A 57,671-nucleotide genomic window follows, 5' to 3' on the forward strand; every position below is an offset into this window, starting at 1 on the left:
ACCTTTGTTTTCTATCGGCACAGAGCCAATATTAAAAGGATCATAAATAAAAACAGAGCCAAAAGTGAAATGGCTGTAAAATAGAAAGGAGCGGGAACTCATCTTCTCGCTCCTTGTTTTAATTGTGATAGTTTGATAAACACATCCATCAACGTTTTATAGCCTGATTCAACAAACATTTTTACATATTCACACCAGATCGCGGCTGTCATTTTTGCATCTTCTAAGGCGTGATGACGCTTTTGGACCGGGATGGAAAAAAACCGGCAGCATTCATCTAAACTTACGGCAATTTGTTCTCGCTGAACGAGCTGGAACAGCATGGCTGTATCCACAATCCGATGTTTAAATGGAATGCGGAAATGCTCCTTATTAGCTTTTGTAAGAAAATTTTTTTCATGATTGGCATGATGGGCGACAAGCGTCCGATTTTCTGCAAATTGATAAAAACGAATCAATACTTCCGATATAGGGGGAGCAGCTCTTACGTCTTCTTCAACAATTCCTGTCAATTTCTTTACGTCAACGGGAATTTCCCCTTCATACTGAACAAAAGAGTAAAATGTATGCTTTTCTTCAATCTGCATGCCGTGAACTTTAACTGCTCCAATCGAAAGAATTTGATCCCCTTTTTCCGGAAAAAAACCTGTTGTTTCCAAATCAAGCACAACAACGTCCAGCTCCTGAAGAGGAGTTGACAAGCTTTCCTCCCGCTTTAAGTCTTGTTCCATTTTCCGCAAAAACGCTGCATGCTGAAGATTCGTTTCAAGACCTGTAAATGCTGAAGATTGCATTTTCCCCTGAAATTGCTTCATCAAGTGAAAAAAAGATGGAAGTTTCATGGATTAACGCCCTTTTCAATGATGGATTTCGTTTCATTCATCAATTTTTTTCCGCCTAAAATGATTTTTTTTAGCCTTCCTTTTTCTTCTTTTGATAAATCCTTTAAAGAGAGGTAATGAACTTCATCATATGTGTTCGCTTTTAATGAATTTTTAAAATGAATCGTTACTAATTCTTGAAAATATGTGTGATATGGAGATAATACATGACGAAAATACTCCTGCTTCATCAGAAGCTGAAACCTCGACAGCGTAGACGTATCCAACAATCGTTCTTTGATCGCCAATAAGCGGACAGAATTAATGTAAGGCAATAACCCGGCCTGTTTTAAATCAATAGCGCCTGAATGAGGACCGTATGTTTCAGGAAGCAGCTGATGAAAAATACCCACCCCTTTTTTGACATGCATTGTGTTGTTTAACAATCGTCCGAGAAAATCAGGATTATATTGAATATATTGGAAAATCTGGTTTTTCAGTCGATGAATCGATTCGGATTGTCCGATGATCGTACGCGCATCAAAAAAGATTAATAAATAGCGGATAGAATCAAATGTTTCATCCTGCAGCCATTTATTGATCTGCTTGCTCCAGCTTTGTTCCGATCGGCACCATAAAGAAGTTGAACACATGACATTTCCTTCGCAGTAAGGATAACCGATGACGTTCAAGCCGAATGAAACTTCTTTTCCAAGCAGCAAAAAGTAGTCGAGAGCTTCTTTCTCATTGGAATGAAAAATGAGTCCGTGGTCTTGATCGCTTATTTTCGCCTGCTCGCCTCTTCCGCCGCTTCCGACTAAAAACCAAGTAAATTCACAAGGCGCAGGGCCGTATTTCTTTTTTACAATCTCGAAAGAAAGATGGAAGGATTGTTTCATAACCTGATCGTGTATACTGTTTAATTCCGTCACTGTTTTCGCTTTTTGCAAATGGCTGTTGCGCCATTCCTTCAATTGTTTGTAAGGATTCCCCATGTGTATAAAAATCCCCTTTTTTATAAATAAGCGTACAGATGATACATCATCCATACGCTCTTGCGGTTAGCTTCCAAGCTTTTGTTCATTAGATTCAAATGCTTCCGGATACCCATAAACTCCGTGCTCGCTTAAGTCCAAACCGATCATTTCTTCTTCTTCTGTCACCCGCAAACCATTGAGCAATTTTTTCATCACAGCTAAGATGACGAATGAAACAACAAAGGCGTATAAACCTGAAGTAAACACTCCCAATGCTTGAATGCCGAGCTGCGTAAAGCCTCCGCCGTAAAACAATCCAGGGTTACCAATAGTTGCTAATTCAGGGGTTGCAAAAAATCCAGTTGATAAAGTGCCCCAAACACCAGCTACTCCGTGAACAGACAAACAATAAATCGGATCATCAATTTTAACTTTATCAAAAAACTTCATACTAAAATATACAAGAATTCCAGCTATTAGTCCGATTACGACAGCAGCCCATGTGTCGACAAATGCACAAGATGCGGTAATGGCGACCAATCCTGCAAGCGCTCCGTTTAACATTGTCGGTATATCAGCTTTTCCGCCAGCGATCCATGAAATGATCAAGGCGCTTACGGCTCCTGCTCCGGCAGCTAAATTCGTGTTCAAAGCAACAAATCCAAAAAATCCATCCTCAACTGTAATCGTGCTTCCTGCATTGAAACCGAACCAGCCAACCCATAAAATAAGTACGCCTAGAGCTGTATAAACTTGGTTATGTCCATAAATATTATTAACAGAACCATCTTTGTTATATTTACCGATCCGAGGCTTCAACAAGATCGTTGCAGCCAAAGCTGCCATTGCACCTGTCAAATGAACAACGGTAGAACCTGCAAAATCTTGTTTTCCATGTTCCGACAGCCATCCTCCGCCCCAAATCCAATGAGCAACAACTGGATAAACAAGTGCGGTAAACAATACAGAAAAAATTAAATAAACTGAAAGTTTTGCCCGTTCCGCAAATCCAGCAAAGGCAATGGCGAGAGAAACTCCGGCAAAGGCTAACTGGAATACAAAAAAGACGGATGTTGAAAGAGATAATCCATCTATTTCATATCCTGAATAAAAAAAGTCAGACATTCCTACAAAAAAGTTGCCGTTCTTCCCAAAAATAAATCCATAGCCGACTGCCCAGAAAACAATGGAGGCAATTCCGAATGTAAAAACAGTTTTTCCGGCAATATGTCCGGCATTTTTCATTCGTGTAGAACCCGCTTCGAGCAATATAAATCCTGCTTGCATAAAGATGACCAAAATAGCTCCCAGCATCACCCATAAACTGTTCATTAACGTTAATGAGTCCATAGCACAACCTCCCATGTAATTATTTCTTCTTAATTGTGTTATAAAAAATAACATAAGAAGTATATCTCTATTTTTACACCCGTTTTATTTTAATGTCAATTCATTTTCCATAATTTTTCGAAAAAGTATGTTAGGAAATCTAACATATAAACAAAATTAGACAATAGTTTATTTTTTCCGACAAAACGTTTATGATAATAAAAACAGTATTTAAGGAGGGTTTTATGAGAAAGGTTTTCTTAATATTCGCAATTATTTGTTTGATGCTTTTTTCAGGATGCGGCAGCAAAGGTCAGGCAAATGAGCAAAACGCGGTAAAAAAAGAAAATGTGGATGATTCGCCACAATCTATACAAGCTGCTCCCAAAAAAGTGGAGCCGACCGAATCGCTCGTCACTGTTTCTGCAATAGGTGATGTTCTCATACATAGCCAGCTTTTTAAAGATGCGAGGACCGGGAGCGAATCATACAATTTTAAGCCAATGTTTGCAACAGTAAAACCTTTGCTCTCAAAAAGCGACTTAACCATCGCCAACCAAGAATCGATCATTGGGGGAACAGAACTTGGAATCTCCAGTTATCCGTTGTTTAACAGCCCGTTCGAAGTGGCAGATGCGCTAAAAGATGCTGGCATTGATCTCGTCTCAACAGCAAACAATCATAGTTTAGATAAAGGAGAAAAAGGTATTTTAAATGCGATTCAGCATTATGAACAAATCGGGCTACCGTATGTTGGGAGCTTTAAAAACGAAGCGGACGCCAATACATGGAGAATTCAACAGGTCAACGGGGTGAAAATCGGCTTTCTTTCGTATACATATGGGACAAACGGTATTCCAGTTCCGAAAAATAAACCCTATTTAGTAAACCTTATAGATGAAGAAAAAATGAAAAGGGATTTAGACACACTAAATGGACAAGTTGATGTAACTATTGTTAACATGCACTGGGGAGAAGAATATCAATCCTTTCCAAGCGACGCTCAAAAACAATGGGCACAGCTGCTAGTCGATCATGGAGCAGACATAATCATCGGTCACCATCCTCATGTATTGCAGCCGATCGAATGGCTGGAAGCAAAAAATGGAAACAAGAGTATCGTTGTGTATTCGTTAGGCAACTTCTTGTCTGGCCAAAAGGGAGATGGAAAAGACATCGGTGGGATTTTTTCGATTGATGTAATTAAGCGGACTGATGCTAACGGTACGACACTGACTTTGAAAAATCCGCGTTTACTCCCTACCTACGTTACCAAAAATAAAAATCATCATTATTATGTTGAATTGCTGGACCGAATCGACAAAAACGCCTATGAAAAAGTGATGAAGCATATGCATCAATGGTTGGAAACGAAAGAAGTGACGAACTCTATCCAGTAGAGTTTATTCATGGAAAGAAAGCTTTTCATGTAATATAATGTAAACAGGAAGCTGATATTAGGAGTGACAAAAATGAAACTAAATATTACCGATGATGCAGCAAAATGGTACAAGGAAGAATTGGAGTTAAACGAGGGAGATGCAGTCCGCTTCTTTGTCCGATATGGCGGATGCGGTCATGTGCAAAGCGGATTTTCCCTTGGAATTGCAAAAGAAGCTCCAAATCAAATCGGAATAAAAGCCGAAAAACTAGGGGTCACATTTTATGTTGAACATGATGATTTATGGTATTTCGACAATCATGACGTGACCATTCAATTGGATGAAAAAATTCATGAACCTGTTGTTCGTCTTATAAATTAGCAAATCGATTGAAAGTATGCTATAGGTCGAAAAACAAGTCTTTGTCAAAGAGCTGTTCTAGTAGACGAAGCATGCTATAGTCAGTAAAGAAACCCAACCGCAAATTTAATTTGCCGATTGGGTTTCTTGTTTCATCTCATCATTTTTTACTCAAATCTGACTTCCACAAAATGCCCGTCAAATCTTTTATTTTTTCAGCAATTTAAATTTTCTTAAATGATCGGTTAGCTGATATTTTTGCAGGATTTCTACTTGTTTTTCCCCCAGCAGGTCAAAATGCGGAAAATCTTTATGATGATGAATCCACTCCATTTTCAAACCGTTTTCATTTCCCCATTCTATTAAATGCTTTATATTGCTGCATCCAACCTTTGTTACAGAATGATAATCCGGAAACCGTTCATCATACCAATAATGCGTTAAAAAGGCGATTTCCCCTTTCCGCACTTTTTTCTTCCACTCAGCAAGCTCCTCTTTCTTGATTCCAAAGGCCAATCTTTATCTCTCCTCTTTCATCGCTTTTACATATGCTTCGTGCCATTCAGGATATAATTTCTTAAATACAACTGGGCGAAACGTTTCTTTTTTTACGCAAACATGGCTGGAAAAACCTTTTGCTGCCAATTCGCCATGAGAATTGAAAATTTCGTATCCATATACTGTTTTAATTCCGTTATATTTCTCAATCCACGTATGTATTATTGCCTTTTCACCGTATGTAATCGGTTTTTTATATTCGATTTGAATATCCACGACAGGGGAAATTATTCCGTCTTTCTCCATCGCTGCATACGAAAAGCCAAGATCTTGGATCAGCTTCGTCCGTCCAACTTCCATCCATATAATATAATTGGCATGGTACACGACACCCATTTGATCGGTTTCCGCATAACGAACTTCTATTTCTTTTGATGAAACAAACATAAGCTTCTCTCCCTTGCAAAAAATGAAATCGATCGAAAAAGCCTGCATCAGCGTCTGTGATACAGGCTTTCTATTTTAGGCCTTTTCAACTTTCTTACTTAAATTTTTTTGCGGAGTCTGTTTTTTATTCAAGCCGGTCCAACAAAGTTTGTCCCATTGTTGGCCGTTCATCAAATGAATTTAGAAGACAAAAATTTTCAATGAACAATTTTATTATAACATTTCCATTTGCAATCGAAAACTAAAATGGAATTATCAACCTAAATTGAAAGCTAGGAGTTTCGTTCACGGGCTTCATCTTTAATTTCTTGTCGCATCGCCTCAATGCTTTCTTCTCTGCGGCGATTTTTTGCCTCAATCTGTTCACGCTCTCTGTCGTTGGCAAACTCTAATGTTTCTTCTGCTCTTTCGATGTTTTCAATCGTATTTTGTACCATTTCCTGCAATTTTTCAACATTGTCGGAACGGTCATCACGATTTGTTCGATTTTGCATCAAATATTCTCCTTTCTGGGAAAAATTGTTTTATCGCCATTTCAAATATAGTTTGTGCATTTGATGTTAAATTATGAAACGAACCTGTTTCCTCAATGAAAAGGAGAAAAATGATGGAACCATAATTATATTATGTAAATTAAAAGGCGGTGGACATATGTCCTACTCGCCTTTTGTCTGAATCACTTGAGGATGCTCATTCGTCTTATTTTGCATTTTTTTCCCTTTGTTTCCACCGAATCCTCTCGGTTTTGTTCCGATATGATTCGGATTAAAATGAGACTGGATATCATTTGAATTTGTCATCAAACAATCGCCTCCTGCTTTTATTGTTTACCAATAAAGCAGAAAACATGCTGTCAAACACGACTGTTTGCTATCAGCTCGATTTTTCCAATTGCCGTTTTTCCAGCCTTTTTTCAAGTCTTTCTTCAATTTCATTCAATGCTTCACGGTCTTTTAGCAAGTTTTGCTTATTTTCCAACACAAGCTGTTTAAACGAAATTTTCGTTTTTTTCATTTTTTATCCCTCACTTCTTTTCTCTGTTACTTTTATTGTACAAAATATTCCGACACTTTCCCGTTGAAAATTTGAATGTTTAATGACAATATAACCAATAATGCAAAATTTCATACGTTTCAAAAAAACTCTTCTTTTGCAAAAAGAAAAAATCGGCAAAGTCAGCCGATTCTTTTTGATTCCCGAAAGGAAATCAGCGTCTTTTTATTTCAGGTTTAGTTTTTCTTTTATCGTTTTTTCATTTAATTCTCCCACTACTTTATCTTGTATGACTCCATTTTCATCAAGAAAAAATGACGTCGGATATGTAAGAATTTTATATCCACTATTCATTTTATTTTTTTGATCAAGTAATATCGGAAACGTAAATCCAGCCTGTTGAACAAAATTTTCAACATCTTTTGCACTTTTCTCACTGGCAGTAAAGTTAACCGCGACAATCGTTACTTCATCTTGATGCTTTTCATATATTTGTTGCATGATCGGCATTTCTTTTTTACATGGTGGACACCAAGTGGCCCAAAAGTTTAAAAGTACTTTTTTTCCATAAAAATCGGAAAGCGATTTCTTTTCTCCATCCAAAGTCGTCACTTCAAAATTCGGAGCTTTGTTTCCTATTTCTAAACCGACTGTTTCCTTCTGGGAATTGATCCATTGCCATACTGCAATCGCTGCTAATACGATTAATAAAAAAACTGCAAGCTTTTGTTTCATAAACCATAACACCTCTGATTCAATACGATAGCATTTCGAAATGATGCCCAATTTCATCATATATTATTTTTGTGAAAAAAACAGTATTTCATATCAATTGTCTAATTTTAGCCAAAAAATAACGGGAACTATGAACAGTTCCCGCTTTTTTTCAATTATTATCCTTTTAATCTTTCTCTTAATACCATTTGTAAAATTCCGCCATGTCGGTAGTAATCAATTTCAACTTCACTGTCAAAGCGAACTAATACTTCAAACTCTTTTTTGTTTCCGTTCTCATCAGTTGCCGTTACTTTGATGTAATCGCGCGGTTTTACCGATTCATCAATGTGAACATCCAATACTTCTTTACCGGTTAAACCAAGTGTTTCCGCATTTTCGCCTTCTTTAAACTGAAGCGGAAGAACACCCATAAGAACAAGATTAGAACGGTGAATACGTTCGAAGCTTTCAGCGATGACCGTTTTGATTCCCAATAAGTTCGTTCCTTTAGCAGCCCAGTCGCGAGAGCTTCCCATTCCGTAATCTTTTCCTGCCAGTACAACAAGTCCTGTTCCGTCCTGTTTATATTTCATGCAAGCGTCATAAATAGACATTACTTCGCCTGTCGGCCAGTACGTTGTATATCCGCCTTCAGTTCCCGGTGCAATTTGGTTGCGAATGCGGATGTTTGCAAACGTACCTCTCATCATTACTTCGTGGTTTCCGCGTCTTGAACCGTAAGAGTTGAAATCTCTTGGCGATACACCTTTAGACAGCAAGTATTGGCCTGCAGGAGTATCTTTGCCAATCGCACCTGCTGGAGAAATGTGGTCTGTTGTGACAGAATCACCGAATTTTCCAACAACGCGAAGCCCTTTCAACGGTTCTACTTTACCAGGCTCAGGAGACAATCCTTCAAAGAATGGCGGATTTTGGATATAAGTAGACTCTTCGTCCCATTGATATAATGGCTCATCTGTTGTTTCAATGGCATTCCAGCGTTCGTTATCATCAAATACACGTTCATATTCTTTACGGAATAATTCTGGTGTAACAGTTTGTTTCACAACTTCATTAATTTCTTCCATTGAAGGCCAAATATCTTTAAAGTAAACATCGCTTCCGTTTTGATCCTTTCCGATTGGATCATTCAGTAAATCAATGTCAACAGTCCCTGCTAATGCATAAGCAACAACTAGCGGCGGTGAAGCTAAATAGTTACCTTTCACGAGCGGATGAATACGGCCTTCAAAGTTCCGGTTTCCGGAAAGAACAGATGTGACGAGCAAATCATTTTCAGCGATCGCTTTTTCAATTTCATCTGCAAGCGGTCCAGAGTTCCCGATACAAGTTGTACATCCGTAACCGACGAGGTTAAACCCTAATTTTTCAAGATAAGGCATTAAGCCAGAATTTTGAAGATAACCGGTTACAACTTTTGAACCAGGTGCCAATGATGTTTTTACATATTTCGGAACAGTCAATCCTTTTTCAACAGCTTTTTTTGCAACGAGACCAGCGCCTACTAAAACATATGGGTTTGACGTATTCGTACAGCTTGTAATCGCCGCAATAACGACTGCACCCGTTTTCATTGTTGTTTTTTCACCATTCGCAAATTCAACCGTTACTTCCTTATTAAGTTCTTCCGGCTGCAAGCCAAATCCTTGGTTTCCTTGCGGAGCTGTAAGAGCTCTATGAAATTCTTCTTTCATTTTTGAAAGAGGAATTAAATCTTGAGGACGCTTCGGACCGGAAAGATTTGCTTCAATTTGAGAAAGATCGATTTCAACTACATCCGTAAAAATAGGATCCTCTGCTTCAGGCGTGAAGAATAAACCGTTTTCTTTACAATATGTTTCCACTACTTTTACATGCTCTTCATCGCGACCAGTTAAACGCAAATATTCAAGCGATTCATTATCAACAGGGAAAAATCCGCATGTTGCTCCGTATTCAGGCGCCATATTCGCAATAGTAGCACGGTCAGCAAGCGGAAGCTTTGCAACACCAGGGCCGAAAAACTCCACAAATTTTCCTACCACGCCTTTTTGACGCAGTACTTGAGTTACTTTAAGGGCTAAATCTGTTGCTGTTGTTCCGTTAGGCAGCTCGCCAACAAGTCTTACTCCGATGACTTCAGGTACAGGGAAATAGGAAGGCTGTCCAAGCATTCCAGCTTCAGCTTCGATTCCGCCGACACCCCAACCTAAAACACCGAGTCCGTTAATCATGGTTGTATGGGAGTCTGTTCCAACTAACGTATCAGGATATGTTTCGTATTCTCCATTTTCACCTTCAACCGCATGGACAACGCTTGCTAAATATTCCAAGTTTACTTGGTGGACAATACCTGTTGCTGGCGGAACAGCACGGTAGTTGTCAAATGCTTTTTGAGCCCAATTTAAAAATTTATATCTTTCAGCATTTCGTTCGAATTCAAGATTCATGTTATATTGCAGCGCATCATCTGTTCCGGCACGATCCACTTGAACAGAATGGTCGATAACAAGATCAACAGGCTTTTCCGGATTGATTTTTTGTGGATCTCCGCCCATGTCAGCCATCGCTTTTCTTAATGAAGCTAAATCAACGACAGCAGGAACGCCGGTGAAGTCTTGCAAAATGACACGAGATGGTTTAAATGGAACATCCAAATTTTTAATTTCATCTGTTCCCCATTTCGCAAGGTTTTCAACATGTTCTTTTGTAATAACTCGTCCATCCACTTGGCGCAGGACTGATTCCAAAAGAACTTTGATTGAATAAGGCAAACGGGAAACTTGACCAATTCCTGCATCTTCTAGCGCTTTTAATGAATAGTAGTTGTACGTTTTTCCGTTAATTGAAAAGCTTTTTCTTGCACGGAAAACGTCATTTTTCTCTAACTGTTGCTGTGACATGTCATTTTATCCCCCTTTAAACGTAATTTCGACAAAAATGCCGAATATCTCCCCACTTTAAACATCACACATTTAAATCTTAATATACTTTTTATGATAAGTAAATATCAATGATGTTATCAATTATTATAAGAAATGCTTATTTCACTAAAAAATTTAAATATTTTCAGTATAATTTTTCTTGCTAATGAAAACGTTCGTATAAGAGAAAAAATAGTGAAAAACGACGGAAGCTCCGCCGCTTTCAAGTCTCATCCAAATTCACTTCCTGCACAATTCGATCTAAATCGCGCTTGTACTGTTCTAAATGCTTTCTCTGCGTTTCCGATGCAACTTCCAATGCATTTTGAATTTGTTCATACGCCTCATTAATTTCCTGGCGAAGATGCTTTAGCTGATGTCCATAATCAGAACTGTTTTTCGTTAGATTGACATGTACTTTATGAACTTCCACCATTCCTTGTTGCACTGCATCAAATGCTTGTTTTTTATTTTTATGGTACGGCAAATATAGCACTCCTTTCGTTTTTTTATCTTCTATAGTGTTTTTTTCAAGAAATCAATTTATTCTAAAATGAATGAATGATTTCAAAATCATTCAAACTAAACGACGAAAGATAACAATGCTATTCTTTACTATTAAATATTAAGGAGCGATGTATATGGCAAAAGATCAAGTACAAAATGATCAAAAACAAAACGTTCAAAATCGGAAGGGACAGCCAGAGCCGTTATCTGGATCGAAAAAAATAAAAAATCGAAATCATAGCCGCCAAAAACATAACTCGGAGCATGATTTATAAAAAAATGGGGATGTTTAATTGAAATGTCCCCAAGTAGACAGCGGAAATAATAAAAATGCTTTAAGCGGCTTGAGCTCTACATTCTAATGGGCTTAAGCCGTTTAATTTTTTTGATAACGTTCGTTATTATAAAACTGAATATTCCTTGATGGTCTGTTGTAACGCTTCAAACGTTTCATATCCCTCTTTCACATTATAAGGTTCGCCAAAAGATTCCATTGGGCCGTTATCAATGCAACGTCCAACTCTTGTCATACTATGGCTTTTTAAGCATATCATAAGTCTTTCTTCGGCTTATAGACGTCCCCTTTCATCTTATAGAAATGTTGAAATGATGTTTATGTTTTCAATGAGAATTTGACTTTCTGGACAGCCGCAGTTTTGAATTTATACACGTCTTTTCTACATATTATGTCTTGCGGAAATCCTTCGTTTATGGTTTTTCTTTAAGGACAAATTTTTAATTTATATCTATTTTTCATTTAGAACAATGTTTTTGTTAATAATAAAAAGTTGATGACAAATGATTGAAATGAAAGTGGAATCTATCATAAAATATAGTAAGGTGAAAATGGAAGCTTTTTTTCAGCAAATGACAGATATTGATAATATAAAATTTTTAAGTCTGGAGGCTGTCATGAACGGGCGTTTATATGAAATGTTAATTTATCCTTCCAAATCAGGCGATATTAAAATCAGTATTTACCGTGATGCAGTTGAATACCAAGTTTTCGCGGAAATTAATGACTGCTTTTCTGTCGGCCGTCATAAAAAGAAATTAGAAGCTGTGAGACGTGCTGTAAAAGAATTGATAGATGCATATGAGTCGATTAATCCTTAACGGTTTTCATCAACTTCGCCGAAGTGCACGAATTAATGGAAATGTTAAGGCGATGGGGGTGATTTCATGCTTGAAGGCTGGTTTTTATGGTTTATTCTCATATGGGTTGTGTTTCTTATAACTATGTTATCGATTGGCGGCTTCTTCATGTTTCGCAAATTTTTGAAACGGCTGCCGAAAGAAGACGGAAAATCTGAACTTGATTGGGAAGAGTATTATATTCAACAGACTCGGCATTTATGGTCAGAGGAACAAAAGGCATTGTTAGAAGAATTGGTTGCACCGGTTCCAGAGCTTTTCCGCGATGTTGCCAGACAAAAAATCGCAGCAAAAATCGGTCAACTGGCATTAGAAGAAAAAGCTCCATCTATTACGCAAGATTTGGTCATTCGAGGCTATATTATCGCAACTCCAAAACGGGACCATAAATTTTTAATTAAAAGACTAAAAGAAAAAAATATCGACTATTCCAAATATGAAGCACTCTTTTAAACAAAAACATAAGCCTTTCGGGGATTTGTCCCGAAAGGCTTATTTATATGGAATAAACGGTAACCTGCTTTAAACAGCCGGCAGCTATATGTATTTTTTACGTTCCGTTCAGTTGATTTTTCAGTTTTTTATACGAAATGAACATCGCAATTCTCCAAGGCACAATCATTCCAAAAGCCAGCAGCCAGAACATACCGCTTAATTCGCCAACATCGATAGACGCGCTTAAATAAGATTTTAGCAGAATTCGTACAACTAACAGACCAATCAAAATGTAAACAAAAGCTTTTGACCTTTTTAAATAGATTTCTTCTCCCCGAACTTCAAAAGTAGAGGTTTTTATTAAAAAAATCGAAAAAATCAGCCCGACTGTCAACGCCTCCAAAATTTCCATCGGCGTTATGCGGAATTGCGGAAATAAATACATAAGGGCTCCAGTGCTCATAAAGATCGGAGGCAAAATAATTTTTTTCGCTGTCGCCGGCTTTTTAGCAGCCTTTGTTCTGATCAAAATTACGACAATGCCCATTAATACAGCCGTAATAGAAGACCAAATGACCATGCAGAACCATCCTTTTATTTTCAGCTTCTTTCTTTAATAATATTATAGAAAAAATAGCAAAATGAAAAGGCTAATTCATAACTCTTTTGATGGCTTCCATCACACGATCTTCATCAAAAGGCTTTGTAATAAAATCGAGTGCTCCTGCTTCTATCGCTTCGATAACCATTTTTTGCTGTCCCATTGCCGAACATATAATGATTTTCGCATCCGGAAATTCCTGTTTAATTTTTGTAATAGCCTCAATGCCGTTCATTTTCGGCATTGTGATATCTGTGATTAATACATCTGGTTGTAATTGTTTGTATAATTGTACCGCTTCGATGCCGTTTTCCCCTTCTGCAACAACCTCAATACTATGCTTTTTCAAAATGTCCTTTAATGTTTCCCTTAAAAATTTCGCATCGTCAACGATCAATGCTTTCAAATTAATTCCACCTCAATTATCCTCGCAAACTAAATCCTTTGATATTATACTACTTTCTGTCACAAAAAAGTACCGAGAGGTTTAAAATATTGTCAAAAATCTCGTTTTTCTCTTAAATGACTAAAAATTAAAACCCGGTTGGTAAAAATATAAGAATTTTGTTCATCCAATTAATAATTTTAGTCATCCAATCAAAAAACAGCAGAATTCCCATGAAAATCATGAATATGCCTCCAATTTTCATGATTTTCACATTATGTTTTTTGATCCAATTCATCCGCCCGATGAAGAATGATAAAATAAAGAACGGTACTGCAAAGCCTAGCACATATGCTGTCATATACAGAACTCCAGAACTAGGATTGGTTGCCGCTAAACCGATTACTACCATAAGAATTGGGCCCGTACATGGAGTCCATCCAGCTGCAAACGCCATACCAATCAGAACAGATCCAAGAAATCCGGCTGGACGATTTTTGAATTCAATCCTTCTTTCCTTCATTAAAACATCAGGTTGAAAAACACCGAGAATAACAAGTCCAAAAAAGATAATGAGGATCGCTCCTATTTGTCTTATCAGATCTTGATAGTTCAAGAAAAAGTTTCCAATCAAGGATGTGCCGAATCCCATTGCGATAAAAATGGCAGAAAAACCAACTAAAAAAAAGAAAGTATGTAATAAGCTTCTTTTTTGCAGCATAGCGTTTTCAGTTTTCAACTCATTAACCGATACCCCAGTTATATACGATAAAAAAGCAGGATATAAAGGCAAGCTGCACGGAGAAATAAACGATAAAAAACCTGCTCCAAATGCTAAAAACACATTAATTTCCGACATTTTGCTGCTCCTTCCAAAAGATTTACCTCCATTCATTCTAACAGATCATTGAATAAATGTTTAAAAGAACGTTTGACATTTTCCGCACATTATTACAATGAACCTTCCTGCCATGAATACCATATTCTTACAACTTCTTATAACGAAAAAAGAATTAATCTTACCTTGAGAAAGGAAAGACTAATTCTTACTTCACAATTCCGTATAAAACAACGCATATATTAAATAGTATAGATAAAAATTACATGATGTCAAAAAATATGATTGGTCATCATGAACTAATTTAATGAAAAATCATTCAATAATGCCTGAAACGAAATTATTTTAATTGATTTTGCATCGCTTTCATCATTTGATTGATTTTCTTCTGGGACGGTTTCATTCCCATTTGCATCATCATCATTTTCAACATTTGTTCGTTAATAGGTGGATTTTTCTTCAAATAATTCATCATATACTTTCGAGCGATAAAAAAGCCTAGCGCTACGCCGGCAAGTAATGCCAGAACAGCGATTAATATCGCCAGCCAAAGTTCCATCTTATTTCCTCCTTCATGTTGTCTATCATACAGTGTACTAAACCATATGACATTATACAATATTTCATTAGCAAATTTCCGCAACTTTAGACAAATTTTCTTTCTTTAATCGGACTCAGCCACCCGTATCGTTCATTTGTAAAATCCATGGCAAAAAAATAAGGATCAAATTTTCCCAATATATCAAAAAACAATAACTCACCGTCAAAGCTGCCGGTACAAATCATTTCAATATACCGTTCCTTTAAAACCATAGTAGCTTGTCCTTTTTGATTTTCCATTTGGATGGCGTGAATCGATGATACCTTTTGATAATGGTTTCGATGAGACAAGAATGACTGAAGCAGCAAATCTATTTCTGAAATGGGAATGGCTCTTGAAATATAATTGACTTGCCTTTCCAATTGTTCAAAAATAGGATGCGTTTTCCTTGTCCAAAAAAATTCTTGATATAACTGAAAAATTTTCGATTCCCTATGATAAAAATGCTCAGCAAATTCCTTTTTTATCAAATACAAATAAAAGTGCCTCATGCGCTCACCTCATTGTTACATTCCTTTTTTGCTATTATAAAGCAAGGAATGTAAAAGGTTTGTCTTATGGTGGCGGATAGAGGCACTAATTTTGGCGATTATTTCCGAACTAATTCTTTTACTTTTTCGACAACATTTTCAACAGTAAAACCGTACTCGCTTATAATTTTTTCCCCAGGTGCAGATGCTCCAAACTTGTCGATAGCTAAGATTTCACCTTCAGATCCGACATAGCGCTCCCAGCCAAGCGAAGATGCCATTTCGATCGCAAGACGCTTCGTTACGCTGCTAGGAAGAACTGATTCTTTATAATCTTTTGATTGCTTTTCAAAACGGTCCCATGACGGCATGCTGACGACTTGCACATCAATTCCATCGGATGCAAGAATTTGTTGAGCTTTAATAGCTAATGCTACTTCTGAACCTGATGCAAGTAGAAGAGCATCCGGTTGATCCGATTTCGCCGGTGAAATGACATAAGCGCCTTTTGCAACACCTTCTTCAGCATTTTCTTTCGTACCTTTAATAGTTTCTAAATTTTGGCGCGTTAATACTAATGCAGTCGGTGTTGATTTAGATTCCAGCGCAGCCTTCCACGCAGCTCTTGTTTCATTTCCATCAGCTGGACGAATGACAGAAAGATTCGGCATTGCTCTCAAAGAAGCTAATTGTTCAATCGGCTCATGTGTTGGTCCGTCTTCTCCAACCGCTATGCTGTCATGAGTGAACACGTAAGTTACAGGGAGATTCATTAATGCTGCTAAACGAATCGCTGGCCGCAAATAGTCAGAGAAAACAAAGAACGTTCCGCCAAAAACACGTAAACCTCCATGCAGAGCCATACCGTTCAATGCTGCTCCCATGGCAAACTCTCTGACACCAAACCAAATGTTTCGTCCGCTGTAATCTTCCGCAGAAAAGTCTCCTGAACCTTTTATTGTCGTTTTGTTTGATCCAGCTAAGTCTGCAGATCCCCCGAAGAAATAAGGAACTTTTTCAGCTATTGCATTTAATACTTCTCCAGAAGAAGAACGGGTTGCAACGCTTTTTCCTTCTTCATAAAAAGGTAAAGATTGATCCCAATTTTCTGGCAATTCACCATTGATTGCTGCCTTTAACTCTTTTGCAAGTTCAGGATATTCTTTCTCATACTTTTCAAACAAATTATTCCATTCAATTTCTTTCTGCTTTCCACGTTCTTTTACATTTTTCTCAAAATGCTCATAAACTTCTGCTGGAACATAGAAATCTTCTTCAAATGTCCATGCATAGGCTTCTTTTGTCAATTTTGTCTCTTCTGGGCCTAACGGCGAACCATGAACGGAAGAAGTGCCTGCTTTATTCGGCGAACCATATCCGATTGTTGTTTTTACTTCAATTAATGTCGGTCGTTGTTCATCCAATTTGGCTTCTTCAATTGCTTTCGAAATCTCTTCAATGTTGTTGCCGTCCTCAACGCGCAGCACTTGCCAGCCCATAGATTTAAAGCGCTCTTCTACATTTTCTGAGAATGATTTATTTAAATCCCCATCTAGGGAAATATCATTCGAATCATAAAGAACAATTAATCGTCCAAGCTTCAAGTGACCAGCTAAGGAAGCTGCTTCAGAGGAAATCCCTTCCATTAAGTCACCGTCACCGCATATGACGTATGTGTAATGATCAACAATATTGTATCCTTCTTTATTGTATGTAGCTGCTAAATGACGTTCTGCCATCGCCATTCCAACGGCCATTGCTATTCCTTGGCCTAATGGTCCAGTTGTTGCGTCAACGCCAGGTGTATGTCCGTATTCAGGATGTCCAGGTGTTTTGCTTCCCCATTGACGAAACGACTTAATATCATCCATGGAAAGATCATAACCCGATAAATGAAGCAAGCTGTAAAGCAGCATCGACCCATGTCCGGCAGATAAAACAAAGCGATCTCGATTAAACCAATTAGGGTTTTCAGGGTTAATGTTCATAAATTTCGTCCACAGCGCATAAGCCATTGGTGCGGCGCCCATTGGCATTCCAGGATGTCCGGAATTCGCCTTTTCAATCGCGTCAATGGATAATGTTCGAATCGTCATGATGGATAAATCTTGAATGGAATGAGTCACCATTATCATCCTCTCATCTGTATTTTCAGTTTATAATCTTATCTTTATTGTTGTAATAAGGCAACACCCCATCCATTAATGCAGCCTTTTATTTTTTAATTTTTTCAATTTTTCCGGTGTAACATCATTACCTTTTGGATCAATCACTGTAACATTTTTTAAGGTGTTTTGAAAATCCCGACGAAACGACTCTAAATATTCCTGCCTTAATTGCTGCTGCTCAAGCTTTTCCTCTTGCGTCAATCCTTCTGACTTAGACTTTTTAGATAGTTCATTAATACGGTTAAGTTTTTCTTTTGAAATCATAAGCTGAACCCCTTGTATATTTTTGCCGCGCTCTTTTATCATACTAAATGCAACCACTAATGACAACAATTATTGCTATGATTCGCCTTTTTCTGACAAAAATTGTTGATATCTGCGATGGACAGTAGCTTTTGAAACGTCATAGCCGAATCCTCTTAATGTTGCCGCTATTTCTGAAAATGTCAGGCCGTTTTTCCGCAATCGGTCAATCTCCTCGATCGGAACTTCTTTTCGCTCTCTTTTATAGGAAGAATTTCTATTCTTTAAATTTTTTTCAGGCCTGTACCCATTTTGTATAGCTCTCAACATTCCCCGCTTTATTTTCAAATTATGAATTTTTCGTTGATATTCTTCGACAATTCCTATGATTTCAAGCACCATCGTGTCTGATTCAGACAGTTCCATCTCCCCGCGATGGGCAGCGGTGAAAATTTTCACACCTTGTTTCAAAATGGAATGGACAATGGCGATTTTGGCATTCCCTCTGCCAATTCTTGTTTCATCCTGTATTAATACCGCTTCAATTTCTTTCTCCTCAATCAATTCCAGCAGTTGAAAAACCCCTTCACGATCAACATCATACCCGCTCGCTTTTTCTTCTATCACTTCAACAACTTCCATACCGTTTTCAGCTGCGAGCTTTAACAGCTCGTCCTTCTGTCTTTTCAAAGATGTTTCCTGCTCATCTTTTTCAGTGCTGACTCTTGCATAAACGACTGCTCTCATGTTAAATGCTCCTTGCGGTTATTCTTTGTTTGCCAAATATTCAGCATTGTAGTATTTATTTTTTTCAATCGGAATGACGATTGTTTCCCCCGGTTTTACAACAAGGCTTTGGAGATTGTTTCGCTCCTGAACCCATTTAACAAACTCTGAATGAGACATATTGTCATATTCTTTATATTCATCAGCGATTTTCCACAAACTGTCCCCTTCCTTCACTTGAACCTCCAAATAATGATCGAGCTCTTCCCTTTCTCCAGTATACGAAATCGCCAAAACTGCCGCCATGATGACAAGGAAAAAAGAAACGATGTAAGACCATGATAATTTATCCATTTAGAACCGCCCCCTGAAACAGAATATTTGTTCGGTTTTTTGTTTTTAAGTATAAAAGGGAACACATGTTTCTGTCAAGCAAATATTCGAACTTACGTTTGCTTTTTTGGAAAAATCATGCTATAATCGACACAAATTGATATGACTGAGGTGCTTGACATGTCAACAAAATTATCTAAGAGACAACAAGATATTTTGAACTTCATTAAGGAGGAAGTAAAAAAGAAAGGATACCCTCCCTCTGTAAGAGAAATCGGCGAAGCGGTCGGTCTTGCCTCCAGTTCAACTGTTCACGGGCATTTAGCAAAGCTTGAGAGCAAAGGACTGATTAGAAGAGACCCCACAAAGCCGAGAGCCATTGAAATTTTGGACGATGATGGCAGCCACCTTCTAACAAACAATGTGATCAACGTGCCGGTCATAGGAAAAGTGACGGCTGGTATTCCGATCACTGCCGTTGAAAACATCGAAGAATATTTTCCGCTTCCGAATCATATTGCATCAGGTGATGATCAACTTTTCATGCTTGAAGTAGTCGGAGAAAGCATGATCGAAGCAGGCATTCTGGACGGAGATTTAGTTATTGTCAGACAGCAGCAAACAGCCAATAACGGCGACATCGTTGTCGCGCTCACAGACGACAATGAAGCGACCGTAAAAAGGTTTTTCAAAGAAAAAGACTTTATACGGCTTCAGCCGGAAAACCCAACAATGGAACCGATTATTTTAAAAAATGTGACAATACTCGGAAAAGTGATCGGGCTATACCGTTCCATACACTGAATATTCGATGTCTCAAAACAGGTGAGGCATCCTTTTTCTTTTTATAAAATTTTCAAAATTCCCTCTCTTAGCGATGTTAAATTTTTAAAAATGTTTTCTAATCAATATGTATGCAGACAAGCTAGATTCAATGAAACAAATTTCAGGCGCCTTCTCCGCGCCTGCATGCAAAGCTATTATGCAACAATTCTCAACAGTCATTGTTTTTTGATTTATTTTGTTGTAGAATTTTTTATTGTAGATTTCGCTTCCTTAGCCAGTGCCGGGATGATTTACTGAATTGTTTGAATTCTTCTAACTGCTTAAATTTTAGGTATAGGAGAGGTGCTATGAATCAATTACTTATGAAACAAAGTGAATTGGAAAACGCAAAGCAATATGTCAATGAAGTATTTCAATCCGTGCAAGAAAAAAATCCGAATGAGCCTGAGTTTCTTCAAGCTGTAAAAGAAATATTTGACTCGCTTGTGCCTGTATTTGCTCAACATCCTACATATATAAAGCACGGAATACTTGAAAGAATTGTTGAGCCGGAAAGATTGATCATTTTTCGCGTTCCATGGGTGGATGACGAAGGAAAAGTGCGTGTAAACCGCGGATTTAGAGTGCAATATAATAGTGCAATTGGGCCATATAAAGGAGGCTTGCGCTTTCACCCGACCGTCAACGCCAGCATTATTAAATTTTTAGGATTTGAACAAATCTTCAAAAATTCATTGACTGGGCAGCCGATCGGCGGAGGAAAAGGCGGATCTGATTTTGATCCGAAAGGTAAATCAGATGGGGAAATTATGAGATTTACACAAAGCTTTATGACAGAGCTTTACAAACATATTGGACCAGATATTGACGTTCCTGCCGGTGATATTGGAGTTGGCGCAAGAGAGATCGGATACTTGTTTGGCCAATATAAAAGAATACGCGGCGGATTTGAAGCTGGGGTGTTAACCGGAAAAGGCATTGGTTACGGCGGAAGCCTAGCGAGAACCGAAGCGACAGGGTATGGAACTGTTTATTTTGTTGAAGAAATGCTTAAAGACCATGGATTAAGCTTCAAAGGAAGCACAGTTGTTGTCTCTGGTTCTGGGAACGTTGCCATATATGCGATTGAAAAAGCAACACAATTAGGTGCAAAAGTTGTCGCATGCAGCGACTCTGATGGCTACATTTTTGATAAAAATGGAATTAATCTTGAAACGGTTAGAAGGTTAAAAGAAGTTGAAAGAAAAAGAATTAAAGAATATGTAAATGAACATCCTCATGCAGAATATTATGAAGGCTGTTCCGGAATTTGGTCCATTCCGTGCGATATTGCCCTCCCATGCGCTACTCAAAATGAAATCGATAAAAAAGCAGCTGAACTCCTTGTTTCCAACGGACTCAAAGCTGTTGGAGAAGGCGCCAACATGCCGTCTACATTAGAAGCGATCGACGTGTTTTTATCAAACAATATTCTTTTTGGACCTGCAAAAGCTGCTAACGCAGGCGGAGTTGCTGTTTCAGCATTAGAAATGGCTCAAAACAGCGCAAGATTATCTTGGAGCTTTGAAGATGTCGACGCAAAATTACGTGATATCATGAAGAACATTTACCGAAATTGCGTCAACGCTGCAAATGAATACGGCTGCTCCGGAAATCTTGTCGTCGGCGCTAACATTGCAGGATTTAAAAAAGTCGCTGATGCAATGGTAGAACAAGGAGTCATTTAAAAGATAGAAAAATGGTCATTTCCATCATTTATTCTTTATAGTGAGTAAACATATATGATAATCGCTAAAGCTTTACCTACCCTGCTTTGGCGATTCATCATGCTCACTATAATACCCCATCTTAACTTGAGTGAATAGAAATTGATATCACACCGATCCAAATTCACTCTTCTTTATTTCCACGATTGGATCAAATTTTTCCCTATCAGTGTATCCCATTCAATGAGAGAATTGAAGTTTTATGTCAGATTATCTTACATATTTTTTTACGCTGATGCCTGGATTGATTATCTCTCTTGCTTTTTAAATAAAAAAGACAGATTGCACTGATGTTTGTTTTTCTGCTTCTTCTCTTCTTTACTCTCAATATTTTGTATCATCAAGTATAAAATTTATAGAAACAAAGTAACTGCTATTAAAATTGATTTTTCCAATTAAAGCATTTTATTATTGATATGGTTGCTCCTTCTATCCAGTGCCAATAACCTTCAGCACAAATACTTGTTCATCTAAAAAACACCGAATACGGCTGCCCATCCTCCAATGAAACGGCGGTATTTTCACTGACTGACTTTGGATAAGACGATTCGTTGACGATGTACTACCGACTTTACATGCATCACGTAAAAATGCTAAACTGAACGCAGACAAAATCGACATGCGCCCTAACCGAAAATACAGATCTTTTGCAACGCAAACATATTTCTGGAAGTCATTCGGGGGGGGGGAACAAAATGATTTATCATTTAGCAGGAAAACTTGCAATATTGATCATTAAAATTTTTAGTTTGCTAGAAGTCAAAGGCAAGCAGCATATTCCGGCAGACCGTCGTTTTATTGTTACATGCTCTCATCGCAGCTGGGTAGATGTAGTCTTGCTCGCCGCAGCACTTTTTCCAATTCATGTCCATTATATGGCCAAAAAAGAATTGTTTCAGAACACGCTCATAGGTTGGTTTTTGAAAAAGTTGCATGCTTTTCCAGTTAATCGTGAAAATCCTGGACCGAGCGCACTAAAAATTCCTTTGAAACTGTTAAAAGAAAATAAAGTTGTTGGAATTTTCCCGAGCGGCACAAGAACAGACGAGGAAGTTCCTTTAAAAAGAGGCGCGGTTACAATTGCGATGAAAGCCGGCGTTCCCATATTGCCTGCAACCTATCATGGTCCAAAAAGTTTAAAAGATTTTTTTGCCGGGAAAAAAGCTGTCGTTGCATTTGGCGAACCAATCTATTTAGAGAAAAATGCAAATCAAATTGATGATGCGCTTCAACAGCTTGAACATAAGCTGAAAGCTCTTGAAAAAAGCATAAACGACTAAACATTGACGTTTCTGATCAGCTTGTCATTTTTAGACAAACTGATCAGAAAGCTAAAGGCGAAGTAAAGTTCTGATATTTTCATTTATCGATCTAGTTCGATCCACTTATTTGTCTTCAAAGGCGGTTTGTACGCACGAAGTTTATCTATTAATATAGAGGGATTGTCTGCAAAAATCATAAACTGTTTATGCGTTTCAGGCATGAAGCCTCCCTCTACCGCATTCTCAATCATCTGTTTTACCGGCGTGTAATAGTCATCGATATTTAACAACGCCACAGGCTTTTCATGAATCCCAAGCTGCCCCCAGCTAACCGCTTCAAATATTTCCTCAAAAGTACCATAGCCTCCGGGAAGAGCAATGAACGCATCTGAAAGCTCTCCCATTTTTGCTTTCCGCTCATGCATATCATTGACTTCATAAAGCTGAGTGAGATGCTTGTGGACAACCTCTCCTTGAAATAAATTCGTCGGCATAACGCCCAATACGGTGCCTCCTAACTCTAATACGGTGTTTGCAATCACTCCCATCAGACCAATGCTGGAGCCTCCATATACGAGCTCAAGCCTGTTTTTTACCAATTCTTCTCCTAGTTTGATAGCTGCTTCTTTATACTTAGGATTTGTTCCCGGATTCGATCCTGCAAAAACACAAACACGTCTCATATTACCACTCCTGCTTCTTCTCTAAACGTTCTGACGAATGAGAAAGTCCTATTAAAAGCTGTGAATGGGATATTTCCATCACAGCTTTTTTACAAAATTATTGAAAAATCTGACTGATTTTCTCTATTTCTTCCTTTGTTAACTGGACATCTAACGTTTTTAAATTGTCAAGTACCTGTTCCGGCTTCTTCGCACCAGGGATGATCGCATCGATGGAATCGACCGTTAAATACCATGCTAGCACAACGTGAGCAATTTCAGCATTTTTCGCTTCTGCGATTGGACGCAATTGCTCGACTTTTTCGAGATTACACGCAAATGCTTCCCCTTGAAACAAAGGATTTTGTGCACGTGAATCATTGAACTTCTCATCTTTCGAATATTTTCCGCTTAATAGACCTGAGGCAAGTGGAAAATATGGTATAAACGATATTCCATTTTCCGCCGTGTAAGGAAGCAAATCTTTTTCTGCTTGTCGTTTAAATAAGTTATATTCGGACTGAATTACATCGACATACCCATCTTTGTTCGCTTCTTTTAATTGTTCGAGCGAGAAATTCGATACACCGATCGCACGAATTTTCCCTTCATCCTTAAGCTTCTTCAATTCACCGACAGCTTCATCCTTCGGTGTCGTTTCGTCCGGAAAATGAATGTAATATAAATCTATGTAATCCGTTTTTAAGCGTTTCAGGCTGCCCTCGACCGACTCGCGAAGGAAATCGGGAGAGTTATCAAGAACAACTTTTCCGTCTACAAATTTGTGAGCACCTTTAGTAGCAATGACTACTTCATCACGACGGCCAAACTCCTTGACGACTTCACCGATAATTTCTTCCGAACGCTCAGGACCGTAATAAAATGCCGTATCCAAAAAATTTATTCCATGATCCAAAGCTGTACGAACGATTTCTTTCCCAGTTTCATCGTCAAGGTTTGGAAAAATGTTGTGCCCGCCAACAGCATTTGTTCCAAGCCCGATTGGGTTCACATATATATCGGTCTTGCCTAATCTAGTCTTTTTTGTCACAATATTTCAACTCCTTTCATTAACATTATAACAAATTCTATCAGAAAAATCAGTTTTTAACTAATAAGCTATTAAATATTATTATGGCTTTATAAATGAAATTATGAAAGGATTCTTTTATTCATTTTCAAGCAGCAGTTGCTCGACTGTTTATTGTTTGTTCCATTATGTTCAAATTCTTGAAGTTGTCTAAAGCACCATAAAAATATCTTAAGAGATTGCTGCCTGCTGCAATAACAAAATAAAGAGGCTCCCAAAAGTAGGGTTAACTGACTTTTGGGAGCATTATTTTAGAGACTTATCGGACATACAATTTTTTCAATCTTTTTTATATCCTTCAGAAGTCTTATGAAGGACTTTTCTTTTGCTCTCTTTCTTCATTAGGTTCTTCAAAAGTTTTATGACGGACATTCAGCACATACAATCGCTTCTTGTTGGACTTCATTGCCTCTATAAAGAACATTTATAAATTTTATTTCATTATGTTTGTCCTTCACAGTTGTATTTCTCAAAATCTTTCATTTTAGCAACTCGTCGGACAGCCCCACTGTTTGCTTGAAAGCAATTCCGTCCTTTACTTTCAATCTTTTTATTTAGAACGATATTCTTTTTTTCGGCAATTATATCAATTAATTAAAACAGAATAAAGCATTACTGAAAAATTGCAAATTAATGCCTCTGTCAAAACATTTATTTTGCGAATACTTATCTTGATTTCATAAAATCCACCGAACGCTCACGATTTTCTATTGTAAATCTTGTGGAATTCGGCAGCTCTGTTAATATATTTGATGCACAAGGTTCAAAGTTGATAAACATTTTTTCAAATATAAGAACTCCCGCACTTTGACGAAACTTTTTGCATTACGGATCATTTTTGATCCGCTTTGCGTGGAATTAAGCAGCTCTTTTGATATATGATGTACGAGCCTTGAGAATGACAAACATTTACAAATGGAAGAGCACGCCCAATTTCCTTCCGCATTTTGTTATAAACATTTTGGAATGACGGCCAATTGATTGCTGGCAACATTTTGATCCAATTTACTTGCTTTTATTGGTATCTTTCACAGCTTATTTTTGATAAAGCTGCCGGTACCAATTGGATGCTGCCTGAACTTCTGATAAAGTCAGCTCATGTCCTCCGTTTTCCCAATGCAAGTGCACATTCGCGTTGTTATTTTCTAAAAATGTTTTAAGCTCTATTGATTCTTCAGGAGAGCAAATTTGATCACGCTTTCCAGCTGCAATAAAAACGTTTTTTCCTGAAAGATCCGGCAGATCCATCCCTCTTCTCGGCACCATCGGGTGATGCAAGATGGCTCCATTTAGCGCATCCCGAAAATGGAATAAAAGGCTGGCTGCTATATTTGCTCCGTTGGAATAACCGATTGCGATTACAGAATTTCGATCAAATCGATATGTTTGTGCTGCTTCATCTAAAAAAGAGTTTAATTCCTTTGTACGGAAAACAAGATCTTCTTCATCAAAAACTCCTTCGGCAAGTCTTTTAAAAAAACGCGGCATTCCATTTTCAATTACATTTCCGCGCACAGCTAAAATCGATGCTTCTGGATCAATAATTTCTGCAATGGGAAGAAGATCAAATTCATTTCCGCCGGTTCCATGCAGCAATAGGAGTGTCGGTTTTGCCGGATTGCTTCCTTTTTGAAAAATATGTTTCATCGTTTTTTCTCCTTCTCAGCTGTTTATTAAGCATTACTTTTCTTATTCGTCAAGGTTACGGACTTCCACTGGCATCAACTTATTTTCCAACCGTTCCCGATACTTTTCGTAACGCTCCGGAAGCTTTAATTCTTTTCCAAGTGCATCTAAAGATTCATCAATTGCAAAACCCGGAGGATCTGTTGCAATTTCGAACAAAATTTCACCATGCTCTCTAAAATAAATAGAATGAAAATACTTTCGATCCTGAACTGGCGTTACCCTGTATCCATTTGATTCTAAAGATGTTTTCCATTCTAATTGATCGTTGTCGTCTTTTGCCCGAAGCGCGATATGATGGACAGTTCCAACCCCCATGATGCCGTGTCCGGAAGAAGTAATTTTTACATCAACGACATTGCCGATTTCACTTGGAGACTGAAAACGAATAAAATCTCCTTCCCTTCCAATTCGTTGAAGTCCAAAAATATTCTCCAACAACTCTGACGTTTTTTCAGGAAATGATGAATATAATACGGCGCCGCCAAATCCTTTAATGGCAACATCAGAGGTGACATGGCCAAATTCCCATTGATTTAATTCTCCTTCTTTTCGTTCCACTAGCTCAATGTTCAAACCGTGCGGGTCTTGAAATACAAGCAGTGACTCACCAAACCGTTCTGTCATTGTAAACGGAATTCTAAATTTATCTAGTCTTTCTTGCCAAAAGCTCATGGAACCTTCTGGTATCACATAAGAAGTTACACCCACCTGACCATTGCCGATTTTTCCTTGATACGCATCAGGCCAAGGAAAGAAAGTAATCAGTGTCCCTGGCTTTCCTTCTTTATCCCCGAAATAAAAATGGTACGTGCCGGGATCATCGAAATTCACAGTTTTTTTAACTAACCTCAGCCCTAAAACTCCAGCATAAAAATCAATATTTTCCTGCGGATGGCCGACAATAGCAGTAATATGATGAATTCCAGCTGTTTTCTTTTTCATCTTTGATTCTCCTTTATTATTTTCTTTACGCGATTCGTTTTTGTAAATCAACCATTTTAACGGGTCATTATTTCGAATTAAAATATCTCGAATTAAATTATTTTTAATTCAAAATAATTTTATCAAATCTTTCATTTATTGTCAAAAAGCTGATCTGTTGAATTTTTCATCTCTTTTCGTTCCGTATTCACTAAAATACCATCCTTACCAAAATGAAAGCAATCGCAAGAGCAGCGTTTGAATGCGAAGAGAAACCTCCCTCTCCTCTTGCGCGCAAAATCGTTACAGAAATTGTTGTTCTGGCCGCAGCAAGGGCAATTGGCCGTTCCATAAATTTTTTTGTGATGGCTCGGCAAACACAGTCGAATTTAAGATTGGTGATGAACACGCAACATCCTGAAAGTAGCCGGCATCCGCCAGCTGCTTTCAGATAAACCGAAAACATGCAAAAGCAAATTGCTTTTTGCAGACTGATCGGAATGACCGTTGCAATTTAATATTTGTAAATCCGTATGGCTTTAGCAAATGTAGACAAATGAAGTTGAATACCGTAACCGGACAGGTATCATTTCTGATCTTCTTTTTTATCATCTAATTCAAAGAACTCAGCAAAATCCATTAACGAAGCATCTTTGTCTTTTAACGCCAATTTTGCTAAGATGATTTCGAGAAGACATAAGCCAATTAAAATAAGTAATCCTTTCATCATATTCCTCCCCCCCTCAAACTCATCTCTTTGTCAACATCAACATAATGTATGAAACGCGTTTCAGGTCAAGGATTTTTAAAAGAAAGGGATATTTCATGGCAACGATTCGTGATATTGCAAAGCTTGCAGGTGTTTCTGTTACAACGGTTTCGAGAGTTTTAAATAATCATCCATATGTCAGTGACGAAAAAAAAGAAGCGGTTTTAAAAGTGATAGAAGAAATCAACTATAAACGGAACATTCATGCAGTCCACTTGTCTAGAGGCTTTTCAAATTTGATCGGCGTCGTCCTGCCTAAAATCGATCATCCTTATTTTAGCAGCATTGTGGAAGGGATTTCGGAGGAAGCGATCAAGCATCATTTGCAGCTTGTTCTCTTTCAAACGAATTATGAACCAGCAAAAGAGCTTGAAGCATTGGAATTGTTGCGGGGAACCTTATTGGATGGTATCATTTTTTGTTCAAGAGCCATTTCCTTTGATGTATTGAAAGAATATAAAAATGCTGGACCGATCGTTCTTTGCGAAGATTCAGACCAAAGCCATTTCCCTTCTTTGAGCATTCCGCATGAACAGGCATTTCAGTTTGGTTTGGACTATTTAATTTCGAAAGGTCATACGAAAATTGCATTTACTTTAGGACGAATGGAAGGGCCAAACAGTAAAAAAAGAAGAAAAGCCTATAAAACAAAAATGAAGGAATTAGGCGAACCGATTCGAAGCGAGTGGATCTTCGACAAATGCCTATCGATCACTGACGGCAAACAGCTTATGGAAAAGCTTCAGCATTTAGAGAAAAAACCGACTGCCTTTTTTGTTACAAACGATCAAGTGGCAGCAGGTATCTTATTAAGTGCCGAACAATATAAAATAAAGATTCCTCAAGACATTGCCATCTTAAGCTTTGATAATCAGCCTATTGCCGACATCATGGGAATCACTACTATTGAAATCCCAATAAGAAAAATGGGGAAGCTTGCGGTGCAATCGATTATTCATTGTAAAGAAAAACGGGAGCAAACAAATAAGAAGATGACTCTCCCCTTTCGGTTAATTGAGCGGAAAACTGTGTAACCCATGAAGAAGGATGCCCCCTCTTTAGAGTTCAAATCATTCCTGCCAAACGATCATCTGCAAAAACCGAAGCAGCTTGGCAGGATTTTTCATTTGATTTTGTAATCATTTTGACGATTTGCATGCGTCTTTTTCCATATTCCGTTTTCTTTTGACGTTCAGTGTGAAATTCATCGATTACTACTCAAAGCTGGTTAACAACTTGTCTGCATACTTACTCCCCTTTTTGGCCGACAGCAAAGTGTACGTCAATCACAAATGGCCTTACAGATGTTTTCAATTGCATAGCAATGAAAATCCTTAAAATTGGAGCGTTATTTCCCCAAACCGCTTTTTAAAACAATTTTCCTACTCCGTTAATTTTCTTCTTATCAGCAAGCTTGCGATCACGATGCTCAAAATATTTGCTGCATAAACAAACGCTTCATTTCCGTCAGCCATCGAGTTGAATTTGTAAAAAAAGTGCGGCCATGGTATAAGTTCGCCGTTTGTCACGTATTCGACAACCGTATAAATGGCAATGAATCCGAACGCCATTTCTACATTTTTGACCAATAAAATCAATAACGCACCAATCAGCAAAAAATTCAACCCGAGCAGCAAGGCGAATAAAATTAAATGCCAAGGCACATCCGCTAGATTACGGAAGAAAAACAACAAGATCATTAACAAATTCATCACGGTGTAATATCGCATTAAATCAATAATGGCGTGCTTTTTATACAGATTGATCAATGTTTCCCATGCCCCGTCCTCCCTTCTAACCATGATCCTAAGCAGAACATAATCATTGAAAGGAAATCGAAATACGCCTCAAGTCGTAGTTCAAAATATGCCTCAGGTTCGTTATGAGCAGCGACCACAAAAGGTAAGATGAAAATTGAAAGGAGGTCATTCAAATTATGAAAAAAATCGGTTTGTTCATCGCAGGTGCAATAGCCGCAATAGTTTTAATCGCCAATCTCGGCTCAATCGTCGGACTTCTTATCAGTTTGCTTGTTCTATACTTTTCGTTTAAACAATTTGTGAAATCCGACAAAAAATCAAAAAAATGGTTTTGGGGGATTGTCGGGCTGATTGCACTATCTGTTTCAGCTGCAAATGTCCCAGCTATTCTCGGTTTAATCGCCGCATATGTGCTTTATCTCATTTTTAATAATTGGAAAAAATCGAATGATCCGTATGTGTCAGACGATCCATTCACCAATTTTGAAAAACAATGGGAATCACTAAAACGACAATAAATGGAGGGGAAAAAAATGAGCATATTTACGAGATTAAAAAATGTGATTATGGCCGATTTACATGATTTATTGAATGAACAGGAACAAAGGAATCCAATTGCGCTACTAAATGAATATTTGCGCCAATGTGAAAAGGAAGTTGAAAAGGTTCAAAAACTAATCGAACGCCAACGATTATTAAAACAAGAGCTGTTAAGAGAATACAACCATGCTGAACACTTAAAAGAAAAAAGAAAATATCAAGCCGAAATTGCGTTGAAAGCGCAAGAAGAAGAATTGCATCAATTTGCCATCAACGAGCAGCAGCAGTATGAGGAGCGTGCATCAAAATTAAAACAAGCGCTTGAACAAGCAACGAAACAGCTCATTGACTTAGAACATAAATATGAAGAAATGAAACATAAATTAAAAGATATGCATATAAAGCGCATGGAGCTGATGGGACGAGAAAATATTGCACGCGCCTACTCCCGGATCAACCAAGTTCTTGAGCAGCATAATTCCGAAAAGAACCATTTTGTTCGCTTTGCTGAAATAGAGAATTACCTTGATGAACTGGAAAATCGAATCAACAACAGATACGATACATTAACATTTGATGCAAGAATCGCAAAGCTTGAAAAAGAATTAAAAAATCAAGAAACGGATTCAAATTCTTAACGTAAATTGTTATGCTATAAGGGCGTAGTTCTCTACGCCTTTCCATATTTATGTTCACACTAATAGGAAGGAGAGGAGCCTCGTGTTTCATCAATCGAAAATAGATTTTACAAAATGGATTTTCGTCATTGGCATCATCTTATTCATCGCAGAGCTTTTATTTTTCAATGGTGAGGCCCTTTTCTTCCTAATGATGATGATTTTTTGCGTATATATTGGAAGAAAAAGAATGCCGAAAAAATCAGGATTATTGTTATTTTGGATCGGAATAATCGGCGGCGTTCTATCTTTTTTCAATATGTTTACATTCCGACTGCTTCTATTTGCTGTTTTCATTTACTTTATTTTTCACTATGTTCAAAACAAGCAGGTAGCTGCTAAAAAGTCTCCTAAAATTGAAGAAGCAGATCCAATCCTCTCGCAAGAAGAGACATTTTCCAAAACGCCTCTTTTTCAAAACAGATTGTTCGGAACGCAGCGAACCGAAGAACAAATATACAAATGGAACGATGTCAACATTCAAACAGGCATCGGCGATACAGTAATAGATTTAAACTATACGATTCTTCCGAAAGGTGAAGCGGTGATTGTCATCCGAAAGCTTATCGGCAATATCGAAATAATTGTTCCTTACGAGCTGGAAGTGTCCGTCCACCATTCCGGTTTCATCGGCTCCTACTCCATTTTTGATTATAGTGAACCGAATGTATGGAACGAAACAATTCGATATGAGTCCAAAAACTATCATGAATCTGTCCAAAAAGTGAAAATTATCACCTCTATAACCTTTGGCAGAATAGAGGTGAAAAGAACATGAATGTATTGCAAAGACAAATTATTATCTGCTTAGTAACATCAGTAGTCACTTTTTTATTTTTCACTGTTTCGCTTTTGCTTACGTTCCTGTTTCCTAATTGGACATTATTATGGAAACAAAAAATTCTTGATATTCCGTTTATCCTCTTCACGTTCGTAATCAGCAGCGCCATCGGCTTGCTTTTCGGCATTCTATTCGGACTTCCTTTTAAAGATAAACTACACAAGATTGAAGACAAACTAAAAAAAATAACAAAAGGAGAAACGGTTGAACAAAATGAACATATAAACATTAAAGAATTAGATGAAATCAACCTTCGAATTGACCAAGTGCAGCATCATCTCATTGAACAGACGAAATTAACGCAAAAACTTGCAGGTGAAAACGCAAAAGAACAAGAAAAAAGATTGGAAGAAATCATTTCACAAGAAAGGCAAAGGCTGGCACGCGAGCTGCATGACTCTGTCAGTCAAAACTTGTTTGCAGCCTCGATGCTCATTTCTGCTGTTAAAGGAAACAAGGAAAAAATCGATGAAGGAACGAGCAAACAAATCCATTTAGTTGAAGAAATTATTCAGCAGTCCCAGCTTGAAATGCGCGCTCTTCTTTTGCATTTGCGGCCTGTCCCTTTAAAAGGTAAATCTTTGCAAACTGGAATTGAAGAACTGCTCACAGAGCTGCGGCAAAAGGTGCCGATGAACATCCAATGGAAGACAGAGCAATTTCCTCTAGATAAAGGGATTGAAGACCATTTATTCCGCATTTTGCAAGAATCGGTGTCAAACACTCTTCGCCACGCCAAAGCGAATACACTTGAAGTATTGCTGATCAAACGGAAAAATATGGCCATTTTACGGATTGTCGACGATGGTGTAGGATTTGACGTTCAATCGGCAAAATCAGGAGCATATGGTTTGCAAAACATGTATGAACGTGCAGCCGAAATCGGCGGAACATTGCAAATTGTCAGTGTCCCTCATGAAGGAACTAGATTGGAAATAAAAGTACCGTTGTTAACAGATGAAGGTGATAAAAATGATTAAAGTATTACTAGTTGATGATCATGAAATGGTAAGAATCGGCGTTTCGGCTTTTTTATCGTCCCAGCCTGACATAGAAATCGTCGGCGAGGCTGATAATGGCAAAAAATGCATTGAACTAGCTTTACAATTAAAGCCTGATATTATTTTAATGGACCTCGTCATGCCGGAAATGGACGGGATTGAAGCGACAAAAGAAATACTTCATCAATGGCCAGAGGCAAAAATCATTATTGTCACAAGCTTTCTCGATGATGAAAAAGTCTACCCTGCCCTTGAAGCCGGTGCTGTCAGCTATATGTTAAAAACTTCAAAAGCAGACGAAATCGCCGATGCGATCCGTTCAACATATCAGGGACAATCTGTCTTAGAGCCTGAAGTGACAACGAAAATGATGGCAAGAATGAATAAAAAACAAAACCGCCATCCTCATGAAGAATTAACAAACCGAGAAATGGAAGTGCTGCTTTTAATGGCTCAAGGGAAATCAAATCAAGAAATTGCAGATGAGTTGTTCATTTCATTAAAAACCGTCAAAGTTCACGTCAGCAACATTTTAAGCAAACTGGGCGTTCAAGACCGCACCCAAGCCGTCATTTATGCGTTCAAGCATTCGCTAATCAAGTAAAATTGACAATAAGCGAAGAAAAGAGAAAGTGGAATTGGTTTTTCACCGAAGCACAAATACAGGAAATTTCATTCGAAATTTATTTATCATTTTACATATAATCAAAACAAAAAAATTGCTAGTTTTCCCAACCTAATAGAAAGCGATGTTATTCATCTACCAAATGAATGCATATTCGTCGACAAAAGCAAATATAAACATGTTAACGCTTGATAAAATCGGCTAAAAATAACTCAAAAATCTCAAGCGAAACGATGGCGGAAATCGAAATAATCGGTAAAAGAAATCAGAAATCCTCCTATTCGTTTTCCGCCAAAAACTAGTTTTCTCTTAAAAAAACAATAGATGAACAAAAGTCCTAGCATGACTATCTAGGCTGCCGAAAAATAGCAGCCTTTCCTTGCAGATAGCACATCTAATAAGCCTTTTGTTTCTAGCTTTAGGAACAGTGTAAAATGAAATTCATAATAAGGTTCTTCTGCTCGAAACTTGAAAAAGACGTAATTTTCCCCCAACAGTATTCCGGCTTTTATCGTATATATGGAGCATGCTCTTTTTCCAATGCATCCTGCAGCCATCTCGGATGCATCGTTAAAAGGTTTTCCGGCAGATCGTTTGGAGCGAAAAATCGTGCATCAAGCGTTTCATCTGTTTTTTGACGCAGCGTCCCTCCAATGATTTTGCACTCAAAGCAGGTTGTAATAAAGTGGCTGATTTCGCCATTTGGGTATAAAAAAATTTGTGAATCCGGATCTGAGTAAATGCCGATCAACCGGGTTACCTCCACTTCAAGACCTGTTTCTTCATAAATTTCTCTTATAATTGCTTCTTCCACCTTTTCTCCCGGCTCTACATGCCCTGATGGAATGCCCCATAGTCCGTTATCCGACCGTTTTAATAGGAGAACTTGCTGCTGTTCGTTAAAAATAATTCCCGCCACTCCTGCTTCGATCCGCTCCGGCCATGCAAAATCACGCGTATTCCATTGTTTAATTTTGACACGATCATCAAATAAAGACTGCAAATTTCCGATCACCGCATCCGGATTGCGGTAATCCCCGGGAGATGGAAACGGTGCATTCTTCCCGTTGGAAATTAAAATCGCTTGAATCCTTGCTTGATGAGCACCTAATATATCAGTTAACGGGTTATCGCCGATCATAACCACTTTTGCTTTAGACGAAATCGATTCAATCGCTTTCTGGAACATAAATGGATTCGGTTTGCCGACAATGTACGGTTTTTTCCCGGTTGATGCTCGTATCATTTCAGCAACAGCTCCTGTTGCAGGCAAAGGACCTTTCGAAGTAGGGAAATTCATATCGGCATTCGTTGCAATAAACTTCGCACCACTATGTATTTGTTTTACCGCTTCCTGAATATCGTACAAAGATACATTGCCGCTCCAGCCGACAACAACGGCTTCTGCCTCCTCTTCACCCTTTACAACCATTACTCCTGCTTGACTGCACTCGTGCTTTAAATGATCGTCCCCCAACACGTAGGCACTGCGAATATTTTGTTTTCGCAAATATTGAGCTGTCAACCAAGCGGATGTAATGATTTCCTCTGGACTTGCTGTAATCCCCATTCGCTTGAGACGTCCGGCAATTTTTTCTCTCGTAGTACAAGGATCATTTGTGAGAAACCGAATCATTTTCTTTTCTTGACGCAAGCGCCGCAAAGATTCAACTGCCCCAGGAAGCGGATTTTCTCCTATGTAAATCACTCCGTCCAGGTCAAATAAAAACACGTCAAACTCATCTATGATCATGAAATCATCCTTCCTTAGTGAACCATTTTCGCATGAACCAAACTGATTGAAAAAACCTCCTCATCACCAAGCTAATTCAAATTAAAGTGATCGTTTTCTCGAAAAGATTTGAACTTATTTAAAGTACCTCAAAACTAACTCGTGTTAAAACAATCGTTTTCTCAATGAACCATTTCTTAAACTGGCGCATAACTTTTAGAAGTTTTTTTGCTGTCAAACCAAAAGATGTTTCAATGAAACGATTTGCCTTGCTTGAAAGTTTGCATGAGCTTGTATGAGGAGAATCTTCTCTCTTTATTTCCACTTCTACATATGATTATAATAGATTTATCGTTCACGCAGCAAAAAGGCGGTTTAAATGAAGAAAATGTGATGTGGAATATTGGGAATTTGAGCAATAAGACAAAAGTTTTTTTCAAAAAGACTGTGCAATTCGTGCACTCTAAGAACTAATCTCTAATCAAATATACTTTTACGACTGACCTCCTTTCTAATAAAGAAAGGTCTGCATTTGATCTGACATTTATGCCAGTTGTCTTCCCCTTCTAAATGCCAGCAATACTGAACATTTATTCCCCTTTTTGCAGGGAGTTGGTCTATGTATCGCTCAAAAGTTTAAGGTGAGGACATTTATCCCCACCCAAAAACATCTTCTGATATCAAAAAAATCAAACACATTCTTCTATTTTCTAAAGCTTAAATTGCCGTACAAATTCATTCAGCTCTTCGGCTAGCTTCGCTAGTTGTTCGGAGCTGTTCGCCACTTCTTCCATAGAACTGCTTGTTTGTTCGGCTGCCGCAGAGGTTTGCTCAATACCTGCTGCTGATTGCTCGGAGATCGAGGCTATTTCCTCGATGGAACGGTTCATTTCCCGGCTGTTGGAAGCGATTTCCGTCAAGTTGTTCGCAATTGTTTGAATATGATGAACCATGTCCGTAACAGCTTTGTTGATCGTTTGAAATGTTGCGCCTGTATTTTTAATTTGCTCTGTTCCTTGTTCAACCTCCTGATAGCCGCTCTTTAAAGCATCAACTACATTCTTTGATTCATTTTGGATATTGTCGACAATGCTTGTTATGTCTGAGATTGAGACGGAAACTTGTTCAGCGAGCTTTCTTACTTCATCTGCAACTACTGCAAAGCCTTTTCCGTTTTCGCCTGCTCTTGCCGCTTCAATCGCTGCGTTTAATGCTAGAAGATTCGTTTGGTCCGCAATTCCTTGTATGACTGATACGAGTTTTGTAATTTTTTGCAAATGTCCGTTTAAACCGAGCACTTTATCAACAGATTGTTGAAAAATTTCGTCAATTTTCGACATTTGTTCGGTAGAAGACATCATTAGTTTATTTCCTTTGCCGGCAATTTCAAGCACCTCTCTGGAGACTGATTCAATATGCTCCCCTTTTTCGCTGGCATCTTGAACTTTTTCGACAAATACCTCCATCTTTGCTGCCATGTCGCTCGCGCTGCTTGCTTGCGTTTCAGCGCCTGATGCCAATTCCTGCATGGTGGTTGAAACCTGCTCTGATCCGGCCTTCACTTCATTTGCAGAGTGGGTCATCTCCTCGCTGTGGCTTGTCAGTACTTCAGAAGCATTCGAAATGTTTGTAATCATTTCTTTCAGTTTATTTTGTAGCTGATTTATGGCATGTGCCAGATTTTGTGTTTCATCTTTCGAACGGATTTTTATTTCACCTTGTGTTAAATCTCCATTAGCCAGCAAATGCATGCGCTCAGATACGGCGTGTATTGGTTTGGAAATGCTGTTTGAAAACAGCCATACGATGAAAAATCCAATCACAATCGTTGCGCCAATGACAATCATTAAAAAAACGAGAAGATCATTAGCCGGCTGATTGAAATCCATTAAATACGTGCCCGCACATACAACCCATCCCCAATGAGGATCAGTTTTTGAATAGGCGACTTTTTTTTCAATTCGATTTTCGTTGTCAGGCAAAGCCCATTCGTAATAAGTTAAACCGCCACCTTCATTTCCGGTTTTAATCATTTTTTGATTGAATTTTACGCCTTTGGAATCTTCGTCATTCCAGCCTTGTCTGCCTTCTATAACTGGATGTGCAATAAGAGTTCCTTTTTGATCGATAATATACATGTATCCGTTTTCGCCTAAATCAAAATTTTTATTAATTGGCCGTTTGCCGTCAGCATTCTTTTCCCCCAATATCGCAACTTTTACCTGTTCCTGCGCTTCTTCTAAAGACAATGTTCCCTTTTCAACCTCTTTATTTAACGCATCGATTAACTCAATGGTCATTTCGACGCTATTTTTTAAGTTCTTTTCCCCCAGCTTGTTTAAACTGGAAGTTGTTTTCTGATAGCTTAACAAGCCTAAAATGACTAACGGAATCGTTAATAATAGAAATGAAATGGTCATTAGCTTCATACGTATCGTGAATTGAAATTTCTTTTTCATGAAAATCATTACCCCTTTGTTATGCCATAATTTTTTTAAAGACTTAGTTCTTTCCTCTTAGAAAAGCGTTACGAACTCATTTCCATCCATTTTCACTCCCCAAATCCGAAATTGGTTGCTTGACATTTTAATTATCGGCCTCTAAACATACTTTTTTTAGTTAATTAATCATTTATTGTCAAATATGTATTTTTTTAGCTAACATCGAACGTATATGGTCAAAAATATAATGAACCGATAATCCTTTATTTAAGCGTTTTCATTAATTTTATCGTTCATTTAGTGCGGTTCTTTTACGTCAATGAAGCAAAAATAATCTGAAAATAGTCTATATGTTCGATCCGATAAAATTTATTTTTCTAATTCATTTACTATGAATAAGCAGCAATTATTTTTTTGTATTTTCCCTCATCGGCTTCGGCTCGCCTAATAAATATCCTTGAGCGTAATGAACCCCCAATGCTTTAGCCATGTCTAAATCTTCTTTTTTCTCAATTCCTTCTAAAACTAGTTTCATATTGGTACGTTCGCAAAGAAATAAAAGCTTTTTAATAACATCTTGATTTTTGCCCGAATTATATAAATTTTGGCCTAAAGAACGATCGACTTTAATATAATGCGGGTTTAAATCGACAATGGTTTCTAACGATATTTCACCTTTTCCGAAATCATCAACGGCAACTTTATACCCTTCATCTTTTAAAAATTGAATATTTTTTTTCAACAATTCAATATTTTCGATTTTTTCACTTTCATTTATTTCAAAAACTACTTTTTCGGTCGACTGAAAAAAAAGGTTTATTTTTTTTATAAATTGGGTAAAAGAATGATGAACAATCGTCGATGGAAATACGTTAATAAACAGCTTTTGCTGCAGGTCTCCCATCGATGTTATTGCATTGTGAATGGAGCAAGTATCCAGTTCATATAAAAAACCGCATTCACGGGCGATTTGAAACAAAATTTCCGGATCGGAAAAATATTTGCAGCGAAGCAAAGCTTCGTATCCATATATTTTTGATTCTTTTAATTCATAAATAGGTTGAAAAAAATGACAAAATGATTTGTTATCTATAATTTCTTTTATCCTTCTAATTTCCCATTTAACCAATGGAAGAACCTCCTAGACGTCTATCTATAGACCTATTTCGGATAATGTCTAATGTTATATTTCATATTTTTAGTATATATTTTAATACTTTTAATATCAATAGTCTCTTGGGGGCTTAACTCTCATAGTAGATTGTAAAAAGGAATCACTATTATCCCCAAGGAGTGACGGTTCATGACTAAAATACAGCAAATAATCGGAGAAAGAATCCGAAATTTTCGCAAGCAGAAAGGGTGGAGTCAAGAAGAATTAGCAGATATAGCAAATCTACATGCTACTTATATTGGACAATTAGAAAGAGGTGAAAAAAACGCAACATTGGAAAGTATTAACAAAATCGCAACGGCGCTTGAGGTTTCTTTAGAGGAATTATTTAAATCTATTCAACCAAATTCAAAAAAACCAGATTATACTTTGTCGCAAATTATTACAAAACTTCAGGCAAGGCCGGTTGAAGATCAAAAATTCATACTAAACATGCTTGATCTCCTATTGAACTGGAAAGATAAGTAGCAGTATTCCAAAAAGGGGGGGACAATCCCCCTCTTTTGGAACTTATTTATCATTTTACATCATGTTAGCAACATGCTTTTCAGCATCTAATACATCCATCTCCCCTGATAAAAGCCGGGGCAGCAAAGCGTTTTGCAATTTTTTGAGCCGGTCATTTTCATTGGCATTTTGTATCATCATCGCATAATAATTGCTGGTGAAACGTATAAATTTTTTTAAAATATCATCCGGCGGAAGCACAATTTTCATTTTTTTTATCTCATCCGCGCTGACATTCGGTTGTGCAGATCCAGTAGACCGATCTAAAATTTTTTGGCGGAAATCCGGCAATTTAGTTATGGCATAGACAAATGGCAATGTGTTCATTTCGTGCACGCTAGAATAAAATTTGCCGACACGTTGATTTAATAATGCGGGTTCTTCAAAATAGTAAATGCCGCATTTCCCGATTTCAGCGCCTGTTAACCCAATGAGCAGATCTCCTTGTGTAATTTTGAAACGATCTAATCGATGGAATAAAGATGGATCTACATATGCTGCATCTTCTTTGTTGATGAAAGGCGGGACAATATTTTTTATTTTTATTACAGGTATGCCTTCACATTTCCATTCCTTGCTTTTAAAAGCATATCCATTTTGTAATTCTATAACTTCACCTAATGTTCCTGCCTTCCATCCTTTCGGAATCATTCCCAATTCAGAAATTTCGAACCCTCTATCTTTAAAAGGCCCAAACTCTATGAACCAGTATTTGTAAAGTGTCATGATCGTTTCATCGATCGTTTTATTTATCTTGATATTCAGTTCAATTTTATCATCAATTGTTCCTAATATGTCCGCAATCTTCTCTTGCGTCCGCATGTCCGGCAGCAATACGAGCGCATTTTTAATAGAATCCATGCTGACAGCCGGATACGCAGCTCCCTGTTCCTGAGAAACTAAATAATCTGTAAAAGATTGATTGGAAATAAGGTAATACACATACCTCGGATGAATATGCTCCGTAGGCCGAAGAACCGCAAAACCGGTCGATACAACTTGATTTTCTTTCGGATTTTTTAAAAACAAAAAGGATCTTCGATTCGGACGGACGGTCGAAAGAATTGTATCGCCTGCTCGAACCAGCCTTTTTGCTCTGCTGGGCGCTTCATGAATCAAATATTGCGATGTCTCCCTCAGTTCGCCTGTTCCAACAGACGAAATATCGATGTAATCGATCATTTGAAAGGGAAATTGTTTCGTTAATGATTCAGGATTTATTTGAACAATCTCACCAAGCCGAACTTTCTTCCAGCTCGCCACATAAATTCCTCCACATGCATTAATTTTGAAACTTTATGGGGCAGTCTAATAAGTCGATTTTCCGGCTTATAGACGCCCCTTTAATGTTTTAGAAACGTTGATACGTTGATATATCAATGCTTATGATGTTTCGTTTTCAGTGGATTTTGACTTTCTGGACAGCCCCATGACAATTCCGAAGCAACAATAAGATCGCTTCCCCAATTTTTCTAGTTATAGCTCGTTCAGAACATAATCCTCCTGTTTTGATCCATATTGATTAGCTTTTCATTTTCAATCAAAGCGGATAAAAAAGACTGCACTATTTTAATTTTTCTTCTGCTTCCGGCATGATGATAGATGTAAAAATTCTTTTTTTTCGGTTAGGAGCAGGCTGGTTTTCCATTAGCTTTTTCATCGCCCGGTTGACAGTTTCAGCAAATTGAAAAAACTCTTCGTCGCTTGCATAAAAGCGAACCTGCCGAAATCCCACCCCATCTTTTAGGAGATCGATTTGTTCTTGTCGTAAATATCTCTCATAATCCGCTAAAATATTGGCGATAAATCTCATAAATATGTTCAAATGTTCATCTCTGCTTATATGCTGCAAATCGCTGTCTTCGAGCCCAATCGTTTCATCCGGCAAGGCATAAACTTTTTCTATTGTTCCCCTTATCTTTCTTTTCTCAACGATTTCAATCAGCTTTGCTTCTTCAAGTTTTTTTAAATGTCTGTACAAGGATGCTTGCGGAACTTCCGGCAGAAACTCCATTATTTCCTGCACAGTCAAGCGTTTTCCGATCAATGTTTGAATGATCCGAATCCGTACCGGATGCAAGATTAAAGCAGCTTTTGATTCAATCATGAAAACACCTCATTGTACCGTTTGTTCAACCAATTTTTCAAATGGTCGCAAAGCTCTTCGTGAAGCGGTTGATCCGCATTTTTGATATAATTTTTTTTCATTTTCAACATATTAATCTCATCTTCTTGTTTTTTCAATAAATGATCCATATTTTGAATCATATAATATTCCAACTCCCCTTTCACTATAGCGGGGAGGCGGTTGAGCTTTTCCGGATCAGCTTGAACGTCCTTGTCGCCGGTAATGGCCAAAACAGGGCATTCTATTTTTTTCAAATCTTCGAGCACATCGTATTGCAAATGCTCCCGAAACCATTTAGCATTTATTTTTTGAAAACCAACTTTGATCACATCTTGATCAGATTGCATGATTTTTTCAAAAAGGGCATTCGCCTTTTTTTCGTTTTTTTGCTCGATGTTAAACATGCGGATCATTTTTCCTTTTAAACCTGTTACATTGTTTAAAGCTTCATACACAAGCTTTCTCTGTCTTGTTAAAGCTTCTTCCAGCCTCTCCCCTGCCCCTGAGAGAAGAATGAGCCCATCCATTTTCTCCAAGGTGTTTAAAGCAACTGCCAATGTTGTTCCTTCACTGTGCCCCAAGGCAATGATCCGATTTTCATCAACAAGCGGATGTTGTTTTAAAAATTGTACAGCGCTAGCTGCATCCCGGACGAAATCCCACATTCCTGCAGATAAATAATCGCCGCCGCTTTCACCAACTCCCCTTTTATCATATCGCAACACGATAAATCCTAAAGAAGTAAGAAATGATGCCAATTGCTTATATATATTCAACTGGAATTTTCCTTTTGCATCATTGCCGTCGCGATTCAACGGACCAGAACCGGAAAGAATGAGAATAGCCGGCTTTTTTTGGCTGTTCTGTAACACGGATAACGTTCCTTTTAACTCATATCCGCAGCTTTGAAAGCTGATAAATTGTTCAATCATGTTAATTTCTCCTTTATTTATGTTATTATTATCATTATCGATAATAATAACAAATAAGTCAAGAAAATTCTGATGATTGTTTTTTGCATATAAATGTTATCAGAATTGTGCCTTCAGCCCACAGCATATTGAAAGCAGTCGATTACGCAATTCAGCAACGGCTTGCTCTTTTTCCTTCAGCCCACAGCATATTGAAAGCAGTCGGCATCTGCGAACTGTTTTTTTGAGAAAAATCGTAAACATACAAAAGCCCTTAGAGAAAAACAGCTCTTTTTCTCTAAGGGCTTTATTTTAGAGACTAACGGACAGCACCGATTCAAATGTTCTATCATTCTACAACGGCTTTCCTATCAAAATCTTAATTTGGGAGCACTGCGTCGCTGACCATTTCCCATTCGTGAATCTCATACCCTCTAGCGCCAGTCACAACATATGGATCTTCTTTCGCAAGCTTTTCGGCCTCTTCAAAAGAACTGGTGCGATAAATCACCATACCGCCTGTGCCGTCGGCAAATCTGCCTTTTGCAAATATTTTTCCTTCTTTTCCTTTCTGCTCTAAATAATTCAAGTGATCATTCCGAAACGCTTTGCTTTTTTCTTCATCTTTCATCGGCAATAATACGACAAAATATTTCATCTCAACCACTCTTTCTATTAGATTCATCGCTTACCATTTTACTTGAAGCTGTCAGTCTTGAAAAGCTTCATGTCTTAAGTTCCTAATGTCAATCAAATATTTCTTGCTGCATGCGAATGTGCTCTATTGCGCAATCTTCTTTGATGGAGCAGTTTGATCAATGGAGGTACTGCGATGCATACTAACACAATGCGCAGTACTTGAACGACCACAACAAATGTTGAATCTTCATGAAGTACAGCGGCTGTTGTAGCCATCTCCGTAATACCGCCCGGCGCAAATGCAAGAACTGCTGTGACAAAGGTTATTCCAGTCAGCTTTGAAACAATAAAAGCGCAAATAAACAAGGAAAGAATTAAACCAATCGTGCTGAATAAAGCAACCGCCATTGTTTTCCATAGCCCTGTAAACATCTTTTTATGAAATTTCGAGCCGATGCTTGCAGCGATGAAAACTTGCGCCGCTATGATCAAAATGTTCGGCCACCATGGAGTCAAGTTGTGGCCTGCAAATGATGAGCCGGCTGCTTGAATACTAGCAGCACCAAGCATTCCGCCAACGAGCCAAGGTGCAGGGAACTTCAGCAGCTTTCCAATGTAATACCCTGCCAATGCCCCTAGTGCCAATACTGCCGTCCAAATCATTTCGTCCATTTCCAAGCTAGGAAAAATGAACGCTGATTGGTTGTTCGAAACTTCAAGCTTCTCAGAATGGACCGCAAATGAAGAAACAAGAAACGGGATCACAAGCACTACTAAAAATACCCGCATCGTTTGTATAATGCTGACGACACCAATGTTGCCCCCGACTTCTTCTGCTATGCCTGGTATAACAGACAAGCCCCCGGGTACCGTTCCGAACAAACTAGTCAATAAATCTGTATGACTGAACTTCCACAAAACGAGTCCAGACAGCAGCGAGAAAACAATGGACAAGAGAAGCATTGTCATGATGGACATCCAATGATCTCTAAAAATATCTATAACTGTCAAATTGATTTTTTGCCCTAATTCAATCGCCAAAATAAATTGCCCAGCATTCATCCAAAATCGGGGCAAAACATACTTGTCATCGGACGATGTTGAATTGGTATGGCTCCAAAATGAAAAAGCCCCTGCCATCACCAATGTTCCGAGCATCCAGCCGATGGAAAGGCCTGTTAGAGATAAAAGCAATCCTCCAATACTGCTGAATAAAATAAACGAAACATTGCGCAAGAAACCTTTCGTTCGTATCATTTCAATCCTTCTTTCTAAACAAAATATCTTGCGGCATTCGAACTTGCTACAAACATATTGTATACTTTTTTTAGATATAAATAAAATATCAATAATCTATGCATGATTATAAAAATTATTGATGGAAAAAGAGAGGTGATGACGATGGATGATCGAGACTGGCTTATTTTGAAAGTTCTCTACAACGAAAAAAACATTACAAAAGCTGCAAAAAATTTATATATTTCTCAACCAGCTTTAACAAACCGGCTTCAGCAAATTGAAAAGGAATTCGGTGTACAGATTGTTCATCGAGGAAGGCGGGGAGTTGAATTTACCCCGCAAGGAGAATATTTAGCGAAATGTGCGAATCAAATGCTGCTGAAAATACAAAAAATAAAAGAAAATGTTGTGAACATGGAGAACCGAGTAACCGGCACATTAAGATTAGGGGTTTCCAATTACTTTACAGATTATAAACTCCCCGGTCTTTTAAAGCTTTTTAAAAACGAGTATCCCGACATTGAATTTAAGGTCCTGACAGGCTCGAGCAGCGAGATAGCCCATTTGATCCACAGCCACGAAGTCCATGTCGCTTTCGTAAAAGGAGCTTACAGCTGGAACGATCAAAAACGATTACTATTTGAGGAATCCATTTGTATTGCTTCTAAAGACAAAATAGATCTCCGGGAGCTTCCAAATTTGCCGAGAATTGATTACCGGACGGATCCCTTGCTAAAAACGGCAGTGGACAATTGGTGGTTTGAGAATTACTCCCAACCACCATTGATCAGCATCGAAGTCGATAAAGCAGATACGTGCAAAAAAATGGTGTTGAACGGATTAGGTTACGCTATTTTGCCAAGCTTGATTTTAGATGATGCCGACGATATTTATAAAATCGATCTGAAATCGAAAAATGGGAAGCCCATTTTAAGAAAAACTTGGATGTTTTATCACAAGGAATCGATCCAACTGAAATTTGTGAAAGCGTTTGTCGAGTTTATGGAAAAGCTCGATTTTCAAAAAATTCCATAAAATGCTATGACACTCGTATAACCTTTTTCCTTACATATGTTGCTTGGAAAAAGGTTTTTCAAAATTTCCGCAAACGTAATTACGTTTGAAACCGTTCATAATGAATAATAGATTCCTTCCGAACCATTTCTTTTGCGGGCGGTTCCTTTTCAGGATAACCTAAACCTAATATTGCAACTACGCGGCGGTCTGATGGAATGTTTAAGGCTGTCCGGACAAAGTCTTCCCGTTTTTTTGATTCTGCTTGATCCTGTGAGTGATATATCGCACCAAAAGCAGCCCCTAAACCTAATTCAGTTGCAGTCAGCCATATAAAACCGCATGCGATCGAGGCGTCCTGCAGCCAATATTTGCTCACTTCCGGGCAGCCTGTAACGGCTATGGCCGCTTTCGCCTCTTTCAACCAAGAAACAAAAGGCGTGGCGTTTGCCAATTCATCAAGCTTTTCACGATTTGTTATAAGTATAAACTCCCTGGAAGGCAGATTGTTCCCAGAAGGGGCTAAATAAGCTGCTTCTAAAATTTGCTCCAACCGTTCATTTGGTATAGGCTGATCTAGAAACTTTGTCATTTCACGTCTTTTCTGTATAGCTTCAAAAACGTTCATGCACCTTCATCCTTCTTTCTATTTTTTCGCCTATTTTGCTTTCGTATGAATGTACCTTTTCATAAACGATTTTTTCCCTCTCCTGTTCAATACATGATATGGAATCATTATATCGATTCATATGGATCCACAAAAGAATCATTTTAGCCAAAACTTAGGAAGTTTCATTCCGAAAAATTAAAATATAGGAATGGAAATTATTGGTCAATAGAACAGCGTTATTATTTAGATGCTGCTGTCTATAATGGCAGCTTATGATACCGACAGAGCCATTCACTTTACTTTTTAATTATTTCACAGTTTGAAGTTAATTTTTTTTATTTATAAATAAAAATCCTAGTTTTGACACTAAATACAAGATAAAAAGAATTACTAAAGTTCTAGCAATTACATAACCATCAACAGCCAGCTTATATGCTTCAGGCACTAGTGAATTGGGTTCAATTAACAAATAAATTGAAATTATCAAAACAATAGAAATAAGTATATACCCTAAAGCTGAAACAGATTCTTTTGACATACATGTTTCTCCTTTTTATCCAATAATAACATTTTTTTGTTGGTACTGGAACATTAGAGATTTCTAAACAATGATAATTAAAATAATTGGAACAATACGCTAAAGCCGGATTGAAAGTGAAATCGGATAATAAGCAGCCAGTATTCACCCGTTATTATCCAATAGAGTATAAATGAAAATATTTAACGACAAGCTGGAAAGCTTCTTGAGTCGTAATCCATCGCTGCCTAAGATAACGAGACACACGCTTCATCGTTTTTTGAAGCCGGATTGAATATTAAAAAGATGCAGAAATAGTGACAGTAAAACTATCTATGCTCATATCACGAGATTAGAAAAGATCATCCTGCTCATTTCTAGATTATTAAAAGTGCACAACATAAAAAAACTTTCCCAAAAATCGCGGGAAAGAGTTTGGAAACGTCATGATTATTTGCCAAGCAAAAATGATACACAAATTCATTTTCAGTTAACCATTAACTGTTCGTTCAAAAATCCCCTTTTGTTTGGCAAGTCGGGATGTTGTTAAAAAGGATATTTTCGATATTCTTTTTGAATCGAAATCCATTTTGTCATCGTAAATTCTTCTACTACCCAAGGATTTCCGAATCTACCCATTCCGCTCGACTTTGTTCCACCAAACGGAATTGTCGGGCTGTCGTTGACTGTTTGATCATTGATATGAGTCATTCCGCTTTCAATTTGAAGTCCTAGTTGTTCACCTTCACTTAAATCCTCTGTAAAAATAGCAGAGCTTAAACCATATTCTGTATTATTCGCCATTTCAATTGCGTGATCGTCTGATTCCGCTTTCATGATCGTAGCAATTGGTGAAAATAACTCAGTTTGAGCAAGCTTGCTGTTGTTATCAACATCCACAAATACAGTCGGAGTTAAAATATTACCGATACGCTTCCCTTCCAATGCAATTTTTGCTCCTTCTTTTTTTGCTTCATTTATAATATTTAAAGCTTTTTCAATTTGTGTTTCGTTTATAAGCGGTCCAATAATTGTTTTCGGGTCAGACGGGTCTCCGTAAGGCAACGATTTGGCTTTTTCCACAAATTTTTGTACAAATTCATCATATATATTTTTATGGACAATAATTCTGTTTACAATCATACAAATTTGACCTTGATGTATAAACTTTCCAAAAATAGCTGCATCAACAGCACGGTCTACATTTGCATCTGCCAGAACAATGAACGGGTTATTTCCGCCTAGTTCAAGGGCAACCCTTTTCAGCATGCTGCCGGCAATTTTTCCGATATGCTTGCCAACTGGCGTTGAACCAGTAAAGCTAATAAGCTGTGAATGCGGAGAAGTGAGCATGTCATCGCCAATTTCATCAATATCCGTTAAAATACATTGAAAAACACCTTTTGGCAGTCCTGCATATTCAAATGCCCTCGCAATGATTGATCCTCCTGTCAAGGCTGTTTGAATATCCGGTTTATGAACGACACTGTTTCCAAGTGCAATAGCAGGAGCAATTGTCCGAATGGATAAATTCATCGGAAAATTAAAAGGCGAGATGGATGTTATAACTCCTAAAGGAAGACGATAAACACGATTCACTTTCCCCTTTATATCGGCTTCAATTTCCCTCACTTCATCTAATTTCTTGGCCATTTTCACAGCTTCTTCTACAAGCCCTACCGTCAAGTCAAGTTCAACGTTAGCCTTTATGAAGCTTCCGCCTGTTTCACGAGAGATCACTTTTATGATTTCGTCGCGATTTTTTTTGAAAAATTCCGCTGCTTTCCGCAGCACTTCTTCTCGCTCACAAGAAGACGTTTTTCCCCATTCTTTTTGAGCTTCTTTTGCGTTTAAAAAAGCTTGTTCAAGTTGCTGTGAGGTCGCTAGCCGAATCGTTTGAATGACAGTTCCATCATAAGGATTCAAATTTTCATATGTTCTCTTACTTAATCCTTCGACCCATTCACCATTAATATAACTTTTGTTCAATTCCTCAAAGCGCTCCATATAACTTACCCCTTTTTTAATTCATTTATTTGTGGGTAGTTTTTCACAGTTCGCACAAAATTATTCTTGCTAAAGGCCGAAAAGCAAATGACAGATGAACTGTAAATAAACATAGAAAAACCTAGTAATAGACTTTTAAACGATCATATATAATGGAAATGAGAAAAATGGGCTACCAACTGTTAAGGTAGCCCATTCTTTAACTTACTTATTATTTTCAGTTATTAAAAATTCATTTAAAGTTAATGAAACAATCCCGTTTCTCTCGACTTCTTCATTAATTGGTGTGTATACTTGTTCAAACGCGCTTTAAATAGGGCGCCCACAAGTAATGCCACTAGTCCAAATGTCGAAAGGATCGCTGCATCATGTTGTACTTTAGTCCAAACAATTCCTCCCACAGCTTCACGCATCAAGTTAATCGCATAGGTGAAAGGAAGGAAAGAATGAATGGATTGAAAGAATTCTGGTAATAAAACCACTGGATACGTTCCTCCAGCACCTGCGATTTGTAAAACAAGGAAAACAATAGCTAAAGCTTTTCCAATATCACCAAACACCGACACTAAAGTATAAACAATGGTGATAAACACAAAGCTCGATAAAAGCCCAAATAATATAAACCAAACTGGTTCTTGGACATTTACACCCAGTAGATACATATCACCTAATGTCACAATGATGGTTTGAATCATGCCAATCGTGACAAAGGTCAATAATCTGCCAAAGTAAATCTGTCTTCCTGTATACGGTTCTATGTGATGCGGATCGGTTGCCAATAAAGAAACCAATAATAATCCACCAACCCATATCGCCAATACGGTATAAAACGGTGTCATGCCTGTACCATAATTTTCAATAGGAAACAGTTTGTTTTGATTCAGCTTGACGGGTTCTTCAAAAAAGCTTTCCTTTGCTTCAGGATCGTTTTCTAATAGCTCGATAATTTCCTCTAAATCCGTTTCTCCTTGGATCTGACGGATCTCATCAGCCAGTTCATTTATTTTCGTATTAATATACGGATATTCCGCTAAAACACTCTCTAATAAATCTTTACCATCTGCTAAATTAGTTGCGGTTCGATTTAATATGTTTTGTGCTTCTGGAATCGTATTTTGAACCTTGGTTAAAATGCTTTTCGCCGATTCTAATGAACTTTTTGCATGTTGAATTTCTTCTCTAACACGAGGTTCAATCGTTTCTTTATATTCGGTAATAAAAGCATCCAATCGCTCATTCGTGAATTGAGCCGTTTCTCGTAAGTTAGCCATCATATCTTCTAACTCTTGATTATGTTCCGCAATCATCTCATCAACTTGATTAAGTTGTTTTTGCAATTCTTGTAAGGTAGCTTTCATTGCTGCCAGTTCATTTAATGCATTTTCAATCTGTTCTTGATTATTCTCTTCTGATTGACCTGAATCTTCTCCCGAATCCTCACCAGATTCCTGTTCTTCTTGAATTTGTTGTAAAATTTCCTCTACTGTTTCAATAGATGTAACCGTACTATTAATTTGTTCATTCCAATTGTTCATTTGCTCGTTCATATCCAGTAAATCCATTGAAGATGGTTCAACGGATTCTAAAAACTCATTCGTATCTTGAATGGCCTGTTGGATGGTGTTCAAATCCTCGTTCACTCGTGGTGCTATCTCATCTAAACGTTCTTCTGCATCATTAATAAAATTCAAGGTCTCGTTTACTGTCGAAAGCCCTTGATTAGACGCTTCTTCTACGCGTGGAATAAGGTTAAGAGCATCATGGATCATGACCTCGGCGTTTTCAGCATCAGAGAGTGATTCGTCCAAAACCTCTTTTATTTCAGGTAACTTTTCTTCAATTGTAAAAACATAATCCTCGAATTGCCTTATATCAGGTAGAGAGCTTTGTAATTCATGGCCAAGTTGATTAAACATATCAAAAATTACGCCATTGACAGTTGAGATAAAGCTTGAGCTTATTTCCTCAACGATTGTGGTAGTTGCTTTATCGGTAATCTTCGGAGCAATCGCGTTAATTTTTTCATTCACATAATAATTAACTTCGGCTTTTGTGGGTTGATCATTAATCACAGTCCCCAATTTCTCAGAAAAGTCATCGGGAATCACAATGACGGCATAGTAGTCTCCATATTTTACTTTATCCATGGCTGTCTCTTCATCGACAAACTGCCAGTCCATTGAATCATTATCTTTTAGTTGTTCGACTAATTCATTTCCTACATGGATCTCTTCATCACGCACTGTAGACCCTGTATCATTATTGACAACACCGACTTTAATTTGATCCGTCTGTCCATATGGGTCCCAAGATGCTTTAATATTCATCCACGCATACAATGACGGAAGTATCATTAATCCACCAATTAAAATCGCGGCTACCCAGTTTGTTGAAATGTTTTTTAAGTCTTTCAAGTATAAATGCATACTGTTCTTCATATATTTCGCCTTCTCCTTGTAGTTAAAAATCCACATAAACATTATACCGAATTCGGCTAGTCACACTTAAATGTATTGCTTTGGGCTTAACATTATTGCATCTTATTTTTGCCCGAATTTCAATAATTTATTTTCTATAAAGATTTGTACTCAATACTTTAAAAGGAAAGAGGGTTTAACAATATTTTTGTAAATCATTACGGTTAATTAGGAATTTAAATTTACGAAGTGAGACCACAGGTTAGAAAATATATTATTTTCTTCCATGATATAAAGGCCTAATCCTATAAACACAATTGGAATAACCCATCGGCCGTATTTCTCAAGTGTTTCAGAAACATATCTGAATCTTGCTAGACGATATCCGATTAAACACCAGACCGCAACCATTATAAAGAAAGTAACAACTGTAATGACCAGTTGGTTGTTATTTAAAGTAGAAAAGAACGGAACATAAATTCCAATATTGTCTCCACCATTGGCAAATGTGATAAAGGCTACACTTAAATAGAACTTATTAAATTTATTTAAACTGGAAACAACAGCACCTTCATCTTCATCTTCACCCTTTATAAACAGTTTAACTCCTAAATAGATCGGGATTAGTCCTAATAAACCTACCCACTGATCAGGAATGAGTGTCACTCCAAATGTAGCTAAAAGACTAATCAAAACTAAAAGTGCAAAACCAAGATATTGGCCAATGACTATATCTCTAGGGTAAATACGATTTCCCTTTGGCTGCATGTTAACCGTTCGGCCATTACTTGCTTTAGCTTGTGAACTTGCCTGAGAGAACAACAACATCAAGACAAAATATCATCGATATTGGTTACTATAAAAGACCCTAAAGCAGAGAGAATTGTTAAAATTAAATTCATAAAAAAACTCCTTTTTAAAATACTCCCTAATCGGAATAAAAGATATTTAGTTATGTTAGTTTGTTACACCTTCTATTATTTCCCCTTCATGTAATGATTTAGAATTTCACTTTGCATGATCCTATAACTAATAAATAGTATTTTAGGTGAAAATATTGAAAGTTATTATTCAAATATTTGTTTGAATATATTGTGCTTTTAGATTAAAATTATTAACGTAAAATGTCAACATTTAAATGTTGGTTTGAATGAAAATAAAAAGGGAGGTTGTAAAAATTGTCTGAAGCAAAAGCATTAGAGGCTGAAAAAAATGTTTACCGCGTTCAGGGGGTTACATGCGCAAATTGTGCAGGAAAATTCGAGAATAATGTAAAACAGCTTCCTGGAGTAGAGGATGCAAAAGTAAATTTTGGTGCATCTAAAATTGCTGTTTACGGTAATGCAACAATTGAAGAACTAGAAAAAGCCGGTGCATTCGAGAACCTTAAAGTGACTCCTGAAAAATCTGCTCGCCAAGTTTCACAAGAGGGAAAAGAAGATATGAAAGAAGATAAAGTGCCGTTTTATAAAAAGCATAGTACGCTACTTTATGCTTCCTTATTGATCGCCTTCGGTTACCTTTCCTCGTCTGTGAATGGAGAAGAGAACATTGTTACTACCTTATTGTTTTTAGCGTCCATGTTAATCGGAGGATTATCACTTTTTAAAGTCGGTTTGAAAAACTTACTACGCTTTGAGTTTGACATGAAAACCCTTATGACAGTAGCTGTTATAGGTGGTGCTATTATTGGAGAATGGGCAGAAGTTGCCATTGTTGTTATTCTCTTTGCGATTAGTGAAGCACTTGAGCGATTCTCTATGGACAGAGCAAGACAATCGATTCGTTCATTAATGGATATCGCTCCTAAAGAGGCACTCGTTAGACGTAATTGACAAGAAATAATGATTCATGTCGATGATATTGCTGTTGGGGATATTATGATTGTAAAACCAGGTCAAAAGATTGCGATGGATGGTGTAGTCGTAAGTGGCTACTCTGCAGTCAACCAAGCAGCTATTACCGGTGAATCAGTCCCTGTTGAGAAAACAGTTGATGATGAAGTATTTGCAGGTACATTAAATGAAGAAGGATTACTTGAAGTAAAAATAACGAAACTTGTAGAAGATACAACGATTTCTAAAATTATTCATCTTGTAGAGGAAGCACAAGGAGAACGTGCTCCTTCGCAAGCATTTGTCGATAAATTTGCAAAATATTACACACCGATCATTATGATCATTGCAGCATTAGTTGCTATAGTCCCTCCTTTATTCTTTGATGGCAGTTGGGAAACATGGGTTTATCAAGGATTAGCTGTTCTTGTTGTTGGTTGTCCTTGTGCGTTGGTCATATCGACTCCAATTTCTATTGTTTCAGCGATAGGGAATGCTGCGAAAAAAGGTGTCCTTGTAAAAGGCGGAGTGTATTTAGAAGAAATTGGTGCCTTAAAGGCTATTGCATTTGATAAAACAGGTACCTTAACAAAAGGGGTTCCAGCTGTAACTGATTATAATGTGTTGAACAAACATATATTACATATTGGTATCCGCATGGGACAAAAATGCTTTCATCCTTAATTTAAAATAATTCTTTTCATTCTTTATAAAATCGAAGGAGGAAACTGAAATGACTTTTGAAGGAAAAAATGATGTAGATCTGTTAGTTATAGGCGCAGGATCAGGAGGTTATGTAGCTGCCATACGTGCTGCTCAGTTAGGGAAAAAAGTGGTTTTGGTGGATAAAGCAGAACTAGGAGGGGTTTGCCTTAACCGTGGTTGTATACCTTCAAAGGCTCTTATTAGTGCTTCTGAACGAGTAAAACACATAAAACATGCCAATTCAATGGGAATAAAGGTTTCTGGTGAAGTTGAAGTAGATATGCTAGAAGTAGTGAAGTGGAAGGACGGTATAGTAAATAAACTAAGGAATGGAGTTCGGACTTTACTGAAAGGCAATGGAGTGGAGGTCATTAGTGGGGAAGCTTATCTTACTGAACCCTATGTTGCCAAAATCAAAATTGGTAACGAAGAAAAATTCTTTTCATACAAAGACTTAATCCTTGCGATAGGATCATTACCTACTGAGTTAAAAAGTATGCCATTTGATAGAAAAAGAATTATCTCGTCAACTGAGGCATTGATGCTTCAAGAAGTACCAAAACATTTAGTTGTAGTAGGTGGTGGTTATATTGGTTTGGAATTGGGTACTGCTTATGCTAAATTTGGAGCTAAAGTGACCATCCTTGAAGGATCAGATACAATTCTTCCAGGTACGGACCCTATGCTTACAAATGTAGTAAAACGTCATTTAAAGGAACTTGGAATCACAGTTATAACGAATGCTTTAGTCCAAGGAGGAGAAAATACAGGCGATGAAGTAAATGTCCAAGTTCAGGTTAATGGGAAGGAAGAGATAATTAAAGGGGATTATTGCTTAGTCTCCATTGGAAGAAAACCGAACACAGGAAATATCGGGTTAGAAAATATCGGAGTAGAGCTTGACCAACGCGGGTTTATTAAGATAAATGATAAATGTCAAACCAATGTGGAACATGTCTATGCGATCGGGGACTGTGCTGGTGGTTACCTCCTTGCTCATAAAGCTAGTTATGAAGGTAAGATAGCTGCAGAGGTAATAAGTGGGCTAAAAAGTGTAATTGATTTTCAGGCCATGCCTTTTGTTATTTTTAGCGATCCTGAAGTAGCCTATACAGGTTTAACGGAGAAGGAAGCAAAGGAAAAAGGATATGAAACGGTTTCTAGTCGTTTTCCATTCCAAGCTAACGGCAGAGCTTTATCTGTTTCGGATGCCGATGGTTTTGTACAAGTTGTGGCGGATAAAGAATCTAATCGGGTTTTAGGTGTACAGATGGTAGGGCCAGAAGTATCATCTCTTATTGCTGAAGCCGTTTTTGCAATTGAGTCAGGGGCAACGGCAGAAGATCTCAGCCTTACAATTCATGCACACCCAACTTTACCTGAACCACTCATGGAAGCAGCTGAAGGCGTTATGGGACATGCTATTCATATGTTGAATAAAAAATAATTCAAACAGTTAGAGCATATTTAATTTAACTAGGCCTGCACAATCATACGTGCAGGTCGAATTATTTATTTTGGAGTGACGATTAATGGAAATCATTTTTTATGTAATAACGGCAGCTTTAGCTAATGTTTTGGGCGGTTTTGTTATTTTTCTTAAGAAAAATTGGTCCAGAAGAAGTTTATATGCTCTAATGGCTCTAAGTTCCGGATTACTTTTCTCAATTGCAATTATGGATCTAGTACCAGAAGCTTTAGAAATAATGGAATCAAGTTCAATTTATATAATTTTAGGTTTTGGCATTATATTTTTATTTCAACAGCTGGTAGCACCCCATTTTCATTTTGGAGAAGAAACACATCAATCTCAAACCCATACTACAATGTATGGTGCATTAATAGGCATGATAATACACACTTTTTTTGATGGGTTATCAATTGTAGCTAGTTTTGCAATAAACAGCGGATTAGGTTTTGTCGTATTAATCGCTGTCCTACTACATAAGATACCTGATGGTTTAACTATATCTTCCATTGTATTTGCAAGCTTGAAAAGCAAAAAGAAAGCTATAGGTGCAGCTGTTTTATTAGGTTTATCTACCATAGTGGGGGCTACAGCAGCTTTGTTTCTAACAGAACTCGTTTCTTTACAAAGTAGCATACTTGCCATTTCGCTTTCATTAACTGCAGGTATATTTTTATACATAGCTTTAACAGATTTATTACCTGTTGTAAATGTGACAGAGGATAGGCCTATTATTCTTTTCTTTTTCGGGGGGATCTTTTTAAATTTCGGGCTTCATTGGATGTTTGAGCAATTAGCTCCTCATATACACTAGAATGAAAAGACGTAAATATTGTTTAAGGATATAGGTGTGGCTTTGAAATAAAGTCTGATAATTTGTAAAAAAGCTTGATAATTTATAGATAAAGCTTGATAAAAAGCACCAGATATATATGACTGGGTAGGTGCAGGTATATGTTTAATTGGTGTCTCGGTAATGCTATTTGCACCTCGCCAATAAAAAGGAGAGCGTAAAATATGTCTGATTGTTGTTCTACAAAAGGGCAGGTTTCTGAAAGTAGTAGTAATGAGTTGTGTCCTTCTTGTAATGTAAAAGGGAAAAAAGTAAAAATAATTACGTTAAAATCAATGTTAAAACCAACAATTTTAGGTACATTGAAAGCAGGCTTAACTCATTATTTTTGTTCGTCAAAAGATTGTAATGTTGTTTATTATGATACAGATGAAAAAACGTATTTAAAGTCAGAAATTAAGGTTTCTGTTTATCAAAAAGATAATGCCACAGTTGTTCCTGTCTGCTATTGTTTTGGTTGGACAAAAGAAAAAATTAAACAATATGTTGAAAATGGAATTAATCCTAATCCAGTAGAACATATTCGTGAAAATATAAATGAAAACCGATGTGGTTGTGAAGTAAACAATCCTCAAGGTAGTTGCTGTTTGGGGAATGTAAAGATCTATATCAAAGAACTAACCTAAATAAAGATCCATCTTCAACGAAATAATCAAACTTTTTTATGGAAAATTGAACTAAGTATTGATATGAGAATCCATTTTGATCAATCTTTTTTCAAAATGGATTCTTTTTTGTGCGCCCGGCATGGGTGTAATCTATAGGGTGAAAGTCCCGAGCTGCGAAGGCAGAAGTAGCAGTTAGCTTAACGCAAGGGTGTCCGTGGCGACGCGGAATCTGAAGGAAGCGAGCGGCAAACTTCCGGTCTGAGGAACACGAACTTCATATGAGGCTAGGTATCACTGGGTGAGTTTGCAAGACAAAACAAAGCCCTTTCTGCCGAAGGTGATACAGAGTAAATGAAGCAGATGGATGGAAGGAAAGATTACACTCTTACCCGGGGAGGTCTGGCTGGCACGCCAAGTAACCTTGGTAACCTATCTAGTGATAGATAGCTGAACAGTCAGAAGTCAGCAGAAGTCATAGTCATAGTACTCTTTCAAGCTCGAGATGGAAGAGGAAGGACTGAACAATTAAGGAGAACGAATCGCTAGGCGTTCATCTTCTGTGTGGAAGCAGACAATCCGATAGGACTTACTTGAAGGAGGAAGTGGTGAATCCCACGGGGGACTTCAAGAGGGTGGAGCAGAAGATGGCACAAATAGAAGAATTCGTTCACGTGGAGAGGATATCAATGTTGATGGAAATGATTTTGTCACGGGAAAATCTCCTGGCGGCACTGAAACGAGTCGAACAGAATAAAGGAAGTCACGGAGTAGATGGCATGTCCGTAAAAGACCTACGAAAACACCTCTACGAAAATTGGGACTCCATTCGACAGTCGTTGAGAGAAGGAACCTACAAGCCCTTACCCGTCCGTCGGGTCGAAATCCCGAAACCGAACGGTGGAGTAAGGCTTCTAGGGATCCCTACCGTGACGGATCGTTTCATCCAACAAGCGATTGCCCAAGTGTTGACGAAAATTTTTGATCCGACCTTCTCGAACCATAGCTATGGTTTCCGCCCAGGCAGAAGGGGACATGATGCGGTTAGGGAAGCAAAGGGTTATATCAAAGAAGGATATCGTTGGGTAGTCGATATAGACCTAGAGAAATTCTTTGACAAGGTGAATCACGACAAACTGATGGGGATCTTGGCGAAAACGATCAAAGATCAAATTCTACTGAAGGTAATTCGCCGGTATCTTCAATCAGGCGTGATGATCAATGGAGTGGTAATGGAAACGGACATGGGAACGCCTCAAGGCGGCCCGCTTAGTCCACTTTTATCAAACGTCATGCTTCATGAATTGGATAAGGAGCTTGAGAAACGTGGACATAAGTTTGTTCGGTATGCGGATGACTGTAACATCTATGTGAAAACAAAGAAAGCAGGAATTCGTGTCATGAATTCCATTACGAACTTTATCGAGAAGGAGTTAAAGCTCAAGGTAAATAAAGAGAAATCGGCGGTAGACCGTCCTTGGAAACGGAAGTTTCTCGGTTTCAGCTTCACACTCAATAAGACTCCAAAGGTACGAATTGCGAACGAAAGTGTGAAACGTTTGAAGAACAA

Annotated in this window: 58 protein-coding genes and 4 pseudogenes (2 of these 62 running past the window's edge); 23 read left to right on the top strand and 39 right to left on the bottom strand. The window is 37.8% G+C overall.

Features of this window, described 5'->3' with window-relative positions; all coding sequences use genetic code 11:
• Positions 1-79, top strand: a pseudogene (plsY, locus tag ACVIJU_RS10425) (glycerol-3-phosphate 1-O-acyltransferase PlsY); it begins 519 nt to the left of the window's first position.
• A gap of 19 nt (positions 80-98) precedes the next feature.
• Here the strand turns inward: plsY and ACVIJU_RS10430 are convergent.
• The 3 genes from ACVIJU_RS10430 to ACVIJU_RS10440 form a co-directional block, all read right to left on the bottom strand.
• Positions 99-842 carry an exonuclease domain-containing protein gene (locus ACVIJU_RS10430; protein WP_456687552.1) on the bottom strand — a complete coding sequence of 248 codons (744 nt, stop codon included), beginning with the start codon at positions 840-842 and terminating at the stop codon, positions 99-101.
• Positions 839-1,816 (bottom strand): DUF294 nucleotidyltransferase-like domain-containing protein, encoded by a 978-nt coding sequence (locus ACVIJU_RS10435; protein WP_456687553.1) that lies wholly within the window; start codon positions 1,814-1,816, stop codon positions 839-841. The genes ACVIJU_RS10430 and ACVIJU_RS10435 overlap by 4 nt, the downstream gene beginning before the upstream one ends.
• A 66-nt stretch (positions 1,817-1,882) precedes the next feature.
• Positions 1,883-3,148, bottom strand: coding sequence for an ammonium transporter (locus tag ACVIJU_RS10440; RefSeq protein ID WP_066248561.1), 1,266 nt, complete (start codon positions 3,146-3,148; stop codon positions 1,883-1,885).
• Positions 3,149-3,372: 224 nt separating this feature from the next.
• On the opposite strand from ACVIJU_RS10440, the gene ACVIJU_RS10445 reads away from it, so the two are divergent.
• Positions 3,373-4,527, top strand: a complete 1,155-nt coding sequence (locus ACVIJU_RS10445; protein WP_456687554.1) for a CapA family protein — start codon at positions 3,373-3,375, stop codon at positions 4,525-4,527.
• Between the two features lie 72 nt (positions 4,528-4,599).
• Positions 4,600-4,890 (top strand): HesB/YadR/YfhF family protein, encoded by a 291-nt coding sequence (locus ACVIJU_RS10450; protein ID WP_063387686.1) that lies wholly within the window; start codon positions 4,600-4,602, stop codon positions 4,888-4,890.
• A gap of 186 nt (positions 4,891-5,076) precedes the next feature.
• Here ACVIJU_RS10450 and ACVIJU_RS10455 read toward each other — a convergent pair whose 3' ends face one another.
• The 8 genes from ACVIJU_RS10455 to ACVIJU_RS10490 all read right to left on the bottom strand — a co-directional run bounded on the left by ACVIJU_RS10455 (position 5,077) and on the right by ACVIJU_RS10490 (position 10,935).
• Positions 5,077-5,385 (bottom strand): hypothetical protein, encoded by a 309-nt coding sequence (locus ACVIJU_RS10455; RefSeq protein ID WP_063387687.1) that lies wholly within the window; start codon positions 5,383-5,385, stop codon positions 5,077-5,079.
• 3 nt (positions 5,386-5,388) lie between these two features.
• Positions 5,389-5,814: an acyl-CoA thioesterase gene (locus ACVIJU_RS10460; RefSeq protein WP_063387688.1), complete on the bottom strand. Its 426-nt coding sequence runs from the start codon at positions 5,812-5,814 to the stop codon at positions 5,389-5,391.
• A 272-nt stretch (positions 5,815-6,086) separates the two neighbouring features.
• Positions 6,087-6,308, bottom strand: a complete 222-nt coding sequence (gene tlp, locus ACVIJU_RS10465; protein ID WP_063387689.1) for a small acid-soluble spore protein Tlp — start codon at positions 6,306-6,308, stop codon at positions 6,087-6,089.
• Positions 6,309-6,470: 162 nt separating this feature from the next.
• A complete protein-coding gene (locus ACVIJU_RS10470) occupies positions 6,471-6,614 on the bottom strand; it encodes an acid-soluble spore protein N (RefSeq protein WP_063387690.1) in 144 nt (47 codons plus the stop codon).
• A gap of 73 nt (positions 6,615-6,687) precedes the next feature.
• The gene (locus tag ACVIJU_RS10475; protein ID WP_082829475.1) at positions 6,688-6,828 is read right to left on the bottom strand and encodes an FbpB family small basic protein; all 141 of its coding nucleotides are present in this window, start codon (positions 6,826-6,828) and stop codon (positions 6,688-6,690) included.
• A 204-nt stretch (positions 6,829-7,032) separates the two neighbouring features.
• On the bottom strand, positions 7,033-7,542 hold the full coding sequence (locus ACVIJU_RS10480; protein WP_339211576.1) for a redoxin domain-containing protein: 510 nt from the start codon (positions 7,540-7,542) through the stop codon (positions 7,033-7,035).
• A 158-nt stretch (positions 7,543-7,700) separates the two neighbouring features.
• On the bottom strand, positions 7,701-10,427 hold the full coding sequence (acnA, locus tag ACVIJU_RS10485) for an aconitate hydratase AcnA (RefSeq protein WP_063387692.1): 2,727 nt from the start codon (positions 10,425-10,427) through the stop codon (positions 7,701-7,703).
• A gap of 244 nt (positions 10,428-10,671) precedes the next feature.
• On the bottom strand, positions 10,672-10,935 hold the full coding sequence (locus ACVIJU_RS10490) for a hypothetical protein (RefSeq protein ID WP_063387693.1): 264 nt from the start codon (positions 10,933-10,935) through the stop codon (positions 10,672-10,674).
• Positions 10,936-11,089: 154 nt separating this feature from the next.
• Between ACVIJU_RS10490 and ACVIJU_RS10495 the strand changes: the two genes are divergently transcribed.
• The 3 genes from ACVIJU_RS10495 (at position 11,090) to ACVIJU_RS10505 (ending at position 12,563) form a co-directional block, all read left to right on the top strand.
• A complete protein-coding gene (locus ACVIJU_RS10495) occupies positions 11,090-11,230 on the top strand; it encodes a small acid-soluble spore protein P (protein WP_063387694.1) in 141 nt (46 codons plus the stop codon).
• A gap of 523 nt (positions 11,231-11,753) precedes the next feature.
• A complete protein-coding gene (locus ACVIJU_RS10500; protein WP_063387695.1) occupies positions 11,754-12,071 on the top strand; it encodes a hypothetical protein in 318 nt (105 codons plus the stop codon).
• Between the two features lie 66 nt (positions 12,072-12,137).
• Positions 12,138-12,563: a DUF2621 domain-containing protein gene (locus tag ACVIJU_RS10505; RefSeq protein WP_063387696.1), complete on the top strand. Its 426-nt coding sequence runs from the start codon at positions 12,138-12,140 to the stop codon at positions 12,561-12,563.
• Positions 12,564-12,660: 97 nt separating this feature from the next.
• On the opposite strand, the gene ACVIJU_RS10510 is transcribed toward ACVIJU_RS10505, so the two are convergent.
• From ACVIJU_RS10510 to yneA, 9 genes are all read right to left on the bottom strand, one after another.
• The gene (locus ACVIJU_RS10510; RefSeq protein WP_456687555.1) at positions 12,661-13,125 is read right to left on the bottom strand and encodes a CcdC family protein; all 465 of its coding nucleotides are present in this window, start codon (positions 13,123-13,125) and stop codon (positions 12,661-12,663) included.
• Positions 13,126-13,195: 70 nt separating this feature from the next.
• Positions 13,196-13,552 (bottom strand): response regulator, encoded by a 357-nt coding sequence (locus ACVIJU_RS10515; protein WP_063387698.1) that lies wholly within the window; start codon positions 13,550-13,552, stop codon positions 13,196-13,198.
• A 127-nt stretch (positions 13,553-13,679) separates the two neighbouring features.
• Entirely contained in the window at positions 13,680-14,390 is a 711-nt protein-coding gene (locus ACVIJU_RS10520) for a cytochrome c biogenesis CcdA family protein (protein WP_066251214.1), read from the bottom strand.
• 319 nt (positions 14,391-14,709) lie between these two features.
• Entirely contained in the window at positions 14,710-14,928 is a 219-nt protein-coding gene (locus tag ACVIJU_RS10525) for a YneF family protein (protein WP_063388294.1), read from the bottom strand.
• An 86-nt stretch (positions 14,929-15,014) separates the two neighbouring features.
• A complete protein-coding gene (gene sirA, locus ACVIJU_RS10530; RefSeq protein WP_063388295.1) occupies positions 15,015-15,461 on the bottom strand; it encodes a sporulation inhibitor of replication protein SirA in 447 nt (148 codons plus the stop codon).
• A 98-nt stretch (positions 15,462-15,559) separates the two neighbouring features.
• Positions 15,560-17,569, bottom strand: a complete 2,010-nt coding sequence (gene tkt / locus ACVIJU_RS10535) for a transketolase (protein WP_063388296.1) — start codon at positions 17,567-17,569, stop codon at positions 15,560-15,562.
• Positions 17,570-17,641: 72 nt separating this feature from the next.
• A complete protein-coding gene (locus tag ACVIJU_RS10540) occupies positions 17,642-17,872 on the bottom strand; it encodes a DUF896 domain-containing protein (RefSeq protein ID WP_063388306.1) in 231 nt (76 codons plus the stop codon).
• Between the two features lie 75 nt (positions 17,873-17,947).
• Complete coding sequence (locus ACVIJU_RS10545) at positions 17,948-18,598, bottom strand: YneB family resolvase-like protein (protein ID WP_066251220.1); 651 nt, start codon at positions 18,596-18,598, stop codon at positions 17,948-17,950.
• Positions 18,599-18,616: 18 nt separating this feature from the next.
• A complete protein-coding gene (gene yneA / locus ACVIJU_RS10550) occupies positions 18,617-18,931 on the bottom strand; it encodes a cell division suppressor protein YneA (RefSeq protein WP_063388298.1) in 315 nt (104 codons plus the stop codon).
• A gap of 159 nt (positions 18,932-19,090) precedes the next feature.
• Here yneA and lexA point away from each other — a divergent pair, with 159 nt between their 5' ends.
• The 3 genes from lexA to ACVIJU_RS10565 all read left to right on the top strand — a co-directional run bounded on the left by lexA (position 19,091) and on the right by ACVIJU_RS10565 (position 22,742).
• Positions 19,091-19,714: a transcriptional repressor LexA gene (gene lexA / locus ACVIJU_RS10555; protein ID WP_063388299.1), complete on the top strand. Its 624-nt coding sequence runs from the start codon at positions 19,091-19,093 to the stop codon at positions 19,712-19,714.
• 329 nt (positions 19,715-20,043) lie between these two features.
• Positions 20,044-21,423 carry an NADP-specific glutamate dehydrogenase gene (gene gdhA / locus ACVIJU_RS10560; RefSeq protein ID WP_094245873.1) on the top strand — a complete coding sequence of 460 codons (1,380 nt, stop codon included), beginning with the start codon at positions 20,044-20,046 and terminating at the stop codon, positions 21,421-21,423.
• Between the two features lie 734 nt (positions 21,424-22,157).
• A complete protein-coding gene (locus ACVIJU_RS10565) occupies positions 22,158-22,742 on the top strand; it encodes a lysophospholipid acyltransferase family protein (protein ID WP_456687556.1) in 585 nt (194 codons plus the stop codon).
• Between the two features lie 83 nt (positions 22,743-22,825).
• On the opposite strand, the gene ACVIJU_RS10570 is transcribed toward ACVIJU_RS10565, so the two are convergent.
• The 5 genes from ACVIJU_RS10570 to ACVIJU_RS10590 form a co-directional block, all read right to left on the bottom strand.
• Positions 22,826-23,407, bottom strand: a complete 582-nt coding sequence (locus ACVIJU_RS10570; protein ID WP_066251226.1) for an LOG family protein — start codon at positions 23,405-23,407, stop codon at positions 22,826-22,828.
• Between the two features lie 97 nt (positions 23,408-23,504).
• On the bottom strand, positions 23,505-24,437 hold the full coding sequence (locus ACVIJU_RS10575) for an aldo/keto reductase (RefSeq protein WP_456687557.1): 933 nt from the start codon (positions 24,435-24,437) through the stop codon (positions 23,505-23,507).
• 1,074 nt (positions 24,438-25,511) lie between these two features.
• Entirely contained in the window at positions 25,512-26,123 is a 612-nt protein-coding gene (locus ACVIJU_RS10580; protein ID WP_094245877.1) for an alpha/beta hydrolase, read from the bottom strand.
• 42 nt (positions 26,124-26,165) lie between these two features.
• On the bottom strand, positions 26,166-27,107 hold the full coding sequence (locus ACVIJU_RS10585; protein ID WP_456687558.1) for a ring-cleaving dioxygenase: 942 nt from the start codon (positions 27,105-27,107) through the stop codon (positions 26,166-26,168).
• 565 nt (positions 27,108-27,672) lie between these two features.
• The gene (locus tag ACVIJU_RS10590) at positions 27,673-27,816 is read right to left on the bottom strand and encodes a hypothetical protein (RefSeq protein ID WP_161939811.1); all 144 of its coding nucleotides are present in this window, start codon (positions 27,814-27,816) and stop codon (positions 27,673-27,675) included.
• Positions 27,817-27,911: 95 nt separating this feature from the next.
• Here ACVIJU_RS10590 and ACVIJU_RS10595 point away from each other — a divergent pair, with 95 nt between their 5' ends.
• Entirely contained in the window at positions 27,912-28,889 is a 978-nt protein-coding gene (locus tag ACVIJU_RS10595; RefSeq protein ID WP_117017334.1) for a LacI family DNA-binding transcriptional regulator, read from the top strand.
• Between the two features lie 348 nt (positions 28,890-29,237).
• Here the strand turns inward: ACVIJU_RS10595 and ACVIJU_RS10600 are convergent, their stop codons facing one another.
• Positions 29,238-29,657, bottom strand: a complete 420-nt coding sequence (locus ACVIJU_RS10600; RefSeq protein ID WP_341342953.1) for a hypothetical protein — start codon at positions 29,655-29,657, stop codon at positions 29,238-29,240.
• Between the two features lie 134 nt (positions 29,658-29,791).
• Here ACVIJU_RS10600 and ACVIJU_RS10605 point away from each other — a divergent pair, with 134 nt between their 5' ends.
• From ACVIJU_RS10605 to ACVIJU_RS10625, 5 genes are all read left to right on the top strand, one after another.
• Positions 29,792-30,133: a lmo0954 family membrane protein gene (locus ACVIJU_RS10605; RefSeq protein WP_063387809.1), complete on the top strand. Its 342-nt coding sequence runs from the start codon at positions 29,792-29,794 to the stop codon at positions 30,131-30,133.
• 15 nt (positions 30,134-30,148) lie between these two features.
• Positions 30,149-30,793: a PspA/IM30 family protein gene (locus tag ACVIJU_RS10610; RefSeq protein WP_063387808.1), complete on the top strand. Its 645-nt coding sequence runs from the start codon at positions 30,149-30,151 to the stop codon at positions 30,791-30,793.
• Positions 30,794-30,875: 82 nt separating this feature from the next.
• Positions 30,876-31,610, top strand: a complete 735-nt coding sequence (gene liaF / locus ACVIJU_RS10615; protein ID WP_327856344.1) for a cell wall-active antibiotics response protein LiaF — start codon at positions 30,876-30,878, stop codon at positions 31,608-31,610.
• Complete coding sequence (locus ACVIJU_RS10620) at positions 31,607-32,653, top strand: sensor histidine kinase (RefSeq protein ID WP_063387806.1); 1,047 nt, start codon at positions 31,607-31,609, stop codon at positions 32,651-32,653. The genes liaF and ACVIJU_RS10620 overlap by 4 nt, the downstream gene beginning before the upstream one ends.
• Positions 32,646-33,278, top strand: coding sequence for a response regulator transcription factor (locus ACVIJU_RS10625; protein WP_063387805.1), 633 nt, complete (start codon positions 32,646-32,648; stop codon positions 33,276-33,278). Before ACVIJU_RS10620 ends, ACVIJU_RS10625 begins: the two co-directional genes overlap by 8 nt.
• Positions 33,279-33,807: 529 nt before the next feature.
• Here the strand turns inward: ACVIJU_RS10625 and ACVIJU_RS10630 are convergent.
• The 3 genes from ACVIJU_RS10630 to ACVIJU_RS10640 all read right to left on the bottom strand — a co-directional run bounded on the left by ACVIJU_RS10630 (position 33,808) and on the right by ACVIJU_RS10640 (position 38,601).
• On the bottom strand, positions 33,808-35,052 hold the full coding sequence (locus tag ACVIJU_RS10630; protein ID WP_456687559.1) for a TIGR01459 family HAD-type hydrolase: 1,245 nt from the start codon (positions 35,050-35,052) through the stop codon (positions 33,808-33,810).
• 689 nt (positions 35,053-35,741) lie between these two features.
• A complete protein-coding gene (locus ACVIJU_RS10635) occupies positions 35,742-37,490 on the bottom strand; it encodes a methyl-accepting chemotaxis protein (RefSeq protein ID WP_341342955.1) in 1,749 nt (582 codons plus the stop codon).
• Between the two features lie 388 nt (positions 37,491-37,878).
• The gene (locus ACVIJU_RS10640; protein WP_082829624.1) at positions 37,879-38,601 is read right to left on the bottom strand and encodes an EAL domain-containing protein; all 723 of its coding nucleotides are present in this window, start codon (positions 38,599-38,601) and stop codon (positions 37,879-37,881) included.
• A gap of 174 nt (positions 38,602-38,775) precedes the next feature.
• Here ACVIJU_RS10640 and ACVIJU_RS10645 point away from each other — a divergent pair, with 174 nt between their 5' ends.
• Entirely contained in the window at positions 38,776-39,114 is a 339-nt protein-coding gene (locus ACVIJU_RS10645) for a helix-turn-helix domain-containing protein (RefSeq protein ID WP_063387802.1), read from the top strand.
• Positions 39,115-39,168: 54 nt separating this feature from the next.
• Here ACVIJU_RS10645 and ACVIJU_RS10650 read toward each other — a convergent pair whose 3' ends face one another.
• The 5 genes from ACVIJU_RS10650 to ACVIJU_RS10670 form a co-directional block, all read right to left on the bottom strand.
• Positions 39,169-40,416 carry a restriction endonuclease subunit S gene (locus ACVIJU_RS10650; RefSeq protein WP_456687560.1) on the bottom strand — a complete coding sequence of 416 codons (1,248 nt, stop codon included), beginning with the start codon at positions 40,414-40,416 and terminating at the stop codon, positions 39,169-39,171.
• A 301-nt stretch (positions 40,417-40,717) separates the two neighbouring features.
• Positions 40,718-41,260 (bottom strand): helix-turn-helix domain-containing protein, encoded by a 543-nt coding sequence (locus ACVIJU_RS10655; protein WP_117017341.1) that lies wholly within the window; start codon positions 41,258-41,260, stop codon positions 40,718-40,720.
• Positions 41,257-42,213, bottom strand: coding sequence for an alpha/beta hydrolase (locus tag ACVIJU_RS10660; protein ID WP_117017342.1), 957 nt, complete (start codon positions 42,211-42,213; stop codon positions 41,257-41,259). The genes ACVIJU_RS10655 and ACVIJU_RS10660 overlap by 4 nt, the downstream gene beginning before the upstream one ends.
• Positions 42,214-42,571: 358 nt before the next feature.
• Entirely contained in the window at positions 42,572-42,850 is a 279-nt protein-coding gene (locus ACVIJU_RS10665; RefSeq protein ID WP_117017343.1) for a YciI family protein, read from the bottom strand.
• A 92-nt stretch (positions 42,851-42,942) separates the two neighbouring features.
• On the bottom strand, positions 42,943-44,088 hold the full coding sequence (locus tag ACVIJU_RS10670; RefSeq protein WP_456687561.1) for an AbrB family transcriptional regulator: 1,146 nt from the start codon (positions 44,086-44,088) through the stop codon (positions 42,943-42,945).
• A 144-nt stretch (positions 44,089-44,232) separates the two neighbouring features.
• Here ACVIJU_RS10670 and ACVIJU_RS10675 point away from each other — a divergent pair, with 144 nt between their 5' ends.
• A complete protein-coding gene (locus ACVIJU_RS10675) occupies positions 44,233-45,105 on the top strand; it encodes a LysR family transcriptional regulator (RefSeq protein WP_063387795.1) in 873 nt (290 codons plus the stop codon).
• A 79-nt stretch (positions 45,106-45,184) separates the two neighbouring features.
• Here the strand turns inward: ACVIJU_RS10675 and ACVIJU_RS10680 are convergent, their stop codons facing one another.
• The 5 genes and pseudogenes from ACVIJU_RS10680 to ACVIJU_RS10700 all read right to left on the bottom strand — a co-directional run bounded on the left by ACVIJU_RS10680 (position 45,185) and on the right by ACVIJU_RS10700 (position 51,537).
• Entirely contained in the window at positions 45,185-45,712 is a 528-nt protein-coding gene (locus ACVIJU_RS10680) for a nitroreductase family protein (RefSeq protein WP_066251605.1), read from the bottom strand.
• Positions 45,713-46,019: 307 nt separating this feature from the next.
• Positions 46,020-46,232: a hypothetical protein gene (locus tag ACVIJU_RS10685; protein ID WP_066251603.1), complete on the bottom strand. Its 213-nt coding sequence runs from the start codon at positions 46,230-46,232 to the stop codon at positions 46,020-46,022.
• A gap of 525 nt (positions 46,233-46,757) precedes the next feature.
• Complete coding sequence (locus ACVIJU_RS10690; protein ID WP_063387790.1) at positions 46,758-48,218, bottom strand: aldehyde dehydrogenase family protein; 1,461 nt, start codon at positions 48,216-48,218, stop codon at positions 46,758-46,760.
• A gap of 242 nt (positions 48,219-48,460) precedes the next feature.
• Complete coding sequence (locus tag ACVIJU_RS10695; protein WP_456687562.1) at positions 48,461-50,656, bottom strand: YhgE/Pip family protein; 2,196 nt, start codon at positions 50,654-50,656, stop codon at positions 48,461-48,463.
• 207 nt (positions 50,657-50,863) lie between these two features.
• Positions 50,864-51,537 (bottom strand): annotated as a pseudogene (locus ACVIJU_RS10700) (CadD family cadmium resistance transporter).
• A gap of 276 nt (positions 51,538-51,813) precedes the next feature.
• On the opposite strand from ACVIJU_RS10700, the pseudogene ACVIJU_RS10705 reads away from it, so the two are divergent.
• From ACVIJU_RS10705 to ltrA, 6 genes and pseudogenes are all read left to right on the top strand, one after another.
• Positions 51,814-53,109 (top strand): annotated as a pseudogene (locus ACVIJU_RS10705) (heavy metal translocating P-type ATPase); the annotation flags it as partial.
• Between the two features lie 94 nt (positions 53,110-53,203).
• A complete protein-coding gene (gene lpdA / locus ACVIJU_RS10710) occupies positions 53,204-54,622 on the top strand; it encodes a dihydrolipoyl dehydrogenase (RefSeq protein WP_456687563.1) in 1,419 nt (472 codons plus the stop codon).
• 85 nt (positions 54,623-54,707) lie between these two features.
• Positions 54,708-55,457, top strand: a complete 750-nt coding sequence (locus ACVIJU_RS10715; protein ID WP_090727357.1) for a ZIP family metal transporter — start codon at positions 54,708-54,710, stop codon at positions 55,455-55,457.
• 102 nt (positions 55,458-55,559) lie between these two features.
• Positions 55,560-55,643, top strand: a pseudogene (locus ACVIJU_RS10720) (YnfA family protein); the annotation flags it as partial.
• A gap of 17 nt (positions 55,644-55,660) precedes the next feature.
• On the top strand, positions 55,661-56,122 hold the full coding sequence (locus ACVIJU_RS10725; RefSeq protein ID WP_090727359.1) for a putative iron-sulfur cluster-binding metallochaperone: 462 nt from the start codon (positions 55,661-55,663) through the stop codon (positions 56,120-56,122).
• A gap of 668 nt (positions 56,123-56,790) precedes the next feature.
• A protein-coding gene (gene ltrA, locus ACVIJU_RS10730; protein WP_044898667.1) for a group II intron reverse transcriptase/maturase crosses the window boundary here: on the top strand, positions 56,791-57,671 show its 5' portion. 379 nt of this gene lie beyond the right edge of the window; 881 of the gene's 1,260 nt are visible here — the first part of the coding sequence; it begins with the start codon at positions 56,791-56,793; the stop codon falls past the right edge of the window.

The organism is Aeribacillus sp. SP014 (assembly GCF_054055575.1).

What these genes read in the sequence shown, in the direction of transcription:
- ACVIJU_RS10685 (WP_066251603.1), bottom strand. Translation starts at nt 46,232, where the DNA reads ATGTCAAAAGAATCTGTTTCAGCTTTAGGGTATATACTTATTTCTATT.
- ACVIJU_RS10525 (WP_063388294.1), bottom strand. Translation starts at nt 14,928, where the DNA reads ATGGAACTTTGGCTGGCGATATTAATCGCTGTTCTGGCATTACTTGCC.
- ACVIJU_RS10520 (WP_066251214.1), bottom strand. Translation starts at nt 14,390, where the DNA reads ATGTCGGAAATTAATGTGTTTTTAGCATTTGGAGCAGGTTTTTTATCG.
- ACVIJU_RS10695 (WP_456687562.1), bottom strand. Translation starts at nt 50,656, where the DNA reads ATGAAGAACAGTATGCATTTATACTTGAAAGACTTAAAAAACATTTCA.
- ACVIJU_RS10635 (WP_341342955.1), bottom strand. Translation starts at nt 37,490, where the DNA reads ATGAAAAAGAAATTTCAATTCACGATACGTATGAAGCTAATGACCATT.
- ACVIJU_RS10495 (WP_063387694.1), top strand. Translation starts at nt 11,090, where the DNA reads ATGGCAAAAGATCAAGTACAAAATGATCAAAAACAAAACGTTCAAAAT.
- ACVIJU_RS10585 (WP_456687558.1), bottom strand. Translation starts at nt 27,107, where the DNA reads ATGAAAAAGAAAACAGCTGGAATTCATCATATTACTGCTATTGTCGGC.
- ACVIJU_RS10435 (WP_456687553.1), bottom strand. Translation starts at nt 1,816, where the DNA reads ATGGGGAATCCTTACAAACAATTGAAGGAATGGCGCAACAGCCATTTG.
- yneA (WP_063388298.1), bottom strand. Translation starts at nt 18,931, where the DNA reads ATGGATAAATTATCATGGTCTTACATCGTTTCTTTTTTCCTTGTCATC.
- lexA (WP_063388299.1), top strand. Translation starts at nt 19,091, where the DNA reads ATGTCAACAAAATTATCTAAGAGACAACAAGATATTTTGAACTTCATT.
- ACVIJU_RS10540 (WP_063388306.1), bottom strand. Translation starts at nt 17,872, where the DNA reads ATGATTTCAAAAGAAAAACTTAACCGTATTAATGAACTATCTAAAAAG.
- ACVIJU_RS10625 (WP_063387805.1), top strand. Translation starts at nt 32,646, where the DNA reads ATGATTAAAGTATTACTAGTTGATGATCATGAAATGGTAAGAATCGGC.
- ACVIJU_RS10620 (WP_063387806.1), top strand. Translation starts at nt 31,607, where the DNA reads ATGAATGTATTGCAAAGACAAATTATTATCTGCTTAGTAACATCAGTA.
- acnA (WP_063387692.1), bottom strand. Translation starts at nt 10,427, where the DNA reads ATGTCACAGCAACAGTTAGAGAAAAATGACGTTTTCCGTGCAAGAAAA.
- ACVIJU_RS10580 (WP_094245877.1), bottom strand. Translation starts at nt 26,123, where the DNA reads ATGAAACATATTTTTCAAAAAGGAAGCAATCCGGCAAAACCGACACTC.
- gdhA (WP_094245873.1), top strand. Translation starts at nt 20,044, where the DNA reads ATGAATCAATTACTTATGAAACAAAGTGAATTGGAAAACGCAAAGCAA.
- ACVIJU_RS10680 (WP_066251605.1), bottom strand. Translation starts at nt 45,712, where the DNA reads ATGAACGTTTTTGAAGCTATACAGAAAAGACGTGAAATGACAAAGTTT.
- ACVIJU_RS10725 (WP_090727359.1), top strand. Translation starts at nt 55,661, where the DNA reads ATGTCTGATTGTTGTTCTACAAAAGGGCAGGTTTCTGAAAGTAGTAGT.
- ACVIJU_RS10595 (WP_117017334.1), top strand. Translation starts at nt 27,912, where the DNA reads ATGGCAACGATTCGTGATATTGCAAAGCTTGCAGGTGTTTCTGTTACA.
- ACVIJU_RS10565 (WP_456687556.1), top strand. Translation starts at nt 22,158, where the DNA reads ATGATTTATCATTTAGCAGGAAAACTTGCAATATTGATCATTAAAATT.
- ACVIJU_RS10500 (WP_063387695.1), top strand. Translation starts at nt 11,754, where the DNA reads ATGATTGAAATGAAAGTGGAATCTATCATAAAATATAGTAAGGTGAAA.
- ACVIJU_RS10645 (WP_063387802.1), top strand. Translation starts at nt 38,776, where the DNA reads ATGACTAAAATACAGCAAATAATCGGAGAAAGAATCCGAAATTTTCGC.
- ACVIJU_RS10590 (WP_161939811.1), bottom strand. Translation starts at nt 27,816, where the DNA reads ATGATGAAAGGATTACTTATTTTAATTGGCTTATGTCTTCTCGAAATC.
- ACVIJU_RS10655 (WP_117017341.1), bottom strand. Translation starts at nt 41,260, where the DNA reads ATGATTGAATCAAAAGCTGCTTTAATCTTGCATCCGGTACGGATTCGG.
- tlp (WP_063387689.1), bottom strand. Translation starts at nt 6,308, where the DNA reads ATGCAAAATCGAACAAATCGTGATGACCGTTCCGACAATGTTGAAAAA.
- ACVIJU_RS10450 (WP_063387686.1), top strand. Translation starts at nt 4,600, where the DNA reads ATGAAACTAAATATTACCGATGATGCAGCAAAATGGTACAAGGAAGAA.
- ACVIJU_RS10445 (WP_456687554.1), top strand. Translation starts at nt 3,373, where the DNA reads ATGAGAAAGGTTTTCTTAATATTCGCAATTATTTGTTTGATGCTTTTT.
- ACVIJU_RS10480 (WP_339211576.1), bottom strand. Translation starts at nt 7,542, where the DNA reads ATGAAACAAAAGCTTGCAGTTTTTTTATTAATCGTATTAGCAGCGATT.
- ACVIJU_RS10690 (WP_063387790.1), bottom strand. Translation starts at nt 48,218, where the DNA reads ATGGAGCGCTTTGAGGAATTGAACAAAAGTTATATTAATGGTGAATGG.
- ACVIJU_RS10460 (WP_063387688.1), bottom strand. Translation starts at nt 5,814, where the DNA reads ATGTTTGTTTCATCAAAAGAAATAGAAGTTCGTTATGCGGAAACCGAT.
- ACVIJU_RS10715 (WP_090727357.1), top strand. Translation starts at nt 54,708, where the DNA reads ATGGAAATCATTTTTTATGTAATAACGGCAGCTTTAGCTAATGTTTTG.
- ACVIJU_RS10545 (WP_066251220.1), bottom strand. Translation starts at nt 18,598, where the DNA reads ATGAGAGCAGTCGTTTATGCAAGAGTCAGCACTGAAAAAGATGAGCAG.
- lpdA (WP_456687563.1), top strand. Translation starts at nt 53,204, where the DNA reads ATGACTTTTGAAGGAAAAAATGATGTAGATCTGTTAGTTATAGGCGCA.
- ACVIJU_RS10440 (WP_066248561.1), bottom strand. Translation starts at nt 3,148, where the DNA reads ATGGACTCATTAACGTTAATGAACAGTTTATGGGTGATGCTGGGAGCT.
- ACVIJU_RS10600 (WP_341342953.1), bottom strand. Translation starts at nt 29,657, where the DNA reads ATGGTTAGAAGGGAGGACGGGGCATGGGAAACATTGATCAATCTGTAT.
- ACVIJU_RS10505 (WP_063387696.1), top strand. Translation starts at nt 12,138, where the DNA reads ATGCTTGAAGGCTGGTTTTTATGGTTTATTCTCATATGGGTTGTGTTT.
- ACVIJU_RS10670 (WP_456687561.1), bottom strand. Translation starts at nt 44,088, where the DNA reads ATGATACGAACGAAAGGTTTCTTGCGCAATGTTTCGTTTATTTTATTC.
- ACVIJU_RS10610 (WP_063387808.1), top strand. Translation starts at nt 30,149, where the DNA reads ATGAGCATATTTACGAGATTAAAAAATGTGATTATGGCCGATTTACAT.
- ACVIJU_RS10660 (WP_117017342.1), bottom strand. Translation starts at nt 42,213, where the DNA reads ATGATTGAACAATTTATCAGCTTTCAAAGCTGCGGATATGAGTTAAAA.
- ACVIJU_RS10630 (WP_456687559.1), bottom strand. Translation starts at nt 35,052, where the DNA reads ATGATCATAGATGAGTTTGACGTGTTTTTATTTGACCTGGACGGAGTG.
- ACVIJU_RS10665 (WP_117017343.1), bottom strand. Translation starts at nt 42,850, where the DNA reads ATGAAATATTTTGTCGTATTATTGCCGATGAAAGATGAAGAAAAAAGC.
- ACVIJU_RS10475 (WP_082829475.1), bottom strand. Translation starts at nt 6,828, where the DNA reads ATGAAAAAAACGAAAATTTCGTTTAAACAGCTTGTGTTGGAAAATAAG.
- tkt (WP_063388296.1), bottom strand. Translation starts at nt 17,569, where the DNA reads ATGGTGACTCATTCCATTCAAGATTTATCCATCATGACGATTCGAACA.
- ACVIJU_RS10510 (WP_456687555.1), bottom strand. Translation starts at nt 13,125, where the DNA reads ATGGTCATTTGGTCTTCTATTACGGCTGTATTAATGGGCATTGTCGTA.
- ACVIJU_RS10570 (WP_066251226.1), bottom strand. Translation starts at nt 23,407, where the DNA reads ATGAGACGTGTTTGTGTTTTTGCAGGATCGAATCCGGGAACAAATCCT.
- sirA (WP_063388295.1), bottom strand. Translation starts at nt 15,461, where the DNA reads ATGAGGCACTTTTATTTGTATTTGATAAAAAAGGAATTTGCTGAGCAT.
- ACVIJU_RS10430 (WP_456687552.1), bottom strand. Translation starts at nt 842, where the DNA reads ATGAAACTTCCATCTTTTTTTCACTTGATGAAGCAATTTCAGGGGAAA.
- ACVIJU_RS10470 (WP_063387690.1), bottom strand. Translation starts at nt 6,614, where the DNA reads ATGACAAATTCAAATGATATCCAGTCTCATTTTAATCCGAATCATATC.
- ACVIJU_RS10675 (WP_063387795.1), top strand. Translation starts at nt 44,233, where the DNA reads ATGGATGATCGAGACTGGCTTATTTTGAAAGTTCTCTACAACGAAAAA.
- ACVIJU_RS10605 (WP_063387809.1), top strand. Translation starts at nt 29,792, where the DNA reads ATGAAAAAAATCGGTTTGTTCATCGCAGGTGCAATAGCCGCAATAGTT.